This is a genomic window from Streptomyces sp. NPDC056224 (assembly GCF_042267665.1).
Taxonomy (GTDB): Bacteria; Actinomycetota; Actinomycetes; order Streptomycetales; family Streptomycetaceae; genus Streptomyces.
Genome location: NZ_JBHJTK010000001.1, coordinates 223,513 through 279,380 on the forward strand (window position 1 = coordinate 223,513; position 55,868 = coordinate 279,380).

The following is a 55,868-nucleotide window of genomic DNA, read 5'->3' on the forward strand; positions in this document are numbered from 1 at the left end:
AGGCCAGCCTGTACGAGGCGGCCGCCTCTGCGAGGTGACGGCCCGTACGGGGCCAGCCCGTGCGCGGCCTCGGCCCGCACGGGGCCGCCGCCCCTACGGCTTACTGCGCCGGAGGCGGCACGGGGTCGAAGTCCGTGCCCCGGCTGACCGACTCCCAGGCGAGGGCCTCCGCGCGGGTGGCCTCCGTGCGGGCCGTGATGAAGTCGACCGCGTCGTTGCCCAGGACCAGCCTCAGCGGCGTGTTCTCGGCGTCCAGCGCGGCGAGGATCGCGGCGGCCGCCTTGACCGGGTCGCCGGGCTGGTGGCCATCGGTGGCCGGCATGCCCTGGCGCACCGGGCCGACCACGTCGTCGTAGGCGGGCAGGACCGCGGTGTGCCGCAGCGCGTTTCCGCCCGCGAAGCCCGTACGGAAGGAGCCGGGCTCCACGATCAGCGCCTTGATGCCGAAGGCGGCGACCTCGGCGGCGAGCGCCTCGGTCAGGCCTTCCAGGGCGAACTTGGTCGCACAGTAGGCCCCCACGCCGGGGAAGGCGAGCCGCCCGCCCATGCTGCTCATCTGCACCACGGCGCCCGACTTCCGGGCCCGCATGTGCGGCAGCGCGGCCCGTGTGAGCGCCGCCGGGCCGAAGAAGTGCAGCTCCATCAGCTCGCGGAGCTCGGTGTCGGAGGTCTCCTCGACGGCGCCGAGCAGACCCCGGCCGGCGTTGTTGACGAGGACGTCGATCCGGCCTAAGCGGTTCACGACCTCCCCGACGACCTCGTCCGCGCGCGCCGTGTCCGTCACGTCCACCGCGATCGGCACGAGGCGCTCGGGGTGAGCGGCGGCCAGCGCGGCGAGGGAGTCGGGGCGACGGACCGCCGCGACCACGGTGTCCCCGGCCGCGAGCACGGCCTCGGTGAGGGTCAGGCCGAAGCCGGACGAGGCCCCGGTGATCAGCCAGACCCGGCCCTCGGCCTTGGTCTCCCGGTCCTGAACAGACATCAATCCCCCTGTGGGTGAAGGTGTTCGTCGATGATTCCCGCCCATCCTGGCACCGTCGGCCCTGCCCGGTCAGCCCCTTCAGGGGTCATGAGGGGTGGGCGGAAGGGGGGTCGGCGAAGGGGAGGTGCCCGCTGCGCCGGAGGCGGCGCACGGTGCGGTACTCGTGGAAGAGCCGCCCCACGAGGGCCCCGCCGTAGACGACGAAGCCGACCCCTACCAGCCAGGACTGGACGACCAGCAGAGTGCCGAAGGGGCCGTAGGTCACGGCGTTCGAGGCGATCAGCGGGGAGAACACCAGCTGCGAGAAGACGCGCAGCCCGAGCAGGCCGATGCTGGTGGCCACCGCCCCCGGCACCAGGGCGCGCCAGCGGACCCGGCCGCCGAGCAGCATCCGCTGCGAGCCGATGAAGAACAGGCAGGTGCCGGCGAGGTCGCCCAGGGTGCCCAGGACCGTGCCGAAGGCGTCGTCGGACGGCGAGGGGATGACGACGAGCAGGGCGAGGTAGCAGACGAGCAGGGCGAGCCAGACGACATGCCGCCACATGGTGTGCCAGCGGGCGGTCGGCAGGTCCCAGACCTTCTCGTAGCCGGTCTGCACGGCGGAGCCGAACGTCAGGCCGAAAACGGCCAGCGCGGCCAGGCCGAAGGCGGTGGTCCGCTCCAGCGCCAGATCCGCAGCCCCGAACAGCATCTCGACCCGGGCCCGCGAGGACGCCGTCACCCCGAGGGCCTGGCCGAGCCAGCGGCCGAAACCGGAGCCGCTGCCGGGTGCGGCGGCGGCCACGACCACGAGCAGCGGCACCAGGGTGAGGAACCCGAGGGCGGCGAAGCCCATCGCCCGGTGCATCAGCTCCATCTCCCGGCCGCGGCTCCATGCCAGCCCTACAGCCGAGCCCTGGAGCCGGTCGTGGAGCCGCCGGAAGATCGAGGTCACGCCTCATGCACTACCCGGGCAGGCCCGCCCGCTCCCCGGAGCCGGCTCGAAATAGGCCCGAAGGGGTGGCTGTGGCGGGTTTCATCCGCCCGGCCGCGCCTCCCCTCCCTGCCCGGCCCCGCGCAGGTCCACCAGCCGCTTGATCTTGCCCACCGAGCGCTCCAGCGTCTCCGGCTCGACCACCTCCACCCGGACCGAGACTCCGATCCCCTCCTTCACGGCCCGCACCACGGCGGCACCCGCTTCCTCGCGCAGGGCGGCGCCCGCCTCCCGGCGCGCCTCCACCCGCACCGTCAGGGCGTCCATCCGGCCCTCCTTCGTCAGCCGCAGCTGGAAGTGGGGAGCCAGGCCGGCCGTCCGCAGGAGGATCTCCTCGATCTGGGTCGGATACAGGTTCACCCCGCGCAGGATGATCATGTCGTCACTGCGGCCCGTGATCTTCTCCATCCGCCGGAAGGCGGGCCGTGCCGTGCCGGGCAGAAGCCGCGTCAGATCCCGGGTGCGGTAGCGGATCACCGGCATGGCCTCCTTGGTGAGGGAGGTGAACACCAGCTCGCCGGGCTCGCCCTCCGGCAGCACCTCGCCCGTCAGCGGATCGACCACCTCCGGGTAGAAGTGGTCCTCCCAGATGTGGAGCCCGTCCTTGCCCGACGCGAACTCCTGCGCCACGCCCGGTCCCATCACCTCGGACAGGCCGTAGATGTCCACCGCGTCGATCCCCAGCCGCTCCTCCATCTCCCGGCGCATCTCCTCGGTCCACGGCTCCGCGCCGAAGACCCCGGTCCTGAGCGAGGTGGAGCGCGGATCGATGCCCTGGCGCTCCATCTCGTCCAGCAGGGTCAGCATGTACGAGGGGGTCACCATGATGACCTCCGGCCTGAAGTCCTGGATGAGCCGGACCTGGCGGTCCGTCATCCCGCCCGAGGCCGGCACGACCGTGCAGCCGAGCCGCTCGGCGCCGTAGTGCGCGCCGAGGCCGCCCGTGAACAGGCCGTAGCCGTAGGCGATGTGGACGATCTGGCCGGGTCTGCCGCCCGCGGCGCGTATGGACCGGGCGACGACATCCGCCCACACCGACAGGTCCCCGTCGGTGTACCCGACGACCGTGGGGCGCCCGGTGGTGCCGCTGGAGGCGTGGACACGGCGCACCTCTGAGCGGGGCACGGCGAACATTCCGAAGGGGTACTGGTCCCGCAGGTCGGTCTTGGTGGTGAAGGGGAACAGGGCGAGATCGGCGAGGGAGCGGCAGTCGTCGGGGTGCACGCCGGCCTTGTCGAAGGACTGCCGGTAGAACGGCACCCGGTCGTAGACGCGGTGCAGGGTCGCGCGCAGCCTCGTCAGCTGGAGGGCGGCCAGCTCGTCGCCGCTGAGCCGCTCGCCTTCGTCGTGGAGATCCGCGTGTCCCGCCATGCCGTCACCTCATCGTGAGTCAACCGACCGATCATTCGGTAGATTGCCAGGGCGCCGCCCGGTAATCAATGACTCGAACGAGTGATCGTCTGGTGTGATGGCCCGCATGCCTACGTTCACCACCTATGACGGTCCAGGCGCGGGCTGAGGGTGAAGCGGGCGGGGGCCGCGCGCCGCAGGGCGTACGGCCCCGCGAGGTGGGGGTAGGCCCAGGCGCGTTCGATGGCTAGGCGGTGCACAGGTGCTCGGCGCCCAGGTAGAGCTCGATGGTGCGGTCGTCGTGCGGCATGTACCGGATCCGGACCCTCTGTCCGCCGCGCCCGTACAGCGCCGACGACGACCTCCTCGGCATCTTTCCGCCCCGCCCGACGGAGATCCGTATCGGCTACGCCCGGGTCTCCACCGGCGGGCGGAAACTCGACCGGCAGATCGACGCGCCCACCCTTGAGGGATGCCGGCGCATCTTCCCCGAGCAGAAGCTGCCGCCGAGGTGTGCCGACAGGGCGCCCGGTTCAGTTGGGGAGTGCGAGGCGGAAGGTGGTGTGTCCGGGACGGCTGGTGACGGTGGCGGTTCCGCCGTGGGCGGTGATGACGGCGTGGACGATGGCGAGGCCCAGCCCAGTGCTCCCGGTGCTGCGGGAGCGGGCGCGGTCGGCGCGCACGAAACGGCCGAAGACCTCAGGCTGGAGCTCATCGGGGATACCGGGACCGTTGTCACTCACGTTCACTTGGACGCCGCTCTCGCCAGTGGTGAGGGAGATCGTCACGTCGGTGCCCGGCGGGGTGTGGGTGCGGGCGTTGGCGAGGAGGTTGCCGATGGCCTGCTGGAGGCGGTGGGCGTCGCCGGTGACGGTGACCGGTTCTTCGGGGAGGTCGAGGAGCCAGTGGTGGCTGGGGCCGGCGGCGCGGGCGTCGTCCGTCGCGTTCAGGATCAGCAGGGTCAGGTCGACGGGCTCGTGTTCGAGGGGGCGTCCCGCATCCAGGCGGGCGAGGAGGAGCAGGTCGTCGACGAGCCGGGTCATGCGCTGTGACTCGCTGCCGATGCGTTCCAGGGCGTGGCGGACCTCGGCGGGGACGGTCCCGCGGTGGCGCAGGGCGAGTTCGGCGTGGCCTCGGATGTTGGCGACGGGGGTGCGTAGTTCGTGGCTGGCGTCGGCAGCGAAGTGCCGCAGCCGCTCTTCACTCGCGTGGCGTCGGGTGAGAGCGCCTTCGACGTGGACGAGCATGTGGTTGAAGGCGGTGCCGACCTGGCCGACCTCGGTACGGGGGTCGGTGCCGGGGAGCGGTCCGGGCATGGCGATCTCGCCACTGGCCAGCGGCAACCGGGCGACCTCCGCGGCCCGTGCGGTGACTCGTTGGAGGGGGCGCAGGGAGATCCGTACCCACAGGGCCGCGGCGGTGCCAGTGGCCAGGAGGGCGGCGCCGAACAGCGCGGCCTCGACCGCTTCGAGGCGGTGCACGGTCTCTTCCACCGGGTGCAGGGGCAGACCTGTGATGAGGATGTCCTGGTCGTCGCCCCGGACAGCGGAGACGCGGTACTTGCCCAGACCGGAGAGGCGGATGCTGTGTCCGTCTCCGTCAACGGGGATTCCCGCCAGGGTGCGGCGGTCTTCGGGGATGAGGTGGAGGGGGCGGTCGGTGGCGTCCTCGACGACGGCGGCCTGGGTGACGGTGTCATCCAGCAGGCGGGCGCCGAAGGTCGATTCGGCCTGGCCCCGGGTGTCGGGGCGGTTGTCGGCGTCGGGCTTGGCCTCGTGTTCCAGGCTGGCGGCGAACCGGCCGCCGGAGGCGGAAAGCTGATCGTCGAGTCGCCCGATGAGGAAGCCGCGCAGGGCGAGGGCGGTCATGACGCCGACGGCGAGGCAGGCGAGGGCGAGCAGGGTGACGAGTCCGGCGGTGAGCTGGCCGCGCAGGGTGCGGGGCAGCAGGCGCCTCACGGGGTGTCCGGCTTGAGGACGTAGCCGACGCCGCGCACGGTGTGGATCATCGGCGTGCGTCCGGAGTCGATCTTCTTGCGCAGGTAGCTGATGTACAGCTCGACGACGTGGGCGCGGCCGCCGAAGTCGTACGCCCAGACCCGGTCGAGGATCTGGACCTTGGACAGAACCCGGCGGGGGTTGCGCATCAGGAACCGCAGGAGTTCGAACTCAGTACGGGACAGATCGACCGCGGCCCCGCCTCGCCGGACCTCTCTGGCCTCCTCGTCCATCGTGAGGTCTCCTACGGTGAGCAGGTTCGCGCCCGGCTCCGCGGTCATCCCGGCCCGCCGCAGCAGCCCCCGCAGCCGGGCCAGGACTTCCTCCAGGCTGTAGGGCTTGGTGACGTAGTCGTCGCCGCCCGCGGTGATCCCGGCGATGCGGTCCTCCACGGCGTCGCGGGCGGTCAGGAACAGGACGCACACCTTGGGCATCTCACGTCTGAGGGCCCGCAGGACCTGGAGCCCGTCCAGGTCGGGCAGCATCCAGTCCAGGACCACCGCGTCGGGCCGGAAATCACGGGCCGTCGCGAGTGCGGTCGCACCGTCGGCGGCGATGCGGACCTGCCAGCCCTCGCCGGTCACGACTCCGGCCAGGACATCGGTGACGTCGGGTTCGTCGTCGACGACGAGGACCCGTACGGGCTCTCCGTCGGCGCGGTGCAGAAGCGGTGTCGTACGCGGCTCTTCCATGATTCCTCCAGCATCCCCCGGCGCAGGCCACGCCAGGGGTGAGGCGTGTCTCTGAGTTTCCTCTGAGTCGGAGCCGAGAGGGGCCGGCGGGGCCGTTTCAGAAGGTACACAGAGGTTGGGCTGTGAGGCTGGCCGCCCAACGCCGGAGCATGCGCCATATCCGGAGGAGCCCCATGACCACCACGTTCACCACCACCACGTATGCGAGCCGCGGAATGCGCCACCGGCGCCCGCGCCGCAGCGCCGTCCCGTTCCTGGTGCCGCTGGCGATCTGGGCAGGTGCCGCCGGGGTGCTGGTCCTGTGGTGGAGCGACACGAACTCGGTCGTGGGCCCGTCGGGCTGGCTCACCGATGCGGGACGCATCACCGGCCTCCTGGCCGGATACGCCTGCGCGGTCCTCCTGGCCCTCATGGCCAGGATGCCGCTCCTGGACCACACCATCGGCACCGACCGGCTCGCCCGCTGGCACGCGCTGGGCGGCCGCTGCACCGTCTCCCTCGCCCTCGCCCACACCCTGCTGATCATCTGGGGCTATTCGCTGACCTCCCACACGAACGTGGTGAGCCAGACCTCCACCCTCGTCCTGCACTACCCCGACCTCCTCAAGGGCACCATCGGCTTCCTGCTGTTCCTGCTGACCGGAGTGCTCTCGGCCCGCGCGGCGCGCCGCAGGATGAGTTACGAAACCTGGCACTACCTGCACTTCGCGACCTATCTGGCGGTCTTCCTCACCTTCGGCCACCAGCTGTCCAACGGAGCCGACTTCGTCGGCAACCGCCTCGCCCAAGCAGCCTGGTACACCCTGTTTCTCGGGGTCGCGGCCCTGGTCGCCTGGTACCGGTTCGCCGTCCCCGTCCGGCGCGGACTGCGCCACCGCCTGCGCGTGGCCGCGGTCCACCCCGAAGCCCCGGGCGTGGTCTCCGTCCACCTCACAGGCCGGCAACTCGACGAACTCGGGGGCGAGCCGGGGCAGTTCCTTCGCTGGCGTTTTTTGGCCCGCGGACTGTGGTGGACCGCGAACCCGTACTCCCTCTCGGCCCCCGCCCACCCCGGCCACCTGCGCATCACCGTCAAGACGGCGGGTGGGCACAGCGCGGCTCTCGCCCGCCTGGCGCCCGGTACCCGGGTGTGGGCCGAGGGCCCCTACGGCGGCTTCACCGCGCATCGCCGTACCGCTCCCAAGGTCCTGCTTCTGGCCGGCGGGGTCGGCATCACCCCGCTGCGTGCACTCTTCGAGACGCTTCCGGGACGGGTGACGCTCGTCTACCGTGCCCGCCGGGCCGTCGACCTCGCCCTGCGCGGTGAACTCGACGAGATCGCCGCCCGCCGACGAGCCACCGTGCACTACGTCGTCGACGAACCGGCCGGACACTCCTCACCCCTTACCGCCCGGGGCCTGAGCACCCTGGTCCCGGATCTGGCCGCGCACGACGTCTATCTGTGCGGCCCTCCCGGCATGACCGAGGCCGCGATCGGGGCCCTGCGCGATGCCGGGGTCCCCGCCCGGCGCATCCACCACGAGTCCTTCGCGTTCTGAGGAGAACCGTCATGCGCCGAGCCGTCCTTGCCACCACCGGGATCAGCGCCCTCACCGTCACCCTGCTCGCTCTCAAACCCCACCAGGCCCCCGCCCTCGCCGGTGCAGTTCCCCGCCCCTCCACGACCTCGCATACTCCAGCAGGTACCTCGCCGGGCGCCTCCACCGGAACGGGCACGTTCACCGGGGATCCCATCGACACCCAGTACGGGACCGTGCAGGTCGCCGCCACCCTCAGCAAGGGAAAGATCACCGCCGTCAAGGTCCTCCAGGCCCCGGACCAGAACGGCCGTGACCAGCGGATCGCTTCTTACGCCCTGCCCCGCCTCACCCAGGAAGCGCTCGGCGCCCAAAGTGCTCACATCGACGCCGTCTCCGGCGCCAGCTACACCAGCCAGGGCTACATCCAGTCCCTCCAGAGCGCCCTGGACCAGGCCCATGCCTGAACCCGCGACCGGACTGCGCCACGTCGAGCACGTGATGGGCACCGTCTTCTCCTTCGACATCCGCGACGAGCCCACCCCCGCCATCCACCACGCGCTCGCCGCAGCCGTGCGACAACTCCACTACGTGGACGCCGTGTTCTCCACCTACCGGCCCGACAGCCACATCAGCCGACTCGACCGCGGCGAGATCCATCTGGCGGACTGCCCACCCGAAGTCCGCGAAGTCATGTCGCTCTGCGCCCAGGCCGCCCACGTCAGTGACGGATGGTTCAGCGTCGTACCCGCCGGCACCATCGACCCCTCCGGACTCGTCAAAGGCTGGGCCACCGAAGCCGCCTCCCAACTCCTGTACGAAGCAGGCGCCCGCCACACCTGTGTGAACGGCGGCGGCGACCTCCAGCTGCGCGGCCAAGCAACCCCCGGCACCCCGTGGCGCATCGGCATAACTCACCCCCTGCGCCCGGGCGAACTCGCCACCGTCGTCACCGCCGACCATGACCTGGCCGTCGCCACTTCCGGCACGGCCGAACGGGGCGCCCACATCCTCAACCCCCACACCGGCACACCCGCCACCACGTTCGCCTCCCTCACTCTCGTCGGCCCCCGCCTGACCCTGACCGACACCTACGCCACCGCGGCCTTCGCCCGAGGCGACGGCGCGCGGGAATGGCTGGAGGCACTGGACGGCTACGAAGCCCTCGCCGTCCTGCCCGACGGCCAGGAATGGCGAACACCGGGATTCGGCCGCTATGGGGCATGAGGCGCGACACAGGATCATCCCCGCGCGCAAGGAGCGGGCGCCGCCCGATAGAGGCCGCGGCTTTGCCACCGAAGCCGCCGCAGGAGCCCGGCTCGTCCCTTGTCCAGAGTTGAACGCCACCCCCGAAGGAGCCCCCTGTGGGTCTCGACCTGATCAACGGCATTCCCGCGCACGTCCTGTTCGTGCACGTCGTCGTGGTCCTGGTACCCCTCACCGCTCTCGCGGTGATCCTGTGCGCCGCCCTCCCCTCCGTCATGCGCCGCTTCGGTCTCGCCCTGCCGGCCCTCGCCCTGGTGTCCCTGATCAGCGTGCCGCTGACGACCGACTCCGGCGAGTGGCTGGAACGGCACGTGGACCGCGATCCGCTGGTGCGTAAGCACACCGAACTCGGGGACGAACTGCTCCCCTGGGTCATCGGGCTCTTCCTGGTGGCGGCGGCGGTGTGGTGGTTCTACCGCAGCGCCGCCCGCCGCACCTCCGAGGCGGGGGCATCCACCAGCACGGTGGGGACGCCGCTACGCATCGCCGCTACGGTGCTGTCCCTCGTCGTCGGAGTCGGTGCGGGGGTACAGGTCTACCGAATCGGCGACTCCGGCGCCAAGGCAGCCTGGCACGACGCCTACTCCGCCACCGCCCACCCCAAGCGCGGCTGACAGGCACCTGTCGCGACGCATCCCAAGCCCGGGCCGCGCTCGTTGACAGCCGCACACGGCATCCGGCCCTTCTGTCCGCCACGCATCGAGCAGGACAAGCGGGAAGGGCCGGGCCGTACTCGCTGCTCGCGGAACTGGACGGCAACCCCGTTCCGGCGTCGGCGGCCGAGCTCGCCTCGCTGTTCCCGCGGGGAGCGGTCGACGTCCAGCCCCGGGTCTGCCACTTCCCGTGGCTGGACGCCCCGGAGTGGTTCGCGGCCCGGGTGGAGCGGTTCCTGTCCTCCGGGGCCTGACCCGGGCCCCGGCCGGCTCCCGGGCCCCGGTCAGGCTCCGGATCCGGCCGCGAGCGGTTTCACGGCCCGATCTCGAACTCGGGCGGCTCGAGGCCCTTGAGGCATCCGGTCTTCGGCGCGGCCGGGTCGTCGAAGAACGAGACGGCGATCTCCTGGGCGCACTTGGAGGTGGCGAACACCACGTGCGGCTCGTAGGGGACCGTGACGACCTTGGCCTTGCTCAGCGTGCGGGCCACGTACGGCCCGTTGTCCGCCCCGGTCTGCGAGTCGAAGCTGCCCGACAGGGCGAGGGTGGGGATGTCGCCGCGCGTGACGTCCCGGATCGAGCGCGGCGCCGCCGGGACGTTCCAGGCGTCGCAGTCCGGACGGAGGAAGGTGAGCTGCGGCGCCTGGGCCTGCACCGAGCGGGGGAACGACGGGAACGCGTCCTGTCCGCCCCGGAGCGCCTCCTCCTGGCTCTCGTACGGCGTCCACTCGCTGCAGAAGACGCCGTAGGCGAGACCGTGGGCAACCCTGCCCATGGCCTGGGGGCTGAGCTTGCCGCCCGCCCACTGCCGTGCGATCCGCTGCGGCTTGCCGTGCGCCAGCTCGTCGAGGGCGATGGGCACCTGGGGCGCCACGTGGGTGGCCGAGGTCATCCAGTTCACCAGGGCCCCGCCGTCCAGTACGACCTTCACCGGCTTGTCGCTGCCGGGGAGCGTGACGGTGGTGGTGACCGGATGGGCTTCGAGTTCCCGGACGAGCCGGTCGAAGGTGGCCGACAGGTTCGGATAGCGCTTGTTGCACGCCGACTGGTCCGCGCAGGCCTTGAACAGGCCGTGGAAGCCCTGCCGGGCGCTGCTCCAGGTCGCCGCCGAGCCGGCCTTGGACGGCGGCAGGATGCCGTCGATGCCCACCGAACGGAGCCCCTCGGGGTGCAGGCGCATGTAGGCCAGCGCCAGGTGGGTGCCGTAGGAGATGCCGTACAGGTTCCACTGCGCCAGGCCCAGCGCCTTGCGCAGGTCCTCGTAGTCGGCGGCGCTCTCGGTGTCGTTGTAGGCGCTGAGGTCGATCCCGCGGGCCGCCAGCTTGTCGCGGCAGGCCTTCGTGGCCTCAACGTGCAGGCGCCCGGTGGACGGGGCGTCGTAGACGAGGCCGACCGAGCGTGCGTTGAACTCGTCGATGTTGGGGCACAGGAGATTCGGGTCGGCCGAGTACGTGCCGCGCTGGGACATGAAGATCACGTCACGCTCGCGGTTCAGGCCGCCGTCGACCGCCATCTTCGCCTCGCCCACGGCGTCGTCCCCGGGCCCGCCCGCGAGCCAGACGATCGGGTCGGGTTTCGGCTTGTCGGCGGCCGCGGGCACGATCGCGACACCGAGTTCGATCGTTCGACCGTTCGGCTTGGCGCGGTTCTCAGGCACGGTGAGCGTTCCGCAGCGGGCCCCTTCGAGGGCCTCGATCGGTTCCGGTGTCTTGGGGCAGGGCCCCGGTTCGTAGCTCGCGTCGCCCACCGTCCGGGCGGTCGTGCCGATCGGCGCACCGGGGGTGGGGGTGGTGCCGGTGCGGGTCTGCGCCTGGGCGGGCGCCGCGAGCAGGCCGGTGACCAGGAGGCCGGTCGCCAGGCCGGCCGACGTGGCCCGGAGCCGTCGTGCGGTGCGGCGACGACGGGGCGCTTGGTGGCGTGCCATCTGCCCTCCCGGTCATTTCGGGATGATCGTGAACGGTTTGGGCTTGAGACCGTCCACGCACGCGGTGTCGGGCGCGGTCGGGCGAGCGAAGAACGAGGCCAGCACGCTCTGCGCGCACGGCGACTGCGGGACCACCCAGTGGCCGATTCCGGGGACCAGCACGGAGGTCGAGCGGGACAGGTTGCGGGCCACGTCCTTCGCCCAACTCGCCCCCGTCTTCACGTCGAACGTGCCGGAGATGACGAGCGCCGGCACCGAGCTGACCGTGGGCAACCGCTGGGCGGCCGCGCGGTCCGGAACGTTCCAGATGCGGCACGCCGGGTACTGGAAGGGAAGTTGCGGCACCTGGGCCAGGACCGTGTCCGGCCACCCGGGGTAGGTCTTGCGCCCCGCCTTCAGCACGTCGGTCTCCGAGTACCCCGGAGCCCATTCGCCGCACACCACCGACTCCGTCAGGCCGTGCGCGAACATGCCGACCTTCTGGACCGAGCCGGCCGCGCGGGCCTGCGCGAAGCGCTGCGGGTTTCCGTTGCCGAGCTCGTCGAGCGCCGCCGGAAGGTCCTCGGGCCGGGGGGTGAAGGCGACGATCAGGTTCAGGAGCGCGCCGCCGTCGAGGACGACCTTGACCGGCTTCCCTCCGCCGGGCGGCGCGACGTTCAGCGTCAGGGGGTGTGCTTCCAGCTTGCGTACCTGTTCGGTCAGAGTACGGCGGACGTCCGGGTAACGGTCCTTGCAGGCGGGCTCGGCCGCGCACGCCTCGAGGATGGCGTCGATCCCCTCAGCGGTGCTGGCCCATGTCCACGGCAGGGTCACGTGCTGCGGAGGCGTGATCGAGTCGATCGCGAACGCGCGGATGCCCTCGGGGTGCAGGCGCAGGTACGTGAGGGCCAGGTTGCTGCCGTAGGAGTAGCCGTAGACGTTCCACCGGGGAATGCCCAGCGCCTTGCGCAGGTCGGCGAAGTCGGCGGCGTTCTCGGTGGTGTTGTAGGCGCTCAGGTCGATGCCCTCGGCCGTCAGGCGGCTGCGGCAGTCCTTGACCGCCTTCAGCATGAGCTGTTCCGCCTGCTGCGAGTCGTAGCCGAGGCCCACGGCCTGCGCGTTGAACCGGTCGATCTCAGGGCAGGCGAGGTTCGGCCGGTCGTAGAGGTTGCCGCGCTGGGCCATGATGATCAGGTCGCGGTCCTTGTTCAGGCCGGAGCCGACGAGGAACGGAATGTCGTCGAACGTGTCGGCACCGGGGCCGCCCGCCATGAACACCACGGGGTCCTGTGCAGGCTTCGCGGGGGTGACGGCCGGAATCACCGCGACGGCCAGCTTGATGGTCCGGCCGCCGGGGCGGGAGCGGCTCTCGGGGACCTCCAGGAAGCCGCACCGTGCGCCGCTCAGCGCTTCGATGGGCTCGGGCGGCTTCGGACAGGGTCCGGGCACGAACCGGGACGGGGCTGCCGGGCTGGGCCCGGCGGGCTGGGCGGCGGGTGACGCGGCGCCGCCGGGTGTGGGGCCGAATGCCGTCAGGCAGACCAGAGCGGCCGCGGCCGCCACCGCGTGGAAGCTGTGCTGTGGCATGGGGTCTCGTTCCTGTGCCGACATCGGCGGCGGCCCTGCCGGGCCAGGGCGCGGCGGTTGGGGCGGAACACGCGTTTTCGACGCTACCGGGTGACGCGTTCGCGCGCACGCGGAGCGGTCGCAACCCCCGCGGCCCGGGCCGTCCCCGGCCGTCCCCGGCTGTCCGGCAGGGTGGGAGGCCAGGTGTCACCGAGGGCGGGCGCGCCACCTGCGAGCAAGGACAGCGGCCTGTCTGCGCTGGTCGGCGCGGGCCAGCCGGGTGACGGTCCGCACGAGCACGGGGCCGCCGCCGCGGCCCGCGCCAAGGGCACCGCCCACGACCTCACCCTCCGGCCCCGCGACGCTCCCCCCGGCTACGCCGGGAGGGCCCCCGGACGCCGCGCCCGCTGCGTCGTCGGGGTCTCCCGGGTACGTCCGGTGGTCGGGCGGCCCTCCGCCGTGCGATGCACGGCACCGGACGCCGTGGGCCGCACCCTTCGGGCGCCCGGTGCTACTTTCGCCCCACGTCCTGGCCGGCCGTGTCCGCCCGGGTCGCCACCGTCTTGGCCCACCGGTAGTCCGCCTTGCCGCTCGGGGAGCGCTGGATGGCGGGGGCGACGACCAGCTGGCGCGGGATCTTGTAGCCCGCGAGCCGGGTGCGGCAGTGGCTCTGGATCTCGTCCAGGGTCGGCTCCGGCGCGCCCGCCCGGATCTGCACCACCGCGGCCACGTGGCTGCCCCAGGTCGGGTCCGGGACGCCGGCGACCAGGGCGTCGTACACGTCCGGGTGTGACTTCAGCGCCTGCTCGACCTCCTCCGGGTAGACCTTCTCGCCGCCCGTGTTGATGCACTGCGAGCCGCGCCCGAGGACCGTGACGATGCCCTGCTCGTCCACCGTGGCCATGTCACCGAGCAGCACCCAGCGCTCCGCGCCCTTCTGGAAGAACGTCTCGGCGGTCTTGGCCGGGTCGTTGTAGTAGCCGAGCGGGACATGGCCGCGCTGCGCGAGACGGCCCGGTTGGCCCACGGGTACGGGCTCGTGCGTCACCGGGTCCACCACCTGCGTACGGTCGTTGACCTCCAGGCGGAAGCCCTTCTCCGGGCCGGAGTCGTTCGTCGCCCGACCGTTGGATCCGGACTCCGAGGACCCGAAGTTGTTCAGGAGCAGCACGTTGGGTACGAGCCGCTGGAACTCCGCGCGCACCGTCTCCGACATGATCGCGCCGGACGAGGAGACGCTGAACAGCGAGGACAGGTCGGCCCCCTTGAGCGGGCCCTTCAGCGCGTCGATGAGCGGCCGCAGCATCGCGTCGCCCACCAGCGACACGCTGGACACCTTCTCCTTCTCGATCGTGCGGAGCACCTCCTCGGGCGCGTACTTGCGGTGGATGACCACCCGCTGCCCGTAGTTGAAGGCGATGAACGAGGTCAGCGTGGACGTGCCGTGCATCAGGGGCGGAGCCGGGAAGAAGGTGAGCCCGGCGCCGCGCGCCGCGACCCGCTCGGCCAGCTCCTCGGGCCGCTTCACCGGCTCGCCCGACGGCTCGCCGCCGAAGAGCCCGGCGAAGAAGAGGTCCTCCGCCCGCCACATCACGCCCTTGGGCATACCGGTCGTGCCGCCGGTGTAGATGATGAACAGGTCGTCGGCGCTCCGGGGCGGGAAACCGCGCCCGGGCGAGCCGGCCGCCTCGGCCTGCGCGTACGGGACCGGCGCGATCGAAGGCTCCGCGGCTCCTTCGGGAGCGACGCCGACCCGGATCAGGTGCCGGAGCTTCGGCGTCTGCGGCAGCGCGGCCGCCACCCGCTCCGTGAACTCGCCCTCGAAGACGAGCGCGGCGAGGTCGGCGTCGTTGTAGAGGTAGACCAACTCCTCTTCCACATAACGGTAGTTGACGTTCACCGGAACCAGCCTGGCCTTCAGGCAGGCCAGCACGGTCTGGAGGTATTCGATCCCGTTGTAGAGGTGCAGGCCCAGGTGCTCGCCGGCCTTCAGCCCGCTGTCCAGCAGGTGGTGCGCGATCCGGTTCGCCGCCGAGTCCAGCTCCGCGTAGGTGAGTCGGCGCTCGGCACCGGTGCCGGGGTGGTCCACGTAGACGAGGGCCTCGCGGTCCGGGACCACGTCCACGACCGACTCGAACAGGTCGGCAAGGTTGTACTCCACCGTTCCTCCTGACCCGAATGTTCCCGACGACTGGCCCCGTGGCTGGTCTGCTCCGGCGGTCATTAGAGCGCCGGAGACGGCAACTGGGAAGGGAGCCGCCCAAGAAATCTGACTGTGTGTCAGAAAACTATTGAACTGCACCCGCCCCTACTGCAACCTGTTCTAGGTCTTGAGACGGGAGGACGGCAATGGGTGGGACGGAACACCTGACCGTGCAACGCCACGGCGCCACGCTGGTGCTCACCATGAACAGGCCCGAGGCGAAGAACGCGCTCTCGCTGCCGCTGCTGGTGGGGCTGTACGACGGGTGGCTGGAGGCGGACGCCGACGACGCCATCCGCTCCGTGGTGCTGACGGGCGCGGGCGGGGACTTCTGCGCCGGCATGGACCTCAAGGCGCTGGCCGGGAAGGGGATGGCGGGCGACCAGTACCGGGACCGGCTGAAGGCGGATCCCGACCTCCACTGGAAGGCCATGCTCCGCCACCACCGGCCGCGCAAGCCCGTGATCGCGGCGGTGGAGGGCTACTGCGTGGCCGGCGGCACCGAGATCCTCCAGGGCACGGACATCCGGGTTGCGGGGGAGGGGGCCACCTTCGGGCTCTTCGAGGTCAGGCGGGGGCTCTTCCCGATCGGCGGCTCGACGGTGCGGTTGCCGCGTCAGATCCCGCGCACGCACGCCCTGGAGATGCTGCTGACCGGGCGTCCGTACTCCGCCGAGGAGGCGGCGCGGATCGGGCTGGTCGGGCGGGTCGTGCCGGACGGTACGGCGCTGGAGGCGGCGCTGGAGATCGCGGAACGGATCAACGCGTGCGGGCCGTTGGCCGTCGAAGCGGTCAAGGCGTCGGTCTACGAGACCGCCGAGCTGACGGAGCGGGAGGGACTGGCGTCCGAGCTCCTGCGGGGCTGGCCGGTCTTCGACACGGCGGACGCCAAGGAGGGGGCGCGGGCCTTCGCCGAGAAGCGGCCCGCGGTGTACCGCCGGGAGTAGCCTCCCGGGCCCTGCCCTGCTCTGCTCTGCCCTGTCCTGTCCGGACCGGGCCGCCGGGCCGGGCCGGCGTCGCGCCCGTGCGTGGGGCGGTGCGGCGCCGCTGCCGGGACTCCGCCCCGGACCCCCGCGCCCCACACGCCGGCGGGCCCGGGAGATCGGGGGCCCGTGCCTCGGGCGCCGACGGGGCTGGACGTGGCCCCTGGACGTGGCCCCTGGACGTGGCCCCTGGACGTGGCCCCTGGGCATGGCCCCGTGACGAGAAGTGCCCCGCCCCGACCCGATTGGAGAGCCACCCGTGACAGCCACCGTGCCCTCGCCCGACGCGCCCTCGCCCCACGTGCCCTCATCCGACGTACTCCGCGCGCCGCTCGTCGTCGAGTTCCCCTTCACCCGGTCCCTCGGACCCGTTCAGTCCGCCTTCCTCACCGGGCTGCGCGAACGCCGCGTGCTCGGCGTCAGGACCTCCGGCGGCACGGTGATGGTCCCGCCCGCCGAGTACGACCCCGTCACCGCCGAAGAGATCCGCGAACTCGTCGAGGTCGGCGCCACCGGCACCGTCACCACCTGGGCCTGGAACGGGCGGCCCCGCCCGAACCAGCCCCTGGACACGCCGTTCGCGTGGGTCCTCGTCACGCTCGACGGCGCCGACACCGCCCTCCTGCACGCCCTCGACGCCCCCGGCCCCGAATCCGTGCGCACCGGGATGCGGGTGCGCGTGCGCTGGGCCGCCGAGCGCACCGGGGCGATCACCGACATCGCCTGCTTCGAGCCGTACGAGGGCCCGGCCGGCCACGAAGCCGTCCCGCACGACGGGGAGTTCGCGGACCCCGTCACCGGCATCGTCGCCGCGGCCCGCCTGGACTACACGTACAGCCCCGGCCGCGCCCAGACCGCCTACATCAACGGCCTCTCCCGGCGGAAGACCATCGGCGAGCGCTGCCCCTCCTGCCACAAGGTGTACGTCCCCCCGCGCGGGGCCTGCCCCACCTGCGGGGTCGCCACCACCGACCAGGTCGAGGTCGGCCCGGCCGGCACCGTCACCACCTACTGCATCGTCAACATCAAGGCTCGCGGCCTCGACATCGAAGTCCCCTACGTCTACGCCCACATCGCCCTCGACGGCGCCGGCCTCGCCCTCCACGGCCGGATCGGCGGCATCCCGTACGACCAGGTCCGCATGGGCCTGCGCGTCGAACCCGTGTGGACCGAAGGCGGCCGCCACCCCGACCACTACCGCCCCACCGGCGAGCCGGACGCGGACTACGACGCGTACAAGGAGCTCATCTGATGCCCAGGACGAGCAGGCACGCACGCGACGTCGCCGTCGTCGCCTTCGCGCAGAGCGACCACCTCCGCCGCACCGACGACCTCAGCGAAGTCGAGATGGTCATGCCGGTCCTCCACCAAGTGCTGGCCCGGACCGGTCTGAAGGCCGGCGAGATCGGCTTCACCTGCTCCGGGTCCAGCGACTACCTCGCCGGCCGGGCCTTCTCCTTCACCATGACCCTCGACGGGGTCGGGGCCTGGCCGCCGATCTCCGAGTCGCACGTCGAGATGGACGGCGCCTGGGCCCTCTACGAGGCCTGGGTCAAGATCCAGACCGGCGAGGCCGACACCGCGCTCGTCTACTCGTACGGGAAGTCCTCCCCGGGATCGGTACGCGATGTACTGACCCGGCAGCTCGACCCGTACTACCTCGCCCCCCTCTGGCCGGACTCGGTGGCCCTGGCCGCCCTCCAGGCCCAGGCCCTGATCGACGCGGGTGAGACCGACGAGCCGTCCCTGGCCGCCATCGGCGCCCGCAGCCGAGCCGCGGCCGGAGCCAACCCGCACGCGCAGCTGAGCGGTCCGGTGCCCCAGGGCGACTACCAGGTCCGCCCGCTGCGCACCGGCGACTGCCCGCCCATCGGCGACGGCGCGGCGGCCGTGATCCTCGCCGCCGGGGACACGGCCCGGCGGCTGTGCGAGCGCCCCGCCTGGATCACCGGCATCGACCACCGGATCGAGGCCCACGGCCTGGGCCTGCGCGACCTCACCGACTCCCCGTCCACCCGGACCGCCGCCGAGCGCGCCGGGGTCTTCGACGCCCCGGTGGACACGGCGGAACTGCACGCGCCGTTCTCCTCGCAGGAGGTCGTGCTCCGCAAGGTCCTCGGGCTCGGCGACGGCGTCACCGTCAACCCCTCCGGCGGGGCGCTCGCCGCCAACCCGATCATGGCCGCCGGCCTGATCCGGATCGGTGAGGCGGCCGCCCGCATCCACCGCGGCGAGTCCGACCGCGCCCTCGCGCACGCCACCTCCGGCCCCTGCCTCCAGCAGAACCTGGTAGCCGTCCTGGAAGGGGACCCCGCATGAGCACATCGGGCAAGGAACCCGTGGCCGTCGTCGGGATCGGCCAGACCAAGCACGTCGCCGCCCGCCACGACGTCTCCATCGCCGGCCTCGTCCGGGAGGCCGCCGTGCGCGCCCTCGCCGACGCCGGGCTGGGCTGGGCGGACATCGACGCGGTCGTCATCGGCAAGGCCCCCGACTTCTTCGAGGGCGTGATGATGCCGGAGCTGTACCTGGCCGATGCGCTCGGCGCCGTCGGCAAGCCCATGCTGCGCGTCCACACGGCCGGTTCGGTCGGCGGGTCCACCGCGCTCGTCGCCGCCAACCTCGTCGCGGCCCGCGTCCACCGGACCGTCCTCACCCTCGCCTTCGAGAAGCAGTCCGAGTCCAACGCCATGTGGGGCCTCTCCCTCCCCGTCCCGTTCCAGCAGCCCCTGCTGGCGGGCGCGGGCGGATTCTTCGCCCCGCACGTGCGCGCGTACATGCGGCGCACCGGCGCCCCCGACACGGTCGGCTCGCTGGTGGCGTACAAGGACCGGCGCAACGCGCTGAAGAACCCGTACGCGCATCTGCACGAGCACGACATCACCCTGGAGAAGGTCCAGGCCTCGCCGATGCTGTGGGACCCGATCCGCTACTCCGAGACCTGTCCCTCCTCGGACGGCGCCTGCGCGATGATCCTCACCGACCGGGAGGGCGCGGCCCGCTCGCCGAAACCCGCGGCCTGGGTGCACGGCGGGGCCATGCGCAGCGAGCCGACCCTCTTCGCGGGCAAGGACTTCGTCTCCCCGCAGGCCGGCAAGGACTGCGCGGCCGACGTCTACCGCCAGGCGGGGATCACCGACCCGCGCCGGGAGATCGACGCCGTGGAGATGTACGTGCCGTTCTCCTGGTACGAGCCGATGTGGCTGGAGAACCTCGGCTTCGCGGCGGAGGGCGAGGGCTGGAAGCTCACCGAGGCCGGAGTGACCGAACTGGACGGGGACCTTCCGGTCAACCCGTCGGGGGGTGTCCTGTCCACCAACCCGATCGGGGCCTCCGGCATGATCCGCTTCGCGGAGGCGGCACTCCAGGTCCGCGGCCAGGCCGGAGAACACCAGGTTCCGGACGCCCGTCGGGCCCTGGGGCACGCGTACGGCGGCGGCGCGCAGTTCTTCTCCATGTGGCTGGTGGGGGCCGAGCCGCCCGCGTCCTGAACGCCGACGCGCCCTCGCGGGCGGGGCCGTGCGGGGTGCCGACCCGGCCACGGCTGACTCACCGTGCCCTGTGCGACACCCGCCGCGGTGGTTAACCTTGGCCCCGGACGACGTACCGGGAGGAGCACGCACGTGGCCGAGAGCATGACTTCACAGCCCTTCGCCGGCTGGGACAAGCCGAACCTCGATCTCACCGGGGCCGAGTGGCGGTCGAGCAGCCGGGGGGCGGGGGACGTCCAGATCGCCTTCGTCGAGGGCTTCATCGCGATGCGCAACAGCGAGCGCCCCGAAAGCCCGTCGCTGATCTTCGCGCCGGACGAGTGGCGCAGGTTCGTACTGGACGCGCGGGGCGGCGAGTTCGACCTGACCTAGGCCGGACCTAGCCGGACCTAGTGTCCTGCGCCGGAGATCCGTCGGCAGAAACGTGCGAGGGAGTCGAGGATCTCTTCGGCTGTCTTGGTCCAGATGAACGGCTTGGGGTCTTCGTTCCAGTTCTTGACCCACTTGCGGATGTCGGCTTCGAGGGCCTGGACGTTCTTGTGTGCGCCACGGCGGATCATCTGGTCGGCCAGGAAGCCGAACCACCGCTCGACCTGGTTGATCCACGAGGAGCCGGTCGGGGTGAAATGCAGCTGAAATCGCGGGTGCTTGCCCAGCCAGGTCCTGATCGCGGGCGTCTTGTGGGTGCCGTAGTTGTCCACGATCAGGTGGACCTGGAGGTGCGCTGGTACCTCCTTGTCGATCCTGATCAGGAACTTCTTGAACTCGGCCGCCCGGTGCCGACGGTGCAGGGCGCTGATGACCTCGCCGGTGGCGACGTCGAACGCGGCGAACAGGGTGGTCAGGCCGTTGCGGACGTAGTCGTGGGTCCGCCGCTCGGGCATGCCGGGCATTATCGGCAGGACCGGCTGGGACCGGTCCAGTGCCTGGATCTGGGACTTCTCGTCCACCGAGAACACCACCGCGCCTTCGGGCGGGTTGAAGTACAGGCCGACGACGTCGTAGACCTTCTCCACGAACAACGGGTCCGTCGATAGCTTGAACGTGTCCGTCAGATGTGGTTTGAGCTGGAACTTCCGCCAGATCCGACCCACGGTGGACTTCGACAGGCCGCTGCGGTCCGCCATCGACTTACGCGACCAGTGGGTCGCGTTCTTCGGGAGTTCCTCCAGCGTGGTGACCACGACCGACTCCACCTGATCGACACTGATGGTGGGCGGCCGGCCCGGCCGGGGCTCGTCAACGAGCCCGTCCAGCCGCTCGGCGAGGAACCGTCGGCGCCACTTGCGGACCGTGTCCGCGGTCACCCGCAGGTCCCGGGCGACCGCAACGATCGGCGGCACCTCCGGTCCCGCGCACGCCAGCACAATCCGTGCGCGTAGGGCCAGGGCCTGGGCCGACGTCGCCCGACGCGTCCACCGCTCCAACACCGCCCGCTCATCAGCTGACAGCAGCAACGGCTCCAGCTTCGGGCCCCGACGAGGAACAGACGCACCAGCAGCAGAAGTCACACAACAACTAACGATCAACTACTGGCGCAGGACACTAGCCGGACCTGGGCCGGACCTGGGCCGGACCTGGGCCGGACCTGGGCCGGACCCAGGCCCTGTCGCCCGCGCGGCCTCGCCCGGCGGACGCGGACCCGGTACCGCCGAAGGCCGCGGCCACCGGATAGCCGCCGGGCCGTGCCGGCCGTCGCCCGCCGGGCCGCCGGGCCGTATCCGGGCCCGTCGCCCGCGCGGCGACCGCCCCCGGCAAAACCGTTGCCGAGCGCGCGCCACCCGGGCAGGATGGGCCCATGACGATCATCCGCCGAAAGGGCGATGCCGCGTAAGCGGCCCGGCGCGCTGCGCGCCGAACGAGGAACCTTCGCAGGCCGTCGGCCTCCCGCCTGGGCGTGGGAACTGCCGTCCGTGGACCGGCTGTCGCCCGCTCCGAGCGCCGAGGTCTCCTGGGCCCTGGGGACCCGGGCGGGAGAGATCGCGGGACTGCTGCGCATGTACCGGCGCTTCCTGGGCACGCCCGGCCGCCGGCTGTGGCTGGTCCCGTCGGCCTGCCCGGCCTGCCCCGGCTGCGCGCTGGACGACGTCGCCGTCGTCCGGGACGAGCTGGCCGACCACTACCGCGCCCTGCCGCCCGGTGCCCGGCGCGCGCTGGGCCGCGTACTGCGCCTGCTGGACGAGGAGTTCCGCCGCCGCACCTTCCCCGACCCCGCTCCGCCCGCCGCGCACCGGGCCGACTGGAGCGGCACCCCGCACGCCTGGTGGCACCGGCGGCTCTACGTGGATCACCGTTAGGGTGGCCGGATGAGCGGAGAGAGCGACCTGCGGACACTGCTGAGCGGGATGCGGCCCGAACTGAACGAGGGCCGGTACGTGTTCTGCACCGTCCCCGGCACCACCGTCCCGCCGGGAACCGCACCCGTCGCCACCGTTCTGGAGCCGGAGGGCCTCACCTTGGTCCTGCGCCAGGAGGAAGCCGACGCGGCCGGCCTGCCCTACGACTACACGGCCGGCTGGATCACCCTGCGGGTCCACTCCGCCCTCGACGCCGTCGGGCTCACCGCCGCCTTCGCCACCGAACTCGGCGCACACGGTCTGAGCTGCAACGTCATCGCCGGCTACCACCACGACCACCCTCTTCGTCGCCGCCGACCGGGCCGCCGAGGCCGTCTCCCTCCTGGAGCAACTGGCCCGCCGCTCAAGCGGCGTTCGCCCGTAGCGCAGGACATGAGGACCGGGCGGGGCCGGGGCAGAGAGATCTCATGGACCACGATTCCGGGCCCACCCGCTCACGGAGCGAGGCCCCCGCGTGTGAGAGGGCCGTCCGCCGTGCACCGGACCCCGGCGGGCCGGCGCCCCTGGTCCCCTCGTGCTCCGGTCGGCCGGTCAGCGACCTCGCGGGACACCGACCGGGGGGAGTGCACCGCCGCCTCACCCACGTCCTGCGCGAACGCCTGACCGTGGCGCCGCCCCCCGCGGACCGCTCCTCGTACGGCCTGCCCGCCGACCAGGAGGCCCCGGCCGCCTGACCGCCTGACCGCCCGGCGGGCCGGCCGGCCGGCCGGCCGATGCCCGACCGTGCCCCGAAACCCGGCTCCCGCCCGCGAGGGGCTGACGGACCGGTTCGCGCAGGGCACGCGGGACCTGGAGCGGCTCCTGCGCGCCCTCGCCCGACGTGCCGGTGTGGACCTGGCTGGCGGAACAGAGCCCGGGTTTCCGGCTGCGGACGCAGACAGGCCGGGCCGGCCCTCCACCGCGGGGACGCGCGATCCGTGGCGGGCGCCCCGGCCCCTCTGCCCCTCTCCGGCCGGACCTGGCGGCGGACGCCGTGGCCCGGACCTTGAGGTCACGGCCCCGGCACGGCGCTCCTGGCAGGCGGCGCCGGCCGGTACGGGGGAGCGGTACCGCTTCCGGAGTACGGACGGCCCGGAATCCCGGACGGTCCTGTTCGGCGGCGACGAGGTGGTCCTGCCGGAGCCCGACGACACCGCCCCGGTGGGCGCCGAGGCCGCCGGGGCGGCCTCGGGCCCCGCCCTCTTCCTCCGGCACCGGCTGCCCGCCACCGCCCCGCGGGTCACCGGCGACGCCACCCCGACGGCGCACTGCTCCAGCCCGGTCCCGCCGGTCCGACGGGCCGGACCGGCGCGCCGCCCGGGCAGGGCGACCGTGCGGGCCCCCGGGCCGTAAAACTCGTGCGGCCACGTACCATGGCGGCATGTCCTTCCTCCGCCGCCACCGCGCCGCCACACCCGCCGGCCCGGACTTCGACGTCCTGGCCATGGACCCGGGGGACTGGCCGGGCAATCTCGGGGCCGGGCTGCTGCCCGCGCCCGACGGCAGCTGCCAGGGTGTCTTCCTCCGCTACGACCTGTTCGGCGGACGCGGCCCCGCGATGATCATCGGCAACCTCCCGGAGGGCTCCCCCGCCCGGGACCTCGCCGACGGCCAGGTCCCCTTCGAGGTCGCCCAGCTCCTCGACGCCCTGGAGAACGACGAGGACGTCGAGGTCACCGGCGTCGAGGACTGCCCCGTCATGCAGGGCGACAACCTCCTCATCGTCCGGAAGGTCAAGCTGTCGGAGTCCCGCATCTCGTGCGTCCAGTTCGACCGCAGCGACAACGTGCTGGTCACCATCGCCAGCTGGGACCGCCCGATCACCGACGACCTCTACGCCCTCCTGAAGCCGCTCCCCGCCGAGCTCTTCCAGCAGGGCTGATCCACACGAATCACGCGTCCGCGATGTCGTTCGCCGCCACGTAGCCGAACGTCATCGCGGGGCCGATCGTCGATCCGGCCCCCGCGTAGCTGTGGCCCATCACCGCCGCGCTCGCGTTGCCCGCCGCGTACAGGCCCCGGATCACCGAGCCGTCCGCCCGCAGCGCCCGGGCCCGCGCGTCCGTCACGATGCCGCCCTTCGTGCCCAGATCGCCCGGCACGATCTTGAAGGCGTGGAACGGCGGCGCCCAGACGGGTGCCAGACACGAGTTCGGCGTCACCCCCGGATCCGTGTAGTAGTGGTCGTACGCCGTGTCGCCCCGGTGGAAGTCGGAGTCGGTCCCGTTCCACGCCTGCGCGTTGAACCGGTTCAGGGTCGCCCGCAGCGCCGCCGCCGGAACTCCGATCTGGCCGGCCAGCGCGTCCCACGTCCACGCCTTCTTCGCCGCGCCCGCCTCGTACCACGCGTCGGGGAAGAGGAGCGTCGGCAGGACGTCCTTGAACAGGTACTTGTTGCGGTAGTTCTGGTCCACGATCAGCCACGCCGGGATGTGCGAACCGGCCGCGCCCCGGTCCTTCTCGTACATCACGTGCACGACATCGCTGTACGGCGCCGCCTCGTTGACGAACCGCCCACCGTTCCCGTTCACGATGAGCCCGCCCGGCAGGGTCCGTTCGGCGAGGCAGAAGTACGGCTCCCCGGGCAGCGGGATCGACGGGCCCCACCAGGCGTCCTCCATCAGGGCCAGCGCCGCCCCGGCCCGCTGGCCCGCCAGGATCCCGTCGCCCGTGTTCTCCTTCGCGCCCACCGACCACTGGGTGCCGATCGGCTGCTGCTGGTACTGAGCCCGCATCGAGGCGTTGTGCTCGAAGCCGCCCGAGCCGATCACCACCCCGCGCCGGGCCCGGACCGTGCCGCGCACACCCTCCTTCTCCACGACCACCCCGGTCACCGCACCGCCCTCCTGGACCAGGTCCACCAGCGGGCTGTTCAGCCACACCGGCACCCCCGCCCACAGCAAGCCGGCGCGCAGCCCGGCCGCCAGGGCCTGGCCCATCGTCAGCGGCTTCTGCCCCAGCAGCGCCGCCTTCGTGCCGCGCGCCAGGCACTCGGTGGAGACGGCGAGGCCCCTGGCGTTCACGGCCGCCAGGTTCAGCCACTTGTAGTCCTGGCTGAAGACCACCATCCCGGCGGGGACCGGCATGTACGCCGGGTTCAGGCGGGCCAGTTCGCCGCCCAGGACGTTCCCGTCGATCTGGTCCGGCTCGATGGAGCGGCCGTTCGCCAGCCCGCCCGGCAGGTCGGGGTAGTAGTCGCTGTACCCCGCCATGTAGCGGAACCTGAGCGGGCTGTTGGCCATGACCAAGTCCAGCATCCGCGGCCCGTTCGCGAGGAAGGCGGCCTGCCGGTCCGCCGGTACCTCGGGCCCGACGACCGCGGAGAGGTACGCCGCGGCCTTCTGCGGGGTGTCCGGCACCCCGGCGCCCAGGATCACCGAGTTGTTGGGCAGCCAGATCCCGGCCCCCGAGCGTGCGGCGGACCCGCCGAAGGTGGGCGCCTTCTCCACCACCAGGACGCTCAGCCCCCGCCGGGCGGCGGTGAGCGCGGCGGTCATCCCGGCGGCCCCTGAACCGACCACGACGACGTCGTACTCACCGAGCGGGGGCCCCTCTTGGGCGGCGGCGCCGACGGCCCGCGCGGCGGCGGACGGCAGGACGGCCGCGCTGAACACCCCGGCTCCCGTCCCGGCGAGGACGGCACGCCTGGACGGGAGGCTTCCGGGGGACGTGCGTGAAGCGCTTGCGGACATGGGCAGGCTCCAGCCGAGGGGGGAGGGGGAACGACACCAGCATGTCTGATGCTGAATCAGAAAAGGTGTTCGGGGGATCATGTGATGTCAAGGCATCCGGCGCCTCCGCCTCCCGTGCACCTCCTCCCGTACGCCACCTGACCGCGGCCGACGGCGGGCCGACCGCCGTGCGGGGGAGGCGGGTCGGCCTCCGTGCGTGCATGCGCGGGTACGCGCCCGCGTACGCACCGGCGTACCCATCCGCGTACCCATCCGCGTACGCGACTGCGTACGAGCGAAGTCCCGTGGCGGTGGGGGCCACGGGACTTCGCGTACGGGGGACGCGGGACGCGTCAGCGGGTGCCGACCGCCGCCCGGATCGCTCCGCGGGCCATCCCGGCGTCGTCGTGCAGGCGGCGCAGCAGCAGCCGCTGTTCCTCTCCGGAGGACAGGGCGCCGGACGCCAGGGGCTGGGCCGGAGAGGTCGCCAGCATCGAGCGCTGGACGGCCGTCTCCGACATCCGGATCTCGCGGGTCAGCACCAGCATCAGGTTGACCAGGAAGGCGTCCCGTACCGCCGGACCGGCCGACTGCGCGAGCCGGCTGATCTGGCTGCGCGCGGCCGGGGCGTCGCCCAGCACCGTCCACAGGGTGGCCAGGTCGTAGCCCGGCAGGTACCAGCCCGCGTGCTCCCAGTCCAGGAGCACCGGCCCGGCCGGGGACAGCAGCAGGTTCGACAGGAGCGCGTCACCGTGGTTGAACTGGAGGGCCGTGCCCGACAGCTTCACGCCGTGCAGCAGTTTCTGCAGGTCACCGAGGTCCCGGTCGGTCAGCAGGCCCAGCTCGTAGTCGCGGGAGATCCGCCGCGCGTAGTTCAGCGGGGTTCCGAACAGACTGGCCGGCGGACGCCACTGGTTGACGCGGCACACCGCGCCCAGGGCCGCCCGTACGTCGACCCGCGGCGGGGCCTCGACGGGATGCCGCTGCAGCGCCGCGACCCGGCCCGCCATCCGCTCGACGATCAGTACGCAGTTCTCCGGGTCGGCGGCGATCAGCCGCGGCACCCGGACCGGGGGGCGATGCCGGACGAACGCCCGGTATGCTCCTATTTCGTGCCGGTACCGCTCACGCCACTCGGGCGAGTGGTCCAGTAAGACCTTCGCGACGGCGGTCATCCGCCCGGTGGTGCCCACCAGGAGGACCGATCGGCCGCTGCGCCGCAGCACCTGGACCGGCGCGAACTCCGGACAGATCCGCTGCACCGAGACGAGCGCGGTGCGCAGTTGCGCCCCTTGCGGCCCCGAGAGGTCGATTCTTCCGCTGAGCGGCTGAGATCCGGCTCCCGGCATCCGCCGCGCCCGTACGGCGCCCTGCGCCGGAGCGGCGGGGCGGCCGGGTTCGAGGTAGGGGCCGCCGCCCGCCTGGAGCGTGCGGTGCGGCCGGACCGGGGCGGACACGGAGGACGTTGCTGCGTACATGGCGTTACGGATCCCTTCGTGCGCCGACGATTTGCGTACGCCGCCCCGCCGGATCCCGTACTTCACCCTGGGGAGCTCCGCCGGTGAACCGGGGCGGGGAGGCGCAGTACAACCAGACACCCGGCAGTGGGTGGCGCATCATCGAGCGGGCCCTGGCGAAGCCTGGCGAATAGTCGCTGGGCATCTGTCGGCGGGTTAGTGTCAACTCAGCCGAGAACCTGGGGGCTTGACGTGAGCAAAGGTCCGAACACCCGCTTGAACGACCTGTTCGGCCTGGCCGGCTGGTCGAAGGGCGAACTCGCGAGGATGGTCAACCGGCAGGCGGCGGCCATGGGCCACCCCCAGCTGGCCACCGACACCTCGCGGGTACGGCGCTGGATCGACATGGGGGAGACCCCGCGCGAACCGGTGCCCACGGTACTGGCAGCACTGTTCACCGAGCGGCTCGGTCGTGTCGTGACCATCGAGGACCTCGGGTTCGTACGGCAGCGGCGCACCAGCAGAAGGCAGCCGGAGGGGGCGCAGGAGAACCCCGACGGCATGCCCTGGGCGCCCGAACGCACAGCCGCGGTCCTCACCGAATTCACGGGAATGGACCTCATGCTCAACCGTCGCGGTCTGATGGGCGCGGGCGCCGTGCTCACCGCAGGCTCCGCCCTCAGCAACGCCATGCACGACTGGCTCCACACCGACCCCGCCGCCGCCAAGGAGGCGCAGCGCTTCGGGCATTCCTCCCAGGCAGACGCCGTGGGCTTCGACCGCTACGAGGCGGCTCCCGTCGGCTCCCAGGAGATCGAGGCACTGGAGCGCTCCGTCGATGTGTTCCGCGCCTGGGACGCCTCCCGAGGAGGCGGCCTCCAGCGCAAGGCGGTCGTCGGCCAGCTCAACGAGGTGGGCGGGATGCTCGCCTACCACCACCCCGACCACCTTCAGCGGCGGTTGTGGGGGGTGGCGGCCAACCTCGCCGTCCTCGCCGGCTGGATGTCCCACGACGTGGGCCTCGAACCCACGGCGCAGAAGTACTTCGTCATCGCCGCGCACGCCGCCCGCGAGGGCGGTGACCGGCCGCGCGCCGGCGAGGCACTCTCCCGCGCCGCCCGCCAGATGGTTCACCTCGGCAAGCCGAACGAGGCCCTCGACCTGATGAAGCTGGCCCAGTCGGGTTCCGGCGAGCAGACCCTGCCGCGCACCCGCGCCATGCTGCACACCATCGAGGCCTGGGCGCAGGCCGCCATGGGCAAGGGCCAGGCCATGCGCCGCACGCTGGGCGAGGCGGAAGAGCTGTTCGTCTCCGACAAGGGCGACGTACCGGCGCCGAGCTGGATGCAGCACTTCGACGAGGCGGACCTGCACGGCATGCAGGCGCTGGCCTACCGTACGCTCGCCGACCACGACGCCACGGCTGCGCCGATCGCCGCCCGCCACGCCAGGGAAGCCCTGCGGCTGCGCGGCGACGGCTTCCAGCGCTCGCAGATCTTCGACTACATCTCGATGGCCTCGGCCTGCTTCATCGCCGACGATCCCGAACAGGCCGACCGCTACGCCCGGCTGGCCCTGGTCTCGATGAACGAGACCTCCTCGCACCGGACATGGGACCGGCTGCGCGAGATGTACCGGCTCACCGGCCAGTACGCGGGGTACGCGCGCATCGAGGACCTGCGCGAGGAGATCGAGCTGGCCCTCCCCGACATCCCGGCACCGCGCAGCCCGCGCGGTACGGAGGTGTAGTGCGGACGGCGGACGGATACGAGAAAGGCCGCGCCCTGCGGCGCGGCCCTGAACCCGTACTGTTCCCCGCTCACGAGTTCCCGCTCACGAGCGGACCCGGGCCACCAGTACGCAGGCGTCGTCCTCGCGCTCGCTCTCGCCGAACTCCTCGATCACCAGCCGCACGCAGTCCTGGGCCGACCGCGCCGCCGTGAACCGGGGCGCGAGCGCCAGCAGCCGCTCGGCTCCGTCGGCCCTGCTGAACTCGATGCTGCGCGGCGTCAGTCCGTCCGTGTGCAGGACGAGTACGTCGCCGACCTCCAGGCGCTCCTCGGCCTGCCCGTACGAGGCGCCGGAGGTCGCGCCCAGGAGGATGCCGTCCGGCGGTGCCAGGGGGCGGCCGGAGCCGTGGCGGAACAGCAGGGGGGCGGGGTGTCCGGCCTGCGCCCAGGAGAGCACGCGGCGCGCGGGATCGTAGCGGCAGCAGACGGCCGAACCGAGCGCGGGTTGTACGGAGGTCTCCAGGAGCTGGTTGAGCCAGCCCATCAGGGGGCCCGGCTCGATGCCGGCCATGGCCATGCCGCGCAGGGCGCCGAGCATCATCGCCATTCCGGAGGTGGCGGTGACTCCGTGCCCGGTCAGGTCGCCGACCGTCAGCATCGATCGTCTGTCGGGGAGTTCGAGGGCGTCGTACCAGTCCCCGCCGATCAGCGCGCTGGTCGCCGACGGCAGGTAGTGCGCGGACACGTCGAGCGTTCCCGTGCTGCCGTACGGGAACCGCAGGGAGCCGCGCCACGGGGGGAGCACGGCTTCCTGCAGCTCGACCGCCAGCCGGCGCTCGGTCTGCGCGATCTCCCGCCGACGCCGCAGCGAGTCCCGTGACTCGCGCACCGCCCGCTGGCTCCGGCGCAGTTCACTCACATCCCGCAGCACGGCCCACATGGAGGCGGTGCAGCCGTCGGAGTCGAGCACCGGCTCGGCCCTCATGTGCAAGGTCCGGACCCTGCCGTCGGCCCGGACGATGCGGAATTCGCCGTCGATCGGCTTGCCGTCCACCAGGCAGGCGGTGACCCACGCGGTGAGGAGCGGCTGGTCCTCGGAGAACAGGGTGGAGCCCAGTTCGTCGAGCGGGAGGGCGCCCGCCTCGGGGGACCGGCCGAAGATCTGGAACAGTTCGTCGGACCAACTGACTTCGTCGGTCAGCAGGTTCCACTCGGCGCTGCCGACCCGGGTCGGCGCCTCGGGCCCGGATCCGGGCTCCGCCGAGGGAAGTTCGTCCGTCTCGGGCGAGGGCGGCAGGCCCTCCTTCAGCTGGCCGAGGTGCTCGCGGAGGTCGTCGAGGTGGTGGACGGCGAGGTCGCACAGAGCGCGCTGCCAGCGGCCCTGGGCGTCGTCGTCGTCGACGACGGTGTCGCGGCGGACCGCGTCCACGTCGCCCCGAAGCCGCCGGGTCTGCGAGATCAGTGCGTCCACCGGCCCCGGCTCGGGTGGTTGCGCGGGGCGGTCCGCGAACAAGTGGGACGGCATGAGAACTCCGATACAGGCGCGGCACGGCCAAGTCTGAAGGAAGGACCGATCACGACTGTGGCACAGGCCGCGACGGCCTGTAAGGAGTTTGGCAACATCCGTAAAGGACTTGCATGCGGCATATGCCAAGGGCCTCCCGGCATGGCTCCGTCTGTACGAATACTTCCGGCCATCCGCTGTGGGACGGTCGGCGGTGACGCCCTTCGTGCCGGTGTGCACGTCCATGAAGTTCGCCCTTGCCGCACCTCTCCGCACCTCTCCGCACCTCTCCGCACCTCTCCGCACCTCTCCGCACCTCTCCGCACGTCTCGCCGGGTACCGGGTCGGGCCGACTCGCCCCCGCGCCACCCGTGGCCTGAATCCTGCTGCTCCGCTGCGGTTCATCGCGCGTACGAACGAGGCGTGCGAGCGGGTCGGGCCGCAGGACGCCGTCACGCCTCCGGCGCGGTACCCCTCGAACGAAGGACCCCGCTCTGCGTCCGCGCTTCCCACTCCGCGAGGCGATCGCTACCCTACGTGTCGGTAACGAGCCGGGGAGGGTCCGCACGACCGGGCCCGTGCAGGGGTGGGACACAGCATCATGACCGGGCAGAGCCGCCGCAGCGAACGGAGCCGTCCGCGCCCCTGACGGCCGCACTGCCGACTACGGCTCCCTCGCCGCGGCCGCCGCCGACCCCGGTCTGACCGTCCTCGGCGCCACCCCGAAGAAGACCGCCGAGCACACCCTGGTGGGGCGGCCGACCAGCCGCGTCGACGCCCGCGCCATGGTCACCGGAGCCCAGCGGTACACCCTCGACCTCGACGTGCCCGGCGCCAAGCCCTGCGTGGTGCGCCGCCCGCCCACCCTCGGCGGCAGCGTGAAATCCGTCGCCAACACCGCCGCCGTCCGGGCCATGCCCGGCGTCCTGCACGTGGTGACCGTCCCGACCGGGGTCGCCGTCGTCGCCGAGACCTGGTGACCACCATCGAGGGGCTGGCGGACGGGGACGACCTGCACCCGGTGCAGGAGGCCTGGCTCGAACAGGACGTCGCCCAGTGCGGCTTCTGCCAACCCGGTCAGATCATGGCGGCCGTCGCGCTGCTCAAGCGGACCGGCGAACCCACGGACGAGGACATCGACGCCATCGCCAACATCTGCCGGTGCGGCACGTACGTCCGCATCCGGGAGGCCATCCGCAGCGCGGCCGCCAGGATGTGAGCGGCGGCGGACCCCGGTGCTTCCCCCGTACCGGGCGTATTGCGCCACCCGCTCCGGGATCCGGCCGCTCGTCCCCCAACCTATGCGGATGAGGAGCCGTTCGCAGGGTTCGCTGCGCCCAGTGACCTGCGAGACGGGTATCACTGCGCACAGTGTGCGGCGGATGGTTGAATGCGGCCGTGCCCCGGTCCGACGACATCCTCAAGGTCCACCGGCTCGCCCACACCGGGGGCTCGGCCGCACTGCTGGAGTGGCTCGCCTCCCGCCTGGGCGGCTGGGCGGGCGTGGTGGACGCCGGAGAGCAGGGGCGGGGGCCCCGGTCCGCCGTGCGGGGTGCCGCCGAGATGAGCGCCCGCGGTGTGCGGTCGGCCGTCCTGCACCACGGCGGCTCCACCACGCTGCTGTTCGCCCTGGACGGCGGGCGCAAGCTGGCCGCCGTACTGGAACAGCCCCACCATCCCGGCGCGGCCACGCTGCTCGCGGACGCCGCCGTACCGCTGGCCCTCGTCCTGCGCGCCGAGGAGGCCGCGCGGCGGGATGAGCGCACCCGCCTCGCCGAGTCGCGGACCCGGGAGGCGGTGCTGCACCTGCTGATGAACGGCCGGCTCTCCACCGCCCACCAGATCGCCGAGACGCTCGGGCCCTCGCTGCCCGAGCCGATGCGCATGTACGTCGTGGAATGCCGGACCGGCCGGCGCGGTGAAGTGGCCCGGCTGTGCGAGGAACTGACGGGCGGCCGGGCCTGGATCGTGCGCTGCCCGGTGTACGTACGCCACCTCATCGTGCTCGTCCCGGCGGACCTGGCGCAGGCCCCGACCGGTCATGATCCCCTGGCCGGGGCGCTGGTGGGGGTGGCCGCGGACTGTGCGGTCGGGGTCAGCGGGGAACTCGGCCTGCGCGAGGCTCCGGCCGCCTACACCGAGGCCTTCCACGCCCTGGCCGTCGCCCGCGGCCGCGGTGAACGGCACGCCCGCTTCGGGCCGGGCCCCGAACTGGCGCTCGCCGCCCACGGAGCCGGGTCAGGCTGGGCGGAGGACCTGCTGGCCCCCCTCCACACGCACGAGCCCCGGCGCCCCCAGGACCCCGGGGGCCAGGAGCTGCGGGCCACGGCCGACGCCTGGCTGAACTTCACCTCACGCGCAACCCGGCTGCTGAAGATCCACCGCAACACCCTCGCCGCCAGGCTCCGCCTGGTCGAAACGCTGCTCGGTCTGGACCTCGCACGTCTCGCGGACCAGGCCGCCCTCTCGCTGGCGCTGCGGCTGACCCCGGGCGGGTCGGCGGGCGGGCGCCAGGGCGCAGGCCGGGGCAGGGAGCCGGGCCGGGGCGCGGCGGTCGCCCCGGACCTCGACGAGGTGCTGCGTGATCCGCTCCTGACCGCCTGGGCCCGTTCCCATCTGGGCCCGCTGACCGGTCCGGGCGCGCCGCCCGGCGCCCGCGACACCGTCCGCGTCTGGCTGGCGCACGACGCCCAGCTCGTCCCGGCCGCCAGGGCGCTGGGCATCTCCGTGCCGGGCGCCCGCAAGCGGCTGTCCCGCGTCGAGGCGCTGCTGGAACGCTCCCTGCTCCAGTCCCCGAGCGCCCGCCACGACCTGTGGCTGGCACACCGGGCGGAGGAGCTCGCCGGGTGACACCGGCGACAGCAGGGGTGACCGGCGCGCAACGTCGACGATCATCCCTCCGTCAGGCGGGGGTTGCCCACCCGGCGTCCGTCCCGCTCGCACAGGCGTGGGGCGGCGGCCCGGTCGCCGCGGTGAACGGCATGCGGTGCGTCGTCCCGGTCCCGTCGGTGTGCGCACGCGGCGCCGCATCGACACGCTCGGCCGCTCCGCGTGCCGGATGCGTGTGGGAGGAACTTATGCCCAGCGTGAAAGGGTCGCAGCGGCGGGAAGGCGCATGGCGAAGATGAGGTCATGAAGCCCCCTCATCGCCCGGAAGCGCGGATACCATGCCCCTGAAACCGACGCACACGGTCCGTGCCTCGCCGTACTGGCCGGTGATCTCGCACCCGAGGCTGCGGCGGTTGCTACCGGGCTTCGCGGTCTCCTCACTCGGCGACGGCATGGCAGTGGTTGCCGTGAGCTGGCTGGCGATCGAGATCGCTCCAGCAGCGGAACGCGGAATGTGGGTTGCGCTGGCGGCTGCGGCCTACACGCTCTCGGGTGCCGTGGGCGCGGTGCTTCTCGGGCGACTCCTGCGGCATCGCTCCCCGGCCCAGCTGGTCGCCTGCGACGCACTGCTGCGAGCCACCGCCCTGGGTGCGATTCCCGCGTGTCACGCCTTCGGGATGCTGAGCATCGAGCTGTACGTCGTGCTGCTCGCGACGTCTTCCGTCCTTCACTCGTGGGGCCAGTCCGGCATCTACACGTTCCTGGCCCGGCTGCTTCCGGAGCGCGATCACCTGGCCGGCAATGCCGTCCTGTCCAGTGTCGGGTCGCTGTCCACCGTCTTCGGCCCGCCGCTCGCCGGCGCCCTCATCGTGTGGGGCGGCGCCGCGACCGTGATCGCGGTCGACGCGGCGACGTTCCTCGTCCTGGCCGCCACGTTCCTCTTCGGCGTCCCGCATGAGAACGTGCCCGCACCCGGGGAAGGCAGTTCGCGTACCGCGGGCTTCGCCGTCATCCGTCGCACACCGGCCCTGCTGGGCATGCTCAGCCTGAGTTTCGCCTTCTTCTGCCTCTTCGGCCCCGTGTACGTTGCACTGCCACTGCACGTGTCAGACGACCTGGGCAGCCCCGCCGGTCTGTTGGCCGCTTTCTACACCGCGTTCGGGGTCGGCGCCGTCCTCGGCTCCGTACTGACCGGATATGTGAGCCGCCTGCGGATGTGGCCGACCACGACCGGCATCGTCATCGCCTTCGGAGCCCTGCTGCTCCCCGCAGGTCTGGGAGCGCCCACGACCGCCGCTATCGTCGGCTTCGCCGCCGCCGGTCTGCTCTGGCCTCCGTACGCCTCGCTCTCCACCGCCCTCTTCCAACGCTCGGCCCCCCGGGAGCTGCTTCCCCAGACACTGGCCGCGAGCTCAGCGGTCCGGGTGCTCTCGGTCCCGCTCGGCACCGCGCTGGGCGGCCCGCTGGTCACCGTGTTCGGAGCCCGGGGAACCCTGTTGGTCTCGGCCGCCTCGATCACCGTTCTCGGTCTGGCCGCCGCCTGCGCCGCACACGTGGCCCAGAAGCGAGGGTCATGACTCATCGGCACCGCCGGCTGCAGCGGCGACGTGCCCTGTTCGCCGAGGTGGGTCAGGGCGCCATGGCGGCCGCGGTACCGCGCGGGCGCGCTACCGTCGCACCGTGGCGGAACTCATAGGTGTGATCGAGCGGTTGTGGCGGTACCCGGTCAAGTCGACGGGGGGCGAACGGCTGTGCAGCGCGGCGGTGGACCTGCGGGGCCTGGTGGGCGACCGGCTGTACGCGGTACGGGACGCGGACGGCAAGTTCGGCTCGGGCAAGAACACCCGCCGCTTCCGGCGCATGGACGGGCTGCTGCACCTGAGCTCCCGCTACCGGGACGGCGGCCGGAGGCCGGAACACCCGCAGGAACGGCAGGAACCGCGAGAACCGGAACTCATCGGCCCTCACGGACACACGGTGGCCGATCCCACGGCCTACCTCCGCGCGTACCTCGGCCGCGACGACGTGGAGCTGGCCCGCGAAGGCGGGGTCTCACATTTCGACCAACTGCCGCTCAGCGTCCTGACCACGGCCACCCTCGACTGGATCCGCCAGGAGGTTCCGGACGTACCGACCGACGAACGCCGCTTCCGGCCGAACCTCCTCCTGCGCACCCCGCCGGGTACCCCGCCGTTCGTCGAGGACGAGTGGATCGGGCGCGAGGCCCGCACGGGAGACACCCTTCGCATCGCGTTCCTTCGCTCCAGCGAGCGGTGTGTGATGACCAACCAGGCCCAGGGAGACCTTCCGCACTCGTCACGGATCCTGAAGGCCATCGCCACGGCCCACGACAACCGGCTGGACGTGCTCGCCGGCGTGATCGCACCGGGAACCATCCGCGTAGGGGACCCCGTATTGCTGGCCTGACCCGTACCGCCGGCCCGCCCTCACTTCGGATCGGCGCGGCCCCGGGGCGCGTGTGGCCCCGGAATCCGCTGGACCACCGCGGCGTGAGCCAGCGCCAGTTCCACCAGGTGCCGCGGGTCCGACAGGGAGCGCCCCGTCAGCTGCTCCACGCGGCGCAGCCGGTTGGAGACGGTGTTGCGGTGGCAGTACAGCCGCTGCGCGGCGAACGTCGTCGAGCCCTGACAGGCCAGCCAGGTGCCCAGGGTGGTCAGCAGCAGCCGGCGGTCCTCCACGGGCAGGGCCAGCACCGGGCCCAGCACCACCTGCCGCAGCCGCCCGGCGAGTTCGGTCTGGCCCGCGACCAGGGCCGCCGGCAGTCCTTCGTCGAGCAGGGCGGTGCGCGGGCCGCCGGACTCCGGGGCGGTACGCAGCGCGAGGGCGGCCAGCCGGTACGCCCGGGCCAGTTCGGCCGGGGCCTCCACGATCGGGCTGACGCCGGCGCGGACCCCGAGCGGCGCGAGCAGTTCCCGTACGGACTCCAGCGGGTGGTGGCCCAGCTCCACGAGGCCGGTCTCCGCCTCGGCGCGGATCCGCCACAGCACGCGCAGGTCCCCGGCCGCCGCTGTGGGCCTCTCCGCCGGCCGGGCGGAACCGTCCGCGGCGAGCACGACCACCGCGAAGCGGCCGCGCTCCGGGAGCCCCAGCCGCGCGGCGGCCTCCGCGGCGGCCTCCGCGGCGGCGGGACCCGCCGGGGCGGCGGCGCCGTCGAGCAGGGCGTCGAGCAGGGCCGCGCGGCGTTCCCGGTCACGGTCGGTGCGGGCGGCCTCCGTGCTGCGGTAGCCCTCGGACACGGCGTCCGTCATCTGGTCCACTACGTCCCACAGTGCGGTCGCGCCCGGCAACAGGCGGGGCAGCGCAGCCCGGTCGTGCGAGGCCACCGCCTCGGTGAGGGCCGTCCAGAGCAGCCGCCCGCCGCTGCGGTAGGTGCGCAGCAGCGGGGCGAGCGGCAGCCCCTGCTCGGCCCGGAGCGTGCCGGCGGCCCGGGCGTCGGCGAGCTCCACCGGCAGGCCCCGGGAGCTGCGGACCAGGCCCTCGACGGCCTGGCGGAGGCTGCGGTGGATCCGCTCGCGCAGCTCGGCCCGGCCGAGCTGGGCGGCGTACGCGGGATCCTCGGCCAGGGTCCGGTCGGCGAGCCGGTCCGCCGCCCGGGCGAGCCGGCGTGCCAGGTCCTCGCGTATCTCCTCGATGATCCGCTCCATGACGCGCAGCCTGACACGGGGGAGGGGGTGGTGGGGAGGGCCCGGACCGTGCGCATCCGCATCCGTGTACGCATCCGCTACCGTGAGCTGAGCACTGCATGTGCAGTGCTCACCGGTCGACGGGGCCGCTCACCCGGACCCGCGGCCGCCGCACCGCACACCGCACACCGCCCACGACCACCGACGACCCGAGGGACCGCTCATGCGCCAGAATCCGCAGCGCCGCGCCGCGCTGCTCGACGCCGCCATCGAAGTCATGGCACGCGAGGGTTCCCGCGGCCTGACGCTGCGCGCGGTGGACGGCGAGGCGGGCGTGCCGACGGGCACCGCCTCGAACTACTTCGCCAACCGGGCCCAGCTGCTCGTGCAGATCCTCCACCGCACCCGGGAGCGGCTGGTCCCGGACCCGGCCGACCTGGCCGGCCCACTGGACACCAAGGTGCTGCTCGGCCAGCTCCTGGACCGGATGCGGCGCGAGCGCAGCGTGCACATCGCGATGCTGGAGCTGCGGCTGGAAGCCACCCGCCGCCCCGAACTCCAGGCCGAAATGGCCGGGTTCCAGCGCGCCGAGCTGGAGGCCAACATCAACTGGCACCTGGAGGCGGGCCTGCCGGGGGACCGGCAGGGGGTGGTGCTGCTCTACCTTGCGATGCTGGGTCTGATCGTGGACGACCTGACCGTGCCGACGCTGCTGGAGGGCTACCCGGTGGAGACGCTCATCGAGACGATGGCCGAGCGCCTCCTCCCGGAGCGGCCCGCGGACTGACCTCCCGGCGCGCCCGGTACACCGCGCACCCACGGGGCGCACCGCGCGCACCGGGTCCGCCGTGCGCACCGCGCGCACCGGGTCCGCCGGATCAGCCCGCGAAGTCGCGGATCACCTGGCGGGCCAGCGCGGCGCGCGCCGGAGCCAGTTCGGCGCCCACCGCGTCCTCCCGGGAGCCGTCGCAGACGACCTGGGCCGGATACGGGCCGCCCGCAGCCGCGCACCGGCGCCGCAGGTGGGTCGGCGGATGGGTGGAGTCGACGCTGTGCCCGCGCCGCGCGGCGACCCGGCGCAGCCGCTCGTACTCCCGCTCCGGTACGGCGCCGACGTGCGCCGCCAGTCGCTCCCACAGCCCCTGTTCCGCCTTGTCGCGGTCCTCCCGTCCGCCACGTCCGCCCCGCATCTGCGCGGCCACCGACTCGCGCCGCAGCTCGGGAGAGACCGAACCCGTCACGAGGAGCCGGTCCAGCAGAGCGACGGCCGCCGCCGTGGACCCGGCCCGGGCCGCACTCGTGTCGGCCAGGTACTCGGCCCGCTGGGATGCCCGCAGCGTCAGCTGGTCCAGCAGGTGGAGCAGCCCGTACACAGCCCACCGCGGCAGGAACGTCACGGCGTTGACGAACCGTTCCTGCAAGGTCCGGGCGGGGGTCGGCGTCAGCATGTCGAACCAGACCGACAGGGAGCGCAGCGCGCCGTTGGTGACCCAGCCGCGCCGTACGTCGCCATGGGCGAAGTGGCCCAGCTCGTGGCCCAGCAGCGCCACCCGCTCCTGCGGCGTGAGGATCTCCCAGAGCCCGAGCCCGAGATACAGCACACGACGCTGCCGCAGGCCGTAGGCGGTCACCGCGGCGTTGGCGGCCGGTTCCACCACCACGGTGTGCACTCCGGTGGTCCCGACCACGGCCCCGACCTCGTCGATGAGCTCGAACAGCCGCGGCGCGTCCGCCCGGTGGAGCGTCAGCGCGTCCTTCGGCAGCCGCCCCGGGCGCGGCCGCAGCACCGACGCGAGCACCAGCAGCAGGACCCCGATCGCCGGCTGCGCCCCGGTCTCCCAGCCGAGAACGATCAGCAGCACCCCGGCCACCACCAGGAACACGGTCACCCCGTGCACCAGGAGCGAGATGGTGAAGGCCAGAGCGGTCGCCCCGTCCCGGGCCCGCGGCGCACCACCGGCGGCCCCCCGTTCCATCTCGGCCGCCAACTGCTCGCCGTACGCCCGCGCGAGGCGCCGCCGGACCGTCGCGATCCGGCCGGATTCCGGTTCCGGCGCGCCGGGATCCACGTTCCAGTCGCAGGCCCCGCACCATTCGACGTACCGCTCGTCACGGGGTACCGCGGTCCCGCACTCCGGGCACTCCCGGGCCGGTGGCGCCGCCACCCCGATGCCGATCTCCATGTTCCCTCCCCGCCACGATCCTTCTGGATCCGTGGTCGGGGCAGCTTAGGCGGGGGCCCTCCGCCCGCCGCGGCCGGGCCGGGGTGCGGTGATCTTATGCTCAGGTTTACGCGAGTCAGCTGGTTTTGCGGCAGTGGAGCGACTTGGATGGGTCCGCCAGGCCTCGCACCGGAGCAGGGGGACCACCCATGGGCACCGAGCACCACAGCCAGAAGGACAGCACACCCACCCTGATCGGTTCCGTGCAGCGCGCGCTGCGCCTGCTGGAAGCGATGTACGCGGAAGGCGGGGTGACGGCCAAGCGGCTCGCCCGGCTCACCGGCATCCCCTTGCCCACGGTCTACCACTTGCTGCGCACCCTGAGCCATGAGGGCTATGTTCAGCGCGAGGGCGGCTCGTTCCGGCTCGCGGATGATCTCCCGCTCGCTTCGTGATCAAAAGTGGACGGGTTCCGGCCAAGCTCTCACGCCCATCCGTGCATGTTCCAGCGGAAAATGCCAGAACACCCTTTCGCAGTGTGGAAGTTGAGTAAGTTCCCTCATGTCGCGCCGTACGACCGTGCACCCCGCACGTCCGGCCGGGAGGGGAGCCCGCGTGCCCGGGATCGACGAATGCCTGCTCGAAGCCATGGCCTTGCCTGGTGCGCGGGGGGCCGCGCTGGTCGACTGGAGCAGCGGACTGGCCCTCGGCACCGCCGGGGACTCGCCCGTGGGCGACCACGAGACCACCGCCGCCGAAACCGCCGAGCTGGCCCGGGCGGCCGCCGAGTACGAGTCCTTCGCCCCGGCGGAGTCCGATCAGATACCCGGTGACGGGTCCGGCAGACCGCCCGCGGGTCCGCCCGTCGAGGATCTGATCGTCACCACCCGCACCGGCTACCACGTGCTGCGCTTCGTCGAGACGAGCTTCGACAGCAGCGTCTTCCTGCACCTGTGGCTCGACCGCGCCGACGGCAACCTCGCCCTGGCGCGGCACAGGCTCCGCGCCCTCGCCGAGGGGCTGGTGCTCAGATGACCACCCCGGTCACCACCATCGGCGTCGCCGTCTCCCCCCTCCTCACCCGGCTCGCCGCCGAACGCGCCACCGGCGCGCTGTTACGTGACCGGGGCACGCTCTTCCTGGAGAACGGACGCATCGTGCACGCCGAGAGCCCGGCCACCCCCGGCCTCGACGTACTGCTCACCACCGGCGGCGGCCTCGCCCCCGAGCGCTGGCGCGAGGCCGTGGACCGGGCCGGCGCCCGCCGCCAGGTCGCCCGCTTCCTCGTGGACAGCGGCGGCCTCGCGGGCGGGGAGCTGGAGATCTGCCACCTCGCGGCCATCTTCGACGCCGCCTTCTTCGCGCTCTCCCCGGGCAGCGGCCCCTCCCGCTTCCGCCGCGGAGCCACCCACTGGATCGGCTCCGTCCGCTCCGTCCCGGCCGCCGCCGTGGAGCGCGAGACCCGGCGCCGCCGGGAACTGCTCGACGCGGTCTGGCCGTACCCGCTGCTGGACACCTCCCCGGTCGTGCCGAGGCAGGCCGTCCCCGGCCAGACGATCACCGCCCGGCAGCGGATGCTGCTGCACCAGGCCGACGGCGTACGCACCCCGGCGGACCTCGCGTGGGTCCTCGGCCGGCCCGCCTTCCACACGCTGCTCGACGTACGGCGCCTCGCGGCGGCCGGACTGGTCGAGACCCCGCACATCCCGGCCCCGCCGCCGGTCGCGGACCCCCTGCCCGACTGGATGACCCAGGCCCAACCCCCGGACGTGGCGCTGCTCCGCCGGTTACGCGACGCACTGGAGGCAAGTCTGTGAGGCTCCCGCTGCGACCGGCCCTGCGCGCCGACCGCTCCGAGCGGAGGCAGCCTGAAAGGAGAAAGGCCGACATGAGCACGGTGCCTCCCGAGGCGGAGGCCGAGATAGTCGCCGAGCTCCGCAGGCTGCGGGCCCGAGTGCCCCAGCTCACAGGCGCCCTCGCCGCGAGCGCCGACGGCCTCGTACTCGCCCAGGACAGCGCCGCCTCCGAAGCCGAGACCGTCGCGGCACTGACCGCGGCAGCCCTCGGCGTCGCCCAGCGACTGAGCGACAGCACCGGGCAGGGCGGATTCCGCGAACTGCTGGTGCGCGGCGAGCACGGCTACGTGGCCACCTACGCGGCCGGCGAGGCGGCCGTCCTCACCCTGACCGCGGAGCCGCGCGTCAACGTCGGCCGGCTCCACCTGGAGGCCCGGCGCTCCAGCCTGCGCATAGGCGAGCTCATCGACCGCACCCTCGGGCGGCGGGGCACCGGTGTACCGCCCCTTCCCCCGCTGCCGCCCGCTCCGCCCGCCTGACGCTCCGCACGACGACAACCGACTGCACCGCAACCAGAACAACCACAGCGAACACGAAAGAGGAACCACTCATGGCAAACGTCGAGACCGCGCTCAAGGAAGCCACCACAATCATCGACGGCGCGCTCGGCGCCGCCCTGGTCGACTACGGCAGCGGCATGGCCCTCGGGACCATCGGCGGTGGCAAGGACCTCGACCTCGGGGTCGCCGCCGCGGGCAACACGGACGTGGTGCGCGCCAAGGTCCGCACGATGGAGATGCTCGGCCTCCAGGACGAGATCGAGGACATCCTCATCACGCTGGGCGGCCAGTACCACCTGATCCGTCTGCTGAAGGGCCGGGGCACCTCGGGCTTCTTCCTCTACCTCGCCCTCGACAGGGGCCGGGCCAATCTCGCGATGGCCCGCCACCAGCTGAAGAGGATCGAGGCCGACCTGGAGATCTGAGCCAGGGCCGCGTCGTCGAGGTGGCGGGCGGCTTAAATCTTTGCCGTCCGCCCCGGCGATCAGCTGTGGTATGCCCGATAAGGGAGGAGTCCATGATTCCGTCACCTAGTAGGATGCTGTGAGTAGCTGATCATCGATAAAGCACCAAACGCTGGAGAACCCGCCACCCATGCCCCCGCGCCTGAGCATCGTCGTCCCCGTCTACAACGTCGAGCTCTACCTCGACGAGTGCCTGGAATCCATCGCCGCTCAGACCTTCGGCGACTTCGAGGCCATCCTCGTGGACGACGGGTCCACGGACACCAGCGCCGTCATCGCCAAGGCCTTCGCCGCGCGGGACAAGCGCTTCCGGGTCGTGATGCAGGAGAACGCCGGCCTCGGCGCCGCACGCAACGTCGGTGCCCGGCACGCCCACAAGGACAGCGAGTACCTGGCTTTCGTCGACAGTGACGACACCATGCCGGACTACGCCTACCAGCGGCTGATCGACGCCCTCGACGAGACGGGCTCGGACTTCGCCGGCGGTAACGTGAAGCGCTTCCGCTCCGTCGGCATGCAGCAGTCCTGGGGCCACCGGGCGGCTTTCGCGAAGACCCAGCTGAAGACCCACATCTCCAAGTTCCCGGCGCTGGTCACCGACCGCACCGCGTGGAACAAGGTCTACCGGCGCACCTTCTGGGACGAGCACGGCTTCCAGTACCCGGAGGGCATCCTGTACGAGGACGCCCCGGTCAGCATCCCGGCGCACTACTTCGCCTCCAGCGTCGACATCCTCAGCGACTGCGTCTACCACTGGCGCGTGCGCGAGACCGGCGAGCGCTCCATCACCCAGCGCTCCACCGACCCGGTCTCCCTCATCGACCGCGTGAAGTCCGTCCGCCTGGTCCGCGAGTCCCTCAAGGCCAAGCAGGGCGCCAAGTACACCCGCTACCTGCGCGACTACGACTACAACGTACTGAGCGAGGAACTCCCGCTCATCTACAAGTACGTCGGTGAAGGCGGCGCCGACTTCCGCGCCGCGTTCGTCAAGGAGGTCGGCGGCCTCATCCGGGAGATCGGCACCGGCCCCTGGTCCGACCTGACCGTCGCCGACCGCCTCAAGGCGTTCCTGGCGAGCGAAGGCCGCGTCGAGGACTTCATCGCCCTCCAGGACCACCAGCGCGACTACCACTACAGCGTGCCCGTCAAGGGCATCGCCCGCCCGCAGGCGGACTACCCCTTCCTGCAGGGCCGCCCGCCGGTCCCCGCCAAGATCCTCACGCTCGGCCCGCGCGAGCGCCGCGTCGTCAGCCGCCTGGAGCAGGCGGCCTGGGCGGACGGCAAGCTGCTCCTGCGCGGCTACGCCCTGCCCGGCCACCTCGGCGCGGAGAGCCGCCTCGGCTCCCGCAAGATGCTGGTGTTCCGCGAGGGCGGCAAGCGCCGCCGCTCGGTCGTCAGCACCCGTACGGTCGCCTCCCCGATGGCCACGGTGAACGCCCCGCACCTCGCCCTGAAGCACGCCGACTGGGCCGGCTTCACCGCCGTCGTCGACCCCTCGGTCTTCCAGTCGGGCGGCACCTGGCGCGAGGGGATATGGACCACCTCCGTCGCCGTCACCGGGGCCGGCGGCCTGCACCGCGCCCGCCTCAAGGGCGGCGAGAACGACACCGGCCAGAACCCGCCCGCGCACTGGGTGGCCCCGGACGTCCGGATCGTGCCGGCCGTCTCCGGCTCCCTCACCATCCAGGTGGAGATCGTCCGCGCCCGCGCCCTGGACGTACGGCCCGCCGGCGACGCCGCCCTGATCAGCGGCGAGCTCTCCGCCGAGGCCAACGGCGCCACCACCCTGCAGGCCGTGCACGTCAGCACCGGCACCGTCCTCGCCTTCCCGCTGGAGACCGCCGCGGGCACCCCGGCCGGCGCCGGCCGGATCCCCTTCACCGCCCGTGTGCCGCTGGCCGACCTGGCCGCCGTGCCGGACGCCCCGTGCGAGCCCGGTGAGTGGACCCCGGAGCCGTGGAGCCTGTCCGTGCTCGGCGCCGACGGCACCGAGCACCGCCTGGCCCACGACGAGCGCGGCGGTTTCAACGGCCTGGTCCTGCCCCTGCCCGGCGAGGAGGCGGACCGCGCACTGTTCGCCAAGCGCGGCAACACCGGACACCTGACCCTCTCCGTGCAGCCCTCGCCGCCGCTGATCGACACCGTCGAGACCAAGGACGGCACCGTCACCCTGAAGGGCCGGTTCGCCGCGCCGACCGACGAGCCGTACGAGCTCGTCCTCCACAACGCGCACGGCACGGAGTTCAGCTACCCCGTCACCCGCGACGGCGACAGCTTCGAGACCACCTTCGAGCCCGTCCTCCCCGAGCCGTACGCGGGCCGCACCACGCTCCCCGAGGGCCGCTGGTGGCCCACGCTGCGCCCGGCCGCCCAGGGCGGGACCACCGCCGGCCTCCTCGGCGTCGACCGCGGCGCTCCCGTGCAGATGGGCCCCGGCCAGCTCTTCGCCGGCCCGCACCCCCTCACCACGCAGGGCCGCCGGATGCGGGTCGAGACCCGCTTCTACGACCGCATGGTGCTGGTCGCCGACCCGCTGCTCAGCCCGCACGACCGCTCCCGCTACGCCCAGCGCGTGGCCCGTTTCGAGACCTACCCGGCGCAGCGCGCCCTGCCGGTCAAGGACGTCGTCGTCTACGACACCTTCCAGGGGAACGGCGCCGGCGACTCCCCCCGCGCCATCCACGAGGAACTGCTGCGCCGCGGCGAGAAGCTGGAGCACATCTGGCTGGTGCGCGACGGCCGCGCCGAGGTCCCGGCGACCGCACGCGCCGTGCAGCACGGCAGCGTGGAGTCCTGGGAGCTGCTGGCCCGCGCCCGCTACTACGTGACCAACGACAACGTGCCGCAGCACTTCGAGCGCCGCGCCGGTCAGGTCGTCGTCCAGACCTGGCACGGCACGCCGATCAAGCAGATCGGCCACGACTTCGTGCACGACTACTACACGAGCCCCGAGATCCTGGAGGGGCTGGCGCACGACAGCGCCCAGTGGACCCTGCTCGCCTCCCCGAGCTCGTACGCGACGCCCCTCCTCAAGCGCGCCCTCGGCTACGACGGCGAGGTCATCGAGGCCGGCAGCCCGCGCACGGACGCACTCGTACGTCCCGACGCCGAGCGGATCGCCGAGGTCCGGCGTCGGCTCGGCCTGCCCGAGGGCAAGAAGGTCGTCCTCTACATGCCCACGTGGCGCGAGAACTGCGAGGGCTGGTCGGGCGGGTACAAGCTCGACCTGCGGATCGACCTGGACCAGGCACGCCGCGAGCTGGGCGAGGACCACGTCCTGCTGATCCGTGGCCACCACCACGTGGGCGAGCAGGTCCGCGAGGGCGTCCGCGACGGCTTCGTCGTCGACGTCTCCCGCTGGCCCGACGCCGCCGACCTGTTGCTCGTCGCCGACGTGCTCATCTCGGACTACTCCTCCGCGATCTTCGACTTCGCGCTCACCGACCGGCCGATCCTGCTCTTCACGTACGACCTGGAGCACTACAAGGGCACGCTGCGCGGCTTCAACTTCGACCTGGAGGAGAAGGCGCCCGGCCCGCTGCTGGCGGACTCGGCGAGCCTGATCGAGGCCGTACGCAACGCGGACGCCGTCGGCGAGCAGTACGCGCAGGCGCGGGCGGCGTTCCGCGACGAGTTCTGCGACCTGGACGACGGCCGCGCCACCGAGCGTGTCGTCGACCGCATGCTCGCGATGGGCGCGGAGCCCGCGAAGTAGGCCGTCCGGGCGAAATCCCGGCCGAACACAGACCGGCCCCGGGCCCACCGATGAATTTCGGGCCCGGGGCCGGTCTGTATGTGAGGGGCGGCAACCACCGTCCACACGCACCGGCCTGGAGGCAGAGATGAGCGGCAACGGTTTCACCACGTGTCTGTGGTTCGACGGCGACGCGGAAGCAGCCGCCGCGTACTACGTGTCCGTCTTCAAGGACGGCAAGATCGGCCGGACCAGCCGCTATACGGAAGCGGGCCCCGGGCAGGCGGGCTCGGTGATGATCGTCGAGTTCGAGATCAACGGGCAGAGGTTCGTCGGCCTCAACGGCGGACCGCAGTTTCCCTTCACCGAGGCGATCTCCTTCCAGATCCACTGCGCCGACGAGCCCGAGGCGGACTACTACTACGACGAGCTGACCAAGGACGGCGGCACGGAGTCCGCCTGCGGCTGGGTCAAGGACAAGTTCGGGGTGTCCTGGCAGGTCATCCCGCCCGGTGCCATCGACGCGATCAGCGACCCGGACCCGGAGCGGGCCGCCCGGGCCGCCGCCGCCATGATGAAGATGAAGAAGCTGGACGTGGCGGAGCTGCGCCGGGCGGCCGACGGCTTCTCGGGCTAGGGGGTGCCTAGACCGTTTCCCGTCCGGCCGAGATCCGGGCCAGGAGCGCGGGCAGCGCGGTCCCGATCGGCTCGCGGATCACCTCGTCGGCGAGCGGGTCGTACGGGGTCTCCTCGGCGTTCACGATGATCAGCCGGGCCCCGGCCTCCGCCGCCATCCCGGCCAGCGAGGCGGCGGGCTGCACCTGGAGCGTCGAGCCGACGGCGACGAAGACCTGACACCCCTTGGCCACCGCCATCGCCTGTCCCAGCACCTGCGGGTCGAGCCGCTCGCCGAACATCACGGTGGCCGCCTTGAGGATCCCGCCGCACCGCAGGCAGGCGGGATCCGGCTCCCCGGCGGCGACCCGGGCCAGCGCCCCGTCCATGTCCGACCGGGCACGGCAGGCGGTGCACACCACCGACCGGGCGGTGCCGTGCAGCTCGAACACCTTGCGCGCGGGCATCCCGGCGAGCTGGTGCAGCCCGTCCACGTTCTGCGTGATCACCCGCACCGGGGTGCCGCCGCGCTCCAGCTCCGCCACGGCCAGGTGCGCGGCGTTCGGCCGCGCCCCGAGCGCCCCGAGCTCGGCGCGCATCAGCCAGGACCGGCGCCGGATCTCCGGATCGGCCATGTAGTACGAGTAGGTCACGAGCTTCTCGGCGTCGGGCTCGCGGCGCCACAGCCCCTGCGGCCCCCGGTAATCGGGAATCCCGGAATCGGTGGACATCCCGGCCCCACTGAACACTGCGACGAGCGGTTTCCCCATGCGCCGAGCCTATGTACGGGGCCGCCGCGGACGCGACCGCATTTATCCGTTCACCCGTCCGCCGCCCGTCCGCGCCTCCCGTCGATCAGGGCGGGGACCGGTGCGCCCGGGGCCGGAGGGCCGTTTCTGCGGTGAATCCCGACCTCCAGAGGGGTGAGATCCGGACCGGGCCCCTGCCCTCGGCACCGACACGCGGGTACATACCGGACATGAAGCTCAAGCCGTACAGCCTTGGCGCCCTGCTGCTGACCCTGCTGGCGCCGGTGGCCCTGTCGCCCGTTCCCGCCCTCGCCGCGCAGCCGGCCGTCCCGGCCCCGCCGCAGCACACCGCTGACGCGATCAGCCGCTTCCTCGCCGACTTCTACGGCCAGCACGGCCCGTCCCACCAGGACCGCGAGAGCCGCGTCTCGCAGGTGCTCAAGGACAGGCAGAAGGAGACCCCGGAGGTCGACGTCCTGCTCTGCGCGCAGAACGAACCGCAGGACATCGGCGTCGGCCCGGTGACCGTCGCCCAGTCGGCCGCCGTCGGCTGGGCCACCGTCACCACGCACTGGGAGTCCGGGCACACCGACACCTTCACCGCCTACGTACGCCTCGACTCCGAGCCCATCCGGCTCGACGACGTGATCTGCGCGGGCTGAGACCGCCGCGCGCCGCAGGCCGGGCGCAGGGCTCCCAGTGGCTCGACAAGCCCCGCTGCACGGCCTTCGGCCGTCTGGTACAACACCGGGCATGACGGGATTCGAGATCACCGGCGCGAGTGCCGCCGACATGGAGATGATCCGCGGCTGGGCCGACGAGGAGGGCTGGAACCCGGGAGACACGGACCGGTTCGCCTTCGCGGTCGCCGACCCGGAGGGCTTCCTCGTCGGCCGGCTCGACGGCGAGCCGGTGGCCTGCGTCTCCGCGGTCCGCTACGGCGCGGGCTTCGGGTTCATCGGCTTCTACATCGCCCGGCCCGCCTTTCGCGGGCAGGGGTACGGCATCAGGCTCTGGCACGCCGCGATGGAGCGGCTGGAGGGGCGGCTCATCGGGCTGGACGGGGTCGTCGAGCAGCAGGACAACTACCGTAAGTCCGGATTCCGTCCGGCCTGGAACAACGTCCGCCACGAAGGTGTCCCGCAGGGCGCCGGTGAGGGCGCCGGCGCCGGGGTCGAGGTGGTCGACGCGGCCACGCTGCCCTTCGGGCAAATCGCCGCCTACGACCGCCGGTTCTTCCCCGAGGCGCGCGACGCCTTCCTCTCCGCCTGGACCGCCCTGCCCGGCCGGACGGCACTGGCTGCCGTCCGCGACGGCCGGATCGAGGGGATCGGCGTCATCCGGCCGTGCAGCGGAGCCTCCCGCATCGGCCCCCTCTACGCGGCCACCCCCGGCATCGCGGCCACCCTGCTGCGCCGGCTCGCCGAGCACGCGCCCGGCGGTCTGGTCAGCGTGGACGTGCCGGACGCGAACCCGGGAGGCGTCGCCCTGTTCGAGGGCCTCGGGCTGGTCCCCACCTTCGAGGCCGCCCGGATGTACACCGGCCAGGCCCCCGAGCTCGAACTGGCCGGGATCTATGGCGTCACCAGCCTCGAACTGGGCTGACGTCCCCGCGTGCCGGTCGCGGCCGGCCCCGGCCGGGCGGCGGTCGGCGTGCCGCCCGGCCGGTCACCGCACGCGCTGAGCGCGCGTCAGGTCGCACGGGGTGTGCGTCAGAAGTTGAACAGGACGCCGTTGGCGCTACGCAGACCGCACGGGTTGCCGAAGACGTGGTCGTAGTTCAGCCGACGGCCCTGCCACACCCCGTCGACCGTGACCGTCATGGGGTTCCACTCCTTGGTGCACGCGGTGTCGGGCCCGGGCGCCGCGAGGACGTCCAGCCGTGTCGCGTGCGCACGTAATTCGGCGCACGCGCCGACCGGGTTCGGGTGCGTCCCGCCCGGCGTCGGCGCGCAGACCAGTGTCACCGCGCGCAGTACCGTACCGGTCGCGGTGTCGTCTCCGGCGGTCACCCCGAGCACGAGCGCGGACGGGGCGTACAGGCTTTCCGTGCCGGAAGGAGCGGCTCCAGCCGCTCCCGGCCAGGCCAGCGCAGTGAGCGCGGTAAGCGCCATGGCGGCGGAACCGAGCCCGAGACCCCTGGTGATGGACCGCATTTCGAACACTCCCTTGGGTTGTTGTTTCGGATAGCGGACACGAGTCTTGCCCACACGGGCCGTGAACGCCCGTTCGGACCCCTATTTCACGTCACGTATCGTGTACGGATGACTGCAGACCGCAGCGGTGTCATGCGGTCTGACCAGTGCGGCAGCGGGCGGGCGAATCGGCCGAACACCGACCGGGAGACACGCGTGAAACCTTTGCGAAAAGGTCCGTGCCGGGTTCCGGGCCCGGTTCCGGATCGGGTTCCGGGTCCGGGTTCCGGGTCCGGGTTCCGGACCTCCGCCGGGGTGGGGTCGACCGTACCTGCAGGCTTCGCCCGGACCCGCCTGCGTCGGGCGGCGACAGCCCGCGGGCTGTCCCGTGAGCGAGTCCCGGCGGGTCGGCGCACGGCGTCAGAAGCGGTGCATCGCAGGGCGGAGGGCCGCGGCTCGTCTGCCGGACGTACCGGCACGGCACCGCACTGCACCGGGGCGAGGTGCCGTGCCGGGCGCCGCGGGCCAGGCGCTACTTTGACGACAGGGTCTACGCGCTGCGCCCCGCGGCGCGCGGGGCGTAGAGGTCGAGGAGACGGGTGCGGGTCTGCTGCAGCCGAATCGCGAGGACGCGCCCGACCCAGTGGCCGATAGCGGATCCGAACGCGGGATCGGCGTCCATGAGCAGCCGCACGCTCTGGCCGTCGAACTCGAACGCCCGCACCGGCGTCATCGCCTCGGCGCTCAGTTGCCACACGTACGGCGGGAAGAGCCACGACCAGCCCACCAGCTCACCGGGGCCGAGGTTCTCCACGGGTGTGGGCCGACGGCCGGCGCCGGGGATCTGCAGGGTCACCGTGCCGGAGCGCACGATCCAGAAGGACTCCGCCGGGGAGCCTTCGTCGAAGATCCGAGCGCCTTCGGGGAAATTGACCTCGCGGGCCTGGGCCATCAGTCGGCCGCGATGCTCGGCGGACAGCACGGCAGCCATCCGGACGGGGGAAGGTGTGCTCACGACGGCCTCCGATCACGACCCCCCACGGCGCACTGCTACCCCCAGTGTCGCCGACGCGCGCCCCATCGAGACCGCAGCGGACGGTGCTTCTTCCGGACCGGCCCCATCCGGCCGGTCCCGGCCGCCCCGCCGGCCCCGCCCGCCCCGCCGGTCCCGCCCGCCCCGCCGGTCCCGGCGGCCCCGCCCGTCCCGGCGGCCGTCTACTCGTCGGCGTTCGCCTCCAGGCAGGCCAGTTCCATGGCGTCCAGCACCGCCTCGTTGCTGCGCCCGCTGAGCTCGGCGACGTTCTCGATCTGCGCCGTCGCCCAGGCCGACAGCGTCATCGCCAGTACCCGCAGCCCGTCGGTGCCGTAGTCGGCCAGGATGGCGTCGGCGACGAGCATCGCGTCCTCCGGCACCTGTTCCGGCGGTTCGAGGCCCGCGAGACCGCGCAGCATGGCGAGCGTGCGGCGCGAGATCTCCGGCGTCATCCCCGCCAGCCGCATGTCCTCTTCTTCGTCCATCCCCGCCCCATCCTCCAGTGCCGTGCCCGTCCCCCCAGGGCACCGTAGAGGGGCGCGGCGCCGCGCGGGGCTGTTTTGCCGGGGTGACCCCGTGTGGAGGGGGGGTGGCCGACGGTTTCCGGCTGGCCCACCGCTCCTCCCTCCGCCGCCCCGCCTGCCCCCGCCCGCCCCGCCCACACCGTCCTGGCGCGGTGCAATTTGGCATCCGATGTGTCAAGTGGGATGAACCGCGTGCCGATTCGCCCTAGGGTGCGCCCGTACGCATGGCTGCGGACGGCTCTTCGGCGGTTTCCGGCCATGCCCCATCCGGCCGCGCCCCGTACGGCCACACCGCACTCGAACTGGGGGGTTCATGCGTAGATCCAGAGGGCTGGCGGCCGCTCTCGCCCTGTCCCTGGCCGGAACCGGCGCGGGCATGGGCCTCGGCCTCGTCCAGCAGGCAGCGGCCGTCACCCCACCCGTCGCGTTCACCGCCGACGCGCTGTCGACCTGGCAGCCCAACGGCGTGGTCTGGGCCCTCGCCGAGGCCGGCGGCCAGGTCTTCGTCGGGGGTACCTTCTCCGCGGTACGCCCGCCCGCGGGCGGCGCCGGCAGCGAGGAGCCGGCGGTGAACTTCGCGGCGCTCGACGCCGCGACCGGCGCCCCGACCTCCTGCAAGCTGTCCTTCACCGTCGGCGGCGGCACCGCCACCGTCCGCGCGCTCACCCTGTCGCCCGACAAGCAGACCCTGTACGCGGGCGGCTACTTCGGCGCGGTCAACGGCACCCCCGTCTCCAGCCTCGCCGCCATCGACGTGGCGAGCTGCACGGTCAAACCCGCGTTCCGGCCGGCCTTCGCGGCCACCGTAAGGGCCCTCGCCGTCACCGACGACACCGTCTACGCGGGCGGCGACTTCCTCAGCGTCGCCGGCCAGCAGCGCGAGCGCTTCGCCGCGGTCGACGCGGCCGACGGGACGCTCAGGCCCTTCACCGCCAACGCGGACGAGCCCGGCCGCGCCGTGGAGGTCACCCCGGACGGCAACAGCGTGGTGCTCGGCGGCGACTTCTTCACCGTCAACGGTACGAACACGCACGCGCTGGCCGTCGTGAACGCGACGAGCGGCGCGCTCACCAAGTCCTATCCCGGCTTCATCGAGACCAACTCGGTCGTCAAGGACGTCGCGACCGACGCGACCGGTTTCTACACCGCCAACGAGGGCACGGGCGGCGGTGTCTTCGACGGCCGGATCGCGCTGGGCCTCGGCGACTTCAACCAGCGCTGGCGCGACACCTGCCTCGGCGCCACGCAGGCCGTACTGCCCTACCAGAGCGTGCTCTACAGCGCCTCGCACGCGCACGACTGTTCCAGCGTGGGCGAGTTCCCCGACGGCCAGCGCCACCACCTGCTCGCCCAGCCCACCAGCGGCACCGGCAAGCTGGGCTGGGCCCCCGACACCAACGACGGCATCGGCGAGGGCATCGGCCCGCGCGTGATGACGGTCGGCTCCAAGGGCGGCGTCCAGTACCTGTGGGTCGGCGGCGAGTTCACCACCGTCAACGGCGCGGCGCAGCAGAGCCTGACGCGCTTCGCCTCCACCGGGGACACCGGCGCGCCCACCGTGCCCGTCGCGAGCGCGGTCAGCTTCAAACCCGGCGAGGCGCAGGTGCGCTGGCGCACCAGCCTCGACCTCGACGACAGCACGCTGACCTACAGGATCTACCGCAACGGGGCGGCCACGCCGATCGCCACGGTCGCCGCGGACTCGCTGTTCTTCCGGCGCCCGCAGGCCTCCTGGACCGACACCACCGTCACGCCCGGCCAGTCGTACACCTACCGCGTGACGGCCACCGACGCGGCGGGCAACGCCAGCGCCCTGTCGGGCACCGCGAGCGTGACGGTCCCGACCTCGGTGGACGGCTACCCGAACCAGGTGCGCGCCGACGGAGCCCAGCAGTACTGGCGCTACGACGAGTCCGCCCTGCCCTTCGTCGCCGACTCCTCGGACGGCGGCAACCAGAGCGGTGTGCACCTGAACGCCCCGGCGCTGCGCCAGACGCCCGGTGCCGTCTCCGGCGCGAGCACGGCGATCGGCTTCAACGGCACGGACACCCAGGTGTACGGGGACAAGCGCCAGACGGTGGGCAGCACCTACACCATCGAGACCTGGTTCAAGACGAACACCACCCGAGGCGGCAAGCTCGTCGGCTTCGGGAACAACCAGTCCCGCGGCAGCAATCAGTACGACAAGCACATCTACATGACCAATGACGGCCGGCTGGTCTACGGCGTCTACACCGGTGCGACCCGCACCGTCATCACCAGCGCCGCCTACAACGACGACACGTGGCACCACGTCGTCGCCACCCAGGGCCCCGGCGGGATGACCCTCTACGTGGACGGCGCCCAGAAGGGCACCCTGAACGTCACCACGCACGAGAACTTCTCGGGCTACTGGCACGCCGGCGGCGACAGCCTCGGCGGCTGGCCGGACCGCCCCACCAGCGAGTACTGGGCGGGGCGGCTCGACGAGACCGCCGTCTACCCGACCGTCCTGAGCGCGGCGCAGGTACAGCACCACTACGCCCTCGCCACCGCCCCGGCCGACTCGGTGGTACCGGTGACCGCCGCGGAGGACACCTACGCCAACGCGGGCGCGCCCGACACCAACTACGGCACGTCGAGCTCGCTCGCCGTGCGCGGCACGTCGTTCTACGCGAGCTACCTCCGCTTCAACCTGCCCGCCGCGCCTGCGGGCACGGTGCTGAAGTCGGCCACCCTCAGCGTGAAGACGAGCACGATGAGCGGCGCCGGTACGACGGACACCGTCTCGGTCGTCCCGGTCGCCGGGTCGTGGACCGAGGGCGGGACGACGTACAACAACCGCCCCGGCCTGGGCGGTCCGGCGCTCGGCGCCTTCGCCGGGGTCCCGGACGGCTCTGCGGTGCACACCACGGCGCTGAACACCCAGGCCGTCGCCGCGGCCCTCGGCACGGGCTACGGTCTGGCCCTGAGCAGCGCGGGTACGGACGCGCTGTGGCTGTGGTCCTCGGAGGCGCAGGCCAACGAGGGCACCCCGCAGCTGACGCTGACCTTCGGCGCACCGTGAGGTACGTGGGGTACGTGGGGTATGTAAGTACGTGAGGTAACAGCGGCACCTTCGGTGGGGGCGGTGGTGGGGGCGGGCCCTCCCGGCCCGCCCCCACCGGGCCGGGCGTCAGGCGATGTCGTACGTGAAGGTGTACTCCACGGACGCCTCTCCGTGCCGGGAGGTGAACCCTCCGGAGCCCGTCAGCCCGGCGAGATCGCCGGTGCCGGAGCCGGGCACCACCTCGAAGCGGCAGACGGCGCCCGCCGGGTCGAAGCTGCCGCGCTCCTCCAGGACGAAGGTGCCCTTGCGGCCGTCGACGCTGCCGGAGAGCAGTTCCATGCCGGTGTACGTGCCGGTGTTCTCCCCGGTGTAGGCGATCGTGTAGGTGCAGGTGGTCCGGTCCGCCTCGACCCCGCCGGTGAAGGAGTTGGTGACCTCGGCGCGGGCGAGGCGCGGTGTGGCCTCCGCGGGGCCGGCGGGACTCTCCTGCCAGTCGGCGAAGGTGAAGCGGCCGCCGGTCTCTACGGGCGTGGGCATGGTGATCCTCTCGGCGGGGCCCGGACGGTTCGTTCCCGTCCGGGCCGTTCGTCGGTCTGTGGCCCCAGGCTGGCAGTCGTACCTGACATCTCCTGTCAGGTACGGCGACAATGAGTGCCATGCGTGCCGACCGGCTCCTCTCCCTGCTCCTGCTGCTGCAGAACCGCGGCCGGATGACCGCGCCCGAGCTCGCCGCCGAGCTGGAGGTGTCCGTCCGGACCGTCTACCGGGACGTCGAGGCGCTCGGCACCTCCGGAGTCCCCGTCCTCGCCGACCGCGGTCCGGCCGGCGGGTTCCGGCTGGCGGACGGCTACCGCACGCGCCTCACCGGCCTCACCGACGTCCAGGCCGGCTCCCTCTTCCTCGCAGGAGTCCCCGGTCCCGCGCGGGAACTCGGCCTCGGCGCCGAGCTGGCCGCCGCCCAGCTGAAGCTCCAGGCCGCGCTCCCCGCCGCGCTCGCCGGCCGGGCGAGGCTGATCCAGGACCGCTTCCACCTCGACGCGCCCGCCTGGTTCCGCGACGCCGACCCCGTCCCGCACCTCGCGCGGATCGCCGAGGCCGTCTGGGACCAGCGGGTCCTGCGCACCCACTACCGCCGCTGGGGCGGCGAGGTGCACCGCGAACTCCATCCGCTCGGCCTCGTCCTCAAGGGCGGGATCTGGTACCTCGTGGCCCGGGCCGGGCATTCCGAGAGCTCCGAGAGCTCCGAGAGCTCCGAGAGCTCCGAGAACGCCCCGAACGCAGAGGGTCCCGCGGCCTCCGTCCGGACGTACCGGGTCTCCCGGTTCCTCACGGTGGACGCCTCGGCCGACGCCTTCGAACGGCCCGCCGGATTCGAACTCGCCGCGTACTGGCGGGAATCCACCCGCCGCCTGGGCGCCGCGCTCCACCAGCAGAGCGCCGAGCTGCGCCTCTCGCCCCGCGGGCAGCGGCTGCTGCCGATGCAGTTCGGTGCGGCGGGCGCACGGGCGCTCGCCGACGCCGGTCCGGCCGACGCGGAGGGCTGGGTACGGGTCCGTCTCCCGGTGGAGTCCGAGGCCGTCGCGGTCGGCGACCTGCTCAGGCTGGGCACGGAGGCCGAGGTCCTCGGCCCGCCCGCGCTGCGTTCGGCCCTCGCGGACACGGCCGCGGCGCTCGCCGCCCGCTACGCCTGAAACGGCCCTTCCCGACGCGCACGGTGGACGTCGTCCCGCTCACCCCGAGCGCGGGCCGTCCCCGCCGACGGACTGCCAGCGGACCTCGCCGCCCTGACGGCAGGGGGTCGCGCGCAGACCACAGGCCGCGGCGACCGCCGCCGAGGCGGCGTGGTCGGGGTGCACGTGCGCGACGAGAGTGCCGATCGGGAGTTCCGTCAGCCAGGCGGCGAGCGCCCGGGCGGCCTCCGCGGCGAAACCCCGGCGCTGCCATGCGGTGCCGACGGTCCACGCCAGTTCGGCCCGGTCACGGCCCGGGGCGATCGTGGCCTGGACGGTGCCGACCAGGCGCCCCCGCTCGCGCAGCCGCAGTACCCAGTTGGCCCAGACGACCTCGGGGTCGGGGGAGCCGGCCGCCAACCGCTCGTAGCGGGCGCGGAGCCCGCCGGGCGACAGCGGTGCGCCGCCGATGAAGGCGTGCAGGGCGGGGTCGGCCAGGACGAGGGCCATCTCGTCGGCGTGCGCGGGGCTCAGCGGGAGCAGGTCGAGGCGGGGGGTGGCCAGCGCGACGGGCCCGACGGCGGGACGGCGTACCTTCCCGGTCGCGCCCGCGCGCGGGACGCCGTCCACGGACAGGCAGATGCCGAACACCCGGTCGTGGCCGGTCCAGCCGTTCACGTGGCCGTGGTTG

General features: G+C 72.7%; 50 protein-coding genes and 2 pseudogenes. 31 read left to right on the top strand and 21 right to left on the bottom strand.

Annotated features, from left to right (window positions below):
- Positions 1 to 100: 100 nt before the first annotated feature.
- The 6 genes from ACFCZ1_RS01025 to ACFCZ1_RS01050 form a co-directional block, all read right to left on the bottom strand.
- Positions 101 to 982 (bottom strand): oxidoreductase, encoded by an 882-nt coding sequence (locus ACFCZ1_RS01025; RefSeq protein ID WP_376676189.1) that lies wholly within the window; start codon positions 980 to 982, stop codon positions 101 to 103.
- Positions 983 to 1,067: 85 nt separating this feature from the next.
- Complete coding sequence (locus tag ACFCZ1_RS01030; RefSeq protein WP_376676190.1) at positions 1,068 to 1,916, bottom strand: YhjD/YihY/BrkB family envelope integrity protein; 849 nt, start codon at positions 1,914 to 1,916, stop codon at positions 1,068 to 1,070.
- A gap of 81 nt (positions 1,917 to 1,997) precedes the next feature.
- Positions 1,998 to 3,326 (bottom strand): phenylacetate--CoA ligase PaaK, encoded by a 1,329-nt coding sequence (gene paaK / locus ACFCZ1_RS01035; RefSeq protein ID WP_376676191.1) that lies wholly within the window; start codon positions 3,324 to 3,326, stop codon positions 1,998 to 2,000.
- A 226-nt stretch (positions 3,327 to 3,552) separates the two neighbouring features.
- Positions 3,553 to 3,678 (bottom strand): Mu transposase C-terminal domain-containing protein, encoded by a 126-nt coding sequence (locus ACFCZ1_RS01040; RefSeq protein WP_376676192.1) that lies wholly within the window; start codon positions 3,676 to 3,678, stop codon positions 3,553 to 3,555.
- A gap of 160 nt (positions 3,679 to 3,838) precedes the next feature.
- Positions 3,839 to 5,263 carry an ATP-binding protein gene (locus ACFCZ1_RS01045; RefSeq protein WP_376676193.1) on the bottom strand — a complete coding sequence of 475 codons (1,425 nt, stop codon included), beginning with the start codon at positions 5,261 to 5,263 and terminating at the stop codon, positions 3,839 to 3,841.
- Positions 5,260 to 5,994, bottom strand: coding sequence for a response regulator transcription factor (locus ACFCZ1_RS01050; RefSeq protein WP_376676194.1), 735 nt, complete (start codon positions 5,992 to 5,994; stop codon positions 5,260 to 5,262). Before ACFCZ1_RS01050 ends, ACFCZ1_RS01045 begins: the two co-directional genes overlap by 4 nt.
- 173 nt (positions 5,995 to 6,167) lie before the next feature.
- On the opposite strand from ACFCZ1_RS01050, the gene ACFCZ1_RS01055 reads away from it, so the two are divergent.
- From ACFCZ1_RS01055 to ACFCZ1_RS01070, 4 genes are all read left to right on the top strand, one after another.
- The gene (locus tag ACFCZ1_RS01055) at positions 6,168 to 7,532 is read left to right on the top strand and encodes a ferric reductase-like transmembrane domain-containing protein (protein WP_376676195.1); all 1,365 of its coding nucleotides are present in this window, start codon (positions 6,168 to 6,170) and stop codon (positions 7,530 to 7,532) included.
- Between the two features lie 11 nt (positions 7,533 to 7,543).
- Positions 7,544 to 7,978 (top strand): FMN-binding protein, encoded by a 435-nt coding sequence (locus ACFCZ1_RS01060; protein ID WP_376676196.1) that lies wholly within the window; start codon positions 7,544 to 7,546, stop codon positions 7,976 to 7,978.
- A complete protein-coding gene (locus ACFCZ1_RS01065) occupies positions 7,971 to 8,738 on the top strand; it encodes an FAD:protein FMN transferase (protein ID WP_376676197.1) in 768 nt (255 codons plus the stop codon). Before ACFCZ1_RS01060 ends, ACFCZ1_RS01065 begins: the two co-directional genes overlap by 8 nt.
- A 137-nt stretch (positions 8,739 to 8,875) precedes the next feature.
- Entirely contained in the window at positions 8,876 to 9,391 is a 516-nt protein-coding gene (locus ACFCZ1_RS01070) for a DUF2231 domain-containing protein (RefSeq protein ID WP_376676198.1), read from the top strand.
- 352 nt (positions 9,392 to 9,743) lie between these two features.
- On the opposite strand, the gene ACFCZ1_RS01075 is transcribed toward ACFCZ1_RS01070, so the two are convergent.
- The 3 genes from ACFCZ1_RS01075 to ACFCZ1_RS01085 form a co-directional block, all read right to left on the bottom strand.
- Positions 9,744 to 11,354: an alpha/beta fold hydrolase gene (locus ACFCZ1_RS01075; protein WP_376676199.1), complete on the bottom strand. Its 1,611-nt coding sequence runs from the start codon at positions 11,352 to 11,354 to the stop codon at positions 9,744 to 9,746.
- Between the two features lie 12 nt (positions 11,355 to 11,366).
- A complete protein-coding gene (locus tag ACFCZ1_RS01080) occupies positions 11,367 to 12,920 on the bottom strand; it encodes an alpha/beta fold hydrolase (RefSeq protein ID WP_376676200.1) in 1,554 nt (517 codons plus the stop codon).
- Between the two features lie 490 nt (positions 12,921 to 13,410).
- Entirely contained in the window at positions 13,411 to 15,060 is a 1,650-nt protein-coding gene (locus ACFCZ1_RS01085; RefSeq protein ID WP_376676201.1) for an acyl-CoA synthetase, read from the bottom strand.
- Positions 15,061 to 15,248: 188 nt separating this feature from the next.
- Here ACFCZ1_RS01085 and ACFCZ1_RS01090 point away from each other — a divergent pair, with 188 nt between their 5' ends.
- The 5 genes from ACFCZ1_RS01090 to ACFCZ1_RS01110 all read left to right on the top strand — a co-directional run bounded on the left by ACFCZ1_RS01090 (position 15,249) and on the right by ACFCZ1_RS01110 (position 19,948).
- Entirely contained in the window at positions 15,249 to 16,049 is an 801-nt protein-coding gene (locus ACFCZ1_RS01090) for a crotonase/enoyl-CoA hydratase family protein (protein ID WP_376676202.1), read from the top strand.
- 295 nt (positions 16,050 to 16,344) lie between these two features.
- A complete protein-coding gene (locus tag ACFCZ1_RS01095; protein WP_376676203.1) occupies positions 16,345 to 17,337 on the top strand; it encodes a Zn-ribbon domain-containing OB-fold protein in 993 nt (330 codons plus the stop codon).
- Entirely contained in the window at positions 17,337 to 18,404 is a 1,068-nt protein-coding gene (locus ACFCZ1_RS01100) for a thiolase domain-containing protein (RefSeq protein ID WP_376676204.1), read from the top strand. The genes ACFCZ1_RS01095 and ACFCZ1_RS01100 overlap by 1 nt, the downstream gene beginning before the upstream one ends.
- The gene (locus ACFCZ1_RS01105; protein WP_376676205.1) at positions 18,401 to 19,576 is read left to right on the top strand and encodes a thiolase domain-containing protein; all 1,176 of its coding nucleotides are present in this window, start codon (positions 18,401 to 18,403) and stop codon (positions 19,574 to 19,576) included. Before ACFCZ1_RS01100 ends, ACFCZ1_RS01105 begins: the two co-directional genes overlap by 4 nt.
- 144 nt (positions 19,577 to 19,720) lie before the next feature.
- A complete protein-coding gene (locus tag ACFCZ1_RS01110; RefSeq protein ID WP_376676752.1) occupies positions 19,721 to 19,948 on the top strand; it encodes a DUF397 domain-containing protein in 228 nt (75 codons plus the stop codon).
- A gap of 17 nt (positions 19,949 to 19,965) precedes the next feature.
- Here the strand turns inward: ACFCZ1_RS01110 and ACFCZ1_RS01115 are convergent, their stop codons facing one another.
- On the bottom strand, positions 19,966 to 21,087 hold the full coding sequence (locus tag ACFCZ1_RS01115) for an IS630 family transposase (RefSeq protein WP_376676206.1): 1,122 nt from the start codon (positions 21,085 to 21,087) through the stop codon (positions 19,966 to 19,968).
- A 312-nt stretch (positions 21,088 to 21,399) separates the two neighbouring features.
- Here ACFCZ1_RS01115 and ACFCZ1_RS01120 point away from each other — a divergent pair, with 312 nt between their 5' ends.
- The 4 genes and pseudogenes from ACFCZ1_RS01120 to ACFCZ1_RS01135 all read left to right on the top strand — a co-directional run bounded on the left by ACFCZ1_RS01120 (position 21,400) and on the right by ACFCZ1_RS01135 (position 23,794).
- Positions 21,400 to 21,873: a hypothetical protein gene (locus tag ACFCZ1_RS01120; RefSeq protein WP_376676207.1), complete on the top strand. Its 474-nt coding sequence runs from the start codon at positions 21,400 to 21,402 to the stop codon at positions 21,871 to 21,873.
- A gap of 9 nt (positions 21,874 to 21,882) precedes the next feature.
- Positions 21,883 to 22,297, top strand: a pseudogene (locus tag ACFCZ1_RS01125) (ACT domain-containing protein).
- 359 nt (positions 22,298 to 22,656) lie between these two features.
- A complete protein-coding gene (locus ACFCZ1_RS01130; RefSeq protein WP_376676208.1) occupies positions 22,657 to 23,265 on the top strand; it encodes a hypothetical protein in 609 nt (202 codons plus the stop codon).
- A 28-nt stretch (positions 23,266 to 23,293) separates the two neighbouring features.
- Entirely contained in the window at positions 23,294 to 23,794 is a 501-nt protein-coding gene (locus ACFCZ1_RS01135; RefSeq protein ID WP_376676209.1) for a hypothetical protein, read from the top strand.
- A gap of 10 nt (positions 23,795 to 23,804) precedes the next feature.
- Here the strand turns inward: ACFCZ1_RS01135 and kstD are convergent, their stop codons facing one another.
- Positions 23,805 to 25,604, bottom strand: coding sequence for a 3-oxosteroid 1-dehydrogenase (gene kstD, locus ACFCZ1_RS01140; protein ID WP_376676210.1), 1,800 nt, complete (start codon positions 25,602 to 25,604; stop codon positions 23,805 to 23,807).
- Between the two features lie 332 nt (positions 25,605 to 25,936).
- A complete protein-coding gene (locus ACFCZ1_RS01145; protein ID WP_376676211.1) occupies positions 25,937 to 27,061 on the bottom strand; it encodes an aminoglycoside phosphotransferase family protein in 1,125 nt (374 codons plus the stop codon).
- 231 nt (positions 27,062 to 27,292) lie between these two features.
- Here ACFCZ1_RS01145 and ACFCZ1_RS01150 point away from each other — a divergent pair, with 231 nt between their 5' ends.
- Entirely contained in the window at positions 27,293 to 28,789 is a 1,497-nt protein-coding gene (locus tag ACFCZ1_RS01150) for a hypothetical protein (protein WP_376676212.1), read from the top strand.
- A gap of 84 nt (positions 28,790 to 28,873) precedes the next feature.
- Here ACFCZ1_RS01150 and ACFCZ1_RS01155 read toward each other — a convergent pair whose 3' ends face one another.
- Positions 28,874 to 30,295, bottom strand: coding sequence for a PP2C family protein-serine/threonine phosphatase (locus ACFCZ1_RS01155; RefSeq protein WP_376676213.1), 1,422 nt, complete (start codon positions 30,293 to 30,295; stop codon positions 28,874 to 28,876).
- Between the two features lie 728 nt (positions 30,296 to 31,023).
- Here ACFCZ1_RS01155 and ACFCZ1_RS01160 point away from each other — a divergent pair.
- The 5 genes and pseudogenes from ACFCZ1_RS01160 to ACFCZ1_RS01180 all read left to right on the top strand — a co-directional run bounded on the left by ACFCZ1_RS01160 (position 31,024) and on the right by ACFCZ1_RS01180 (position 35,530).
- The gene (locus ACFCZ1_RS01160) at positions 31,024 to 31,254 is read left to right on the top strand and encodes a hypothetical protein (RefSeq protein WP_376676214.1); all 231 of its coding nucleotides are present in this window, start codon (positions 31,024 to 31,026) and stop codon (positions 31,252 to 31,254) included.
- Positions 31,251 to 31,493, top strand: a pseudogene (locus ACFCZ1_RS01165) ((2Fe-2S)-binding protein); the annotation flags it as partial. The gene ACFCZ1_RS01160 and the pseudogene ACFCZ1_RS01165, both read left to right, overlap by 4 nt.
- Before the next feature lie 179 nt (positions 31,494 to 31,672).
- Positions 31,673 to 33,124: a PucR family transcriptional regulator gene (locus tag ACFCZ1_RS01170; protein ID WP_376676215.1), complete on the top strand. Its 1,452-nt coding sequence runs from the start codon at positions 31,673 to 31,675 to the stop codon at positions 33,122 to 33,124.
- Positions 33,125 to 33,441: 317 nt separating this feature from the next.
- Positions 33,442 to 34,680, top strand: a complete 1,239-nt coding sequence (locus ACFCZ1_RS01175; RefSeq protein ID WP_376676216.1) for an MFS transporter — start codon at positions 33,442 to 33,444, stop codon at positions 34,678 to 34,680.
- A gap of 103 nt (positions 34,681 to 34,783) precedes the next feature.
- Complete coding sequence (locus ACFCZ1_RS01180; protein WP_376676217.1) at positions 34,784 to 35,530, top strand: MOSC domain-containing protein; 747 nt, start codon at positions 34,784 to 34,786, stop codon at positions 35,528 to 35,530.
- Between the two features lie 20 nt (positions 35,531 to 35,550).
- On the opposite strand, the gene ACFCZ1_RS01185 is transcribed toward ACFCZ1_RS01180, so the two are convergent.
- Positions 35,551 to 36,768 carry a helix-turn-helix domain-containing protein gene (locus tag ACFCZ1_RS01185; protein WP_376676218.1) on the bottom strand — a complete coding sequence of 406 codons (1,218 nt, stop codon included), beginning with the start codon at positions 36,766 to 36,768 and terminating at the stop codon, positions 35,551 to 35,553.
- Positions 36,769 to 36,970: 202 nt separating this feature from the next.
- Here ACFCZ1_RS01185 and ACFCZ1_RS01190 point away from each other — a divergent pair, with 202 nt between their 5' ends.
- Entirely contained in the window at positions 36,971 to 37,534 is a 564-nt protein-coding gene (locus ACFCZ1_RS01190) for a TetR/AcrR family transcriptional regulator (RefSeq protein WP_376676219.1), read from the top strand.
- Positions 37,535 to 37,625: 91 nt separating this feature from the next.
- On the opposite strand, the gene ACFCZ1_RS01195 is transcribed toward ACFCZ1_RS01190, so the two are convergent.
- Entirely contained in the window at positions 37,626 to 38,930 is a 1,305-nt protein-coding gene (locus ACFCZ1_RS01195; RefSeq protein WP_376676220.1) for a M48 family metallopeptidase, read from the bottom strand.
- A 188-nt stretch (positions 38,931 to 39,118) separates the two neighbouring features.
- On the opposite strand from ACFCZ1_RS01195, the gene ACFCZ1_RS01200 reads away from it, so the two are divergent.
- From ACFCZ1_RS01200 to ACFCZ1_RS01230, 7 genes are all read left to right on the top strand, one after another.
- Positions 39,119 to 39,364 carry a helix-turn-helix domain-containing protein gene (locus ACFCZ1_RS01200; protein WP_376676221.1) on the top strand — a complete coding sequence of 82 codons (246 nt, stop codon included), beginning with the start codon at positions 39,119 to 39,121 and terminating at the stop codon, positions 39,362 to 39,364.
- A 160-nt stretch (positions 39,365 to 39,524) separates the two neighbouring features.
- Complete coding sequence (locus ACFCZ1_RS01205; protein WP_376676222.1) at positions 39,525 to 39,944, top strand: hypothetical protein; 420 nt, start codon at positions 39,525 to 39,527, stop codon at positions 39,942 to 39,944.
- Positions 39,941 to 40,726, top strand: a complete 786-nt coding sequence (locus ACFCZ1_RS01210; RefSeq protein ID WP_376676223.1) for a transcriptional regulator — start codon at positions 39,941 to 39,943, stop codon at positions 40,724 to 40,726. The genes ACFCZ1_RS01205 and ACFCZ1_RS01210 overlap by 4 nt, the downstream gene beginning before the upstream one ends.
- A gap of 71 nt (positions 40,727 to 40,797) precedes the next feature.
- On the top strand, positions 40,798 to 41,244 hold the full coding sequence (locus ACFCZ1_RS01215; protein WP_376676224.1) for a roadblock/LC7 domain-containing protein: 447 nt from the start codon (positions 40,798 to 40,800) through the stop codon (positions 41,242 to 41,244).
- Positions 41,245 to 41,315: 71 nt separating this feature from the next.
- On the top strand, positions 41,316 to 41,690 hold the full coding sequence (locus ACFCZ1_RS01220) for a hypothetical protein (protein ID WP_376676225.1): 375 nt from the start codon (positions 41,316 to 41,318) through the stop codon (positions 41,688 to 41,690).
- 169 nt (positions 41,691 to 41,859) lie between these two features.
- Complete coding sequence (locus ACFCZ1_RS01225) at positions 41,860 to 45,444, top strand: CDP-glycerol glycerophosphotransferase family protein (protein ID WP_376676226.1); 3,585 nt, start codon at positions 41,860 to 41,862, stop codon at positions 45,442 to 45,444.
- Between the two features lie 127 nt (positions 45,445 to 45,571).
- A complete protein-coding gene (locus tag ACFCZ1_RS01230; RefSeq protein ID WP_376676227.1) occupies positions 45,572 to 46,060 on the top strand; it encodes a VOC family protein in 489 nt (162 codons plus the stop codon).
- Between the two features lie 7 nt (positions 46,061 to 46,067).
- On the opposite strand, the gene ACFCZ1_RS01235 is transcribed toward ACFCZ1_RS01230, so the two are convergent.
- Positions 46,068 to 46,808 (bottom strand): NAD-dependent deacetylase, encoded by a 741-nt coding sequence (locus ACFCZ1_RS01235; protein ID WP_376676228.1) that lies wholly within the window; start codon positions 46,806 to 46,808, stop codon positions 46,068 to 46,070.
- Positions 46,809 to 47,017: 209 nt separating this feature from the next.
- On the opposite strand from ACFCZ1_RS01235, the gene ACFCZ1_RS01240 reads away from it, so the two are divergent.
- On the top strand, positions 47,018 to 47,449 hold the full coding sequence (locus tag ACFCZ1_RS01240; RefSeq protein ID WP_376676229.1) for a hypothetical protein: 432 nt from the start codon (positions 47,018 to 47,020) through the stop codon (positions 47,447 to 47,449).
- 91 nt (positions 47,450 to 47,540) lie between these two features.
- Entirely contained in the window at positions 47,541 to 48,392 is an 852-nt protein-coding gene (locus tag ACFCZ1_RS01245; RefSeq protein ID WP_376676230.1) for a GNAT family N-acetyltransferase, read from the top strand.
- A gap of 107 nt (positions 48,393 to 48,499) precedes the next feature.
- Here the strand turns inward: ACFCZ1_RS01245 and ACFCZ1_RS01250 are convergent, their stop codons facing one another.
- The 3 genes from ACFCZ1_RS01250 to ACFCZ1_RS01260 form a co-directional block, all read right to left on the bottom strand.
- Positions 48,500 to 48,943: a subtilase-type protease inhibitor gene (locus ACFCZ1_RS01250; RefSeq protein ID WP_376676231.1), complete on the bottom strand. Its 444-nt coding sequence runs from the start codon at positions 48,941 to 48,943 to the stop codon at positions 48,500 to 48,502.
- 529 nt (positions 48,944 to 49,472) lie between these two features.
- Positions 49,473 to 49,937 (bottom strand): Crp/Fnr family transcriptional regulator, encoded by a 465-nt coding sequence (locus ACFCZ1_RS01255; RefSeq protein WP_376676232.1) that lies wholly within the window; start codon positions 49,935 to 49,937, stop codon positions 49,473 to 49,475.
- Between the two features lie 200 nt (positions 49,938 to 50,137).
- The gene (locus tag ACFCZ1_RS01260; protein ID WP_376676233.1) at positions 50,138 to 50,440 is read right to left on the bottom strand and encodes a hypothetical protein; all 303 of its coding nucleotides are present in this window, start codon (positions 50,438 to 50,440) and stop codon (positions 50,138 to 50,140) included.
- 352 nt (positions 50,441 to 50,792) lie between these two features.
- On the opposite strand from ACFCZ1_RS01260, the gene ACFCZ1_RS01265 reads away from it, so the two are divergent.
- On the top strand, positions 50,793 to 53,525 hold the full coding sequence (locus tag ACFCZ1_RS01265) for a DNRLRE domain-containing protein (RefSeq protein ID WP_376676234.1): 2,733 nt from the start codon (positions 50,793 to 50,795) through the stop codon (positions 53,523 to 53,525).
- 108 nt (positions 53,526 to 53,633) lie between these two features.
- On the opposite strand, the gene ACFCZ1_RS01270 is transcribed toward ACFCZ1_RS01265, so the two are convergent.
- Positions 53,634 to 54,044 carry a DUF3224 domain-containing protein gene (locus tag ACFCZ1_RS01270; protein ID WP_376676235.1) on the bottom strand — a complete coding sequence of 137 codons (411 nt, stop codon included), beginning with the start codon at positions 54,042 to 54,044 and terminating at the stop codon, positions 53,634 to 53,636.
- Between the two features lie 119 nt (positions 54,045 to 54,163).
- On the opposite strand from ACFCZ1_RS01270, the gene ACFCZ1_RS01275 reads away from it, so the two are divergent.
- Positions 54,164 to 55,198 carry a helix-turn-helix transcriptional regulator gene (locus tag ACFCZ1_RS01275; protein ID WP_376676236.1) on the top strand — a complete coding sequence of 345 codons (1,035 nt, stop codon included), beginning with the start codon at positions 54,164 to 54,166 and terminating at the stop codon, positions 55,196 to 55,198.
- A 39-nt stretch (positions 55,199 to 55,237) separates the two neighbouring features.
- Here ACFCZ1_RS01275 and ACFCZ1_RS01280 read toward each other — a convergent pair whose 3' ends face one another.
- Positions 55,238 to 55,741, bottom strand: a complete 504-nt coding sequence (locus ACFCZ1_RS01280; protein ID WP_376676753.1) for a GNAT family N-acetyltransferase — start codon at positions 55,739 to 55,741, stop codon at positions 55,238 to 55,240.
- Positions 55,742 to 55,868: the final 127 nt, after the last annotated feature.

Coding starts and splice junctions, on each gene's coding strand:
- ACFCZ1_RS01025 (WP_376676189.1), bottom strand. CDS start 982: ATGTCTGTTCAGGACCGGGAGACCAAGGCCGAGGGCCGGGTCTGGCTG.
- paaK (WP_376676191.1), bottom strand. CDS start 3,326: ATGGCGGGACACGCGGATCTCCACGACGAAGGCGAGCGGCTCAGCGGC.
- ACFCZ1_RS01040 (WP_376676192.1), bottom strand. CDS start 3,678: ATGCCGAGGAGGTCGTCGTCGGCGCTGTACGGGCGCGGCGGACAGAGG.
- ACFCZ1_RS01050 (WP_376676194.1), bottom strand. CDS start 5,994: ATGGAAGAGCCGCGTACGACACCGCTTCTGCACCGCGCCGACGGAGAG.
- ACFCZ1_RS01055 (WP_376676195.1), top strand. CDS start 6,168: ATGACCACCACGTTCACCACCACCACGTATGCGAGCCGCGGAATGCGC.
- ACFCZ1_RS01060 (WP_376676196.1), top strand. CDS start 7,544: ATGCGCCGAGCCGTCCTTGCCACCACCGGGATCAGCGCCCTCACCGTC.
- ACFCZ1_RS01065 (WP_376676197.1), top strand. CDS start 7,971: ATGCCTGAACCCGCGACCGGACTGCGCCACGTCGAGCACGTGATGGGC.
- ACFCZ1_RS01075 (WP_376676199.1), bottom strand. CDS start 11,354: ATGGCACGCCACCAAGCGCCCCGTCGTCGCCGCACCGCACGACGGCTC.
- ACFCZ1_RS01080 (WP_376676200.1), bottom strand. CDS start 12,920: ATGCCACAGCACAGCTTCCACGCGGTGGCGGCCGCGGCCGCTCTGGTC.
- ACFCZ1_RS01090 (WP_376676202.1), top strand. CDS start 15,249: ATGGGTGGGACGGAACACCTGACCGTGCAACGCCACGGCGCCACGCTG.
- ACFCZ1_RS01100 (WP_376676204.1), top strand. CDS start 17,337: ATGCCCAGGACGAGCAGGCACGCACGCGACGTCGCCGTCGTCGCCTTC.
- ACFCZ1_RS01105 (WP_376676205.1), top strand. CDS start 18,401: ATGAGCACATCGGGCAAGGAACCCGTGGCCGTCGTCGGGATCGGCCAG.
- ACFCZ1_RS01110 (WP_376676752.1), top strand. CDS start 19,721: ATGACTTCACAGCCCTTCGCCGGCTGGGACAAGCCGAACCTCGATCTC.
- ACFCZ1_RS01120 (WP_376676207.1), top strand. CDS start 21,400: ATGCCGCGTAAGCGGCCCGGCGCGCTGCGCGCCGAACGAGGAACCTTC.
- ACFCZ1_RS01135 (WP_376676209.1), top strand. CDS start 23,294: ATGTCCTTCCTCCGCCGCCACCGCGCCGCCACACCCGCCGGCCCGGAC.
- kstD (WP_376676210.1), bottom strand. CDS start 25,604: ATGTCCGCAAGCGCTTCACGCACGTCCCCCGGAAGCCTCCCGTCCAGG.
- ACFCZ1_RS01145 (WP_376676211.1), bottom strand. CDS start 27,061: ATGTACGCAGCAACGTCCTCCGTGTCCGCCCCGGTCCGGCCGCACCGC.
- ACFCZ1_RS01155 (WP_376676213.1), bottom strand. CDS start 30,295: ATGCCGTCCCACTTGTTCGCGGACCGCCCCGCGCAACCACCCGAGCCG.
- ACFCZ1_RS01175 (WP_376676216.1), top strand. CDS start 33,442: ATGCCCCTGAAACCGACGCACACGGTCCGTGCCTCGCCGTACTGGCCG.
- ACFCZ1_RS01185 (WP_376676218.1), bottom strand. CDS start 36,768: ATGGAGCGGATCATCGAGGAGATACGCGAGGACCTGGCACGCCGGCTC.
- ACFCZ1_RS01190 (WP_376676219.1), top strand. CDS start 36,971: ATGCGCCAGAATCCGCAGCGCCGCGCCGCGCTGCTCGACGCCGCCATC.
- ACFCZ1_RS01195 (WP_376676220.1), bottom strand. CDS start 38,930: ATGGAGATCGGCATCGGGGTGGCGGCGCCACCGGCCCGGGAGTGCCCG.
- ACFCZ1_RS01200 (WP_376676221.1), top strand. CDS start 39,119: ATGGGCACCGAGCACCACAGCCAGAAGGACAGCACACCCACCCTGATC.
- ACFCZ1_RS01210 (WP_376676223.1), top strand. CDS start 39,941: ATGACCACCCCGGTCACCACCATCGGCGTCGCCGTCTCCCCCCTCCTC.
- ACFCZ1_RS01215 (WP_376676224.1), top strand. CDS start 40,798: ATGAGCACGGTGCCTCCCGAGGCGGAGGCCGAGATAGTCGCCGAGCTC.
- ACFCZ1_RS01220 (WP_376676225.1), top strand. CDS start 41,316: ATGGCAAACGTCGAGACCGCGCTCAAGGAAGCCACCACAATCATCGAC.
- ACFCZ1_RS01225 (WP_376676226.1), top strand. CDS start 41,860: ATGCCCCCGCGCCTGAGCATCGTCGTCCCCGTCTACAACGTCGAGCTC.
- ACFCZ1_RS01230 (WP_376676227.1), top strand. CDS start 45,572: ATGAGCGGCAACGGTTTCACCACGTGTCTGTGGTTCGACGGCGACGCG.
- ACFCZ1_RS01235 (WP_376676228.1), bottom strand. CDS start 46,808: ATGGGGAAACCGCTCGTCGCAGTGTTCAGTGGGGCCGGGATGTCCACC.
- ACFCZ1_RS01240 (WP_376676229.1), top strand. CDS start 47,018: ATGAAGCTCAAGCCGTACAGCCTTGGCGCCCTGCTGCTGACCCTGCTG.
- ACFCZ1_RS01245 (WP_376676230.1), top strand. CDS start 47,541: ATGACGGGATTCGAGATCACCGGCGCGAGTGCCGCCGACATGGAGATG.
- ACFCZ1_RS01250 (WP_376676231.1), bottom strand. CDS start 48,943: ATGCGGTCCATCACCAGGGGTCTCGGGCTCGGTTCCGCCGCCATGGCG.
- ACFCZ1_RS01260 (WP_376676233.1), bottom strand. CDS start 50,440: ATGGACGAAGAAGAGGACATGCGGCTGGCGGGGATGACGCCGGAGATC.
- ACFCZ1_RS01265 (WP_376676234.1), top strand. CDS start 50,793: ATGCGTAGATCCAGAGGGCTGGCGGCCGCTCTCGCCCTGTCCCTGGCC.
- ACFCZ1_RS01270 (WP_376676235.1), bottom strand. CDS start 54,044: ATGCCCACGCCCGTAGAGACCGGCGGCCGCTTCACCTTCGCCGACTGG.
- ACFCZ1_RS01275 (WP_376676236.1), top strand. CDS start 54,164: ATGCGTGCCGACCGGCTCCTCTCCCTGCTCCTGCTGCTGCAGAACCGC.